The 56379-nt window shown below is 69.3% G+C and carries 57 protein-coding genes (1 of these 57 only partly in view); 49 read left to right on the top strand and 8 right to left on the bottom strand.

From position 1 onward, the window contains the following. Window positions 1-401, top strand: a 401-nt coding sequence (locus AC3A5T_RS00005) for a hypothetical protein (RefSeq protein ID WP_487626799.1), incomplete at its 5' end; no start/stop codon positions are given. On the opposite strand, the gene AC3A5T_RS00010 is transcribed toward AC3A5T_RS00005, so the two are convergent. The 3 genes from AC3A5T_RS00010 to flgA form a co-directional block, all read right to left on the bottom strand. Further along, window positions 356-700, bottom strand: coding sequence for a flagellar protein FlgN (locus AC3A5T_RS00010; protein ID WP_232134118.1), 345 nt, complete (start codon window positions 698-700; stop codon window positions 356-358). The two genes, AC3A5T_RS00005 and AC3A5T_RS00010, sit on opposite strands and share 46 nt — an antisense overlap. Further along, entirely contained in the window at window positions 697-1014 is a 318-nt protein-coding gene (gene flgM, locus AC3A5T_RS00015) for a flagellar biosynthesis anti-sigma factor FlgM (protein ID WP_487626800.1), read from the bottom strand. Before flgM ends, AC3A5T_RS00010 begins: the two co-directional genes overlap by 4 nt. 111 nt (window positions 1015-1125) lie before the next feature. Further along, window positions 1126-1809 carry a flagellar basal body P-ring formation chaperone FlgA gene (flgA, locus tag AC3A5T_RS00020; protein WP_487626801.1) on the bottom strand — a complete coding sequence of 228 codons (684 nt, stop codon included), beginning with the start codon at window positions 1807-1809 and terminating at the stop codon, window positions 1126-1128. Between the two features lie 427 nt (window positions 1810-2236). On the opposite strand from flgA, the gene flgB reads away from it, so the two are divergent. The 32 genes from flgB (at window position 2237) to AC3A5T_RS00180 (ending at window position 33144) form a co-directional block, all read left to right on the top strand. Then, window positions 2237-2608 (top strand): flagellar basal body rod protein FlgB, encoded by a 372-nt coding sequence (gene flgB, locus AC3A5T_RS00025; RefSeq protein ID WP_332079308.1) that lies wholly within the window; start codon window positions 2237-2239, stop codon window positions 2606-2608. Window positions 2609-2619: 11 nt separating this feature from the next. Then, the gene (gene flgC / locus AC3A5T_RS00030) at window positions 2620-3027 is read left to right on the top strand and encodes a flagellar basal body rod protein FlgC (RefSeq protein ID WP_332079307.1); all 408 of its coding nucleotides are present in this window, start codon (window positions 2620-2622) and stop codon (window positions 3025-3027) included. Between the two features lie 26 nt (window positions 3028-3053). Then, window positions 3054-3731, top strand: a complete 678-nt coding sequence (locus tag AC3A5T_RS00035) for a flagellar hook assembly protein FlgD (RefSeq protein WP_332079306.1) — start codon at window positions 3054-3056, stop codon at window positions 3729-3731. A 55-nt stretch (window positions 3732-3786) separates the two neighbouring features. After that, window positions 3787-5007: a flagellar hook protein FlgE gene (gene flgE / locus AC3A5T_RS00040; RefSeq protein WP_332079305.1), complete on the top strand. Its 1221-nt coding sequence runs from the start codon at window positions 3787-3789 to the stop codon at window positions 5005-5007. 921 nt (window positions 5008-5928) lie between these two features. Continuing rightward, window positions 5929-6675, top strand: a complete 747-nt coding sequence (locus AC3A5T_RS00045) for a flagellar basal body rod protein FlgF (protein WP_487626802.1) — start codon at window positions 5929-5931, stop codon at window positions 6673-6675. A gap of 24 nt (window positions 6676-6699) precedes the next feature. Then, complete coding sequence (flgG, locus tag AC3A5T_RS00050; RefSeq protein ID WP_332079302.1) at window positions 6700-7488, top strand: flagellar basal-body rod protein FlgG; 789 nt, start codon at window positions 6700-6702, stop codon at window positions 7486-7488. An 8-nt stretch (window positions 7489-7496) separates the two neighbouring features. Then, window positions 7497-8219, top strand: coding sequence for a flagellar basal body L-ring protein FlgH (gene flgH, locus AC3A5T_RS00055; RefSeq protein ID WP_232134109.1), 723 nt, complete (start codon window positions 7497-7499; stop codon window positions 8217-8219). Window positions 8220-8230: 11 nt separating this feature from the next. Next, window positions 8231-9373, top strand: coding sequence for a flagellar basal body P-ring protein FlgI (locus tag AC3A5T_RS00060; RefSeq protein WP_487626803.1), 1143 nt, complete (start codon window positions 8231-8233; stop codon window positions 9371-9373). Window positions 9374-9380: 7 nt separating this feature from the next. Beyond that, complete coding sequence (flgJ, locus tag AC3A5T_RS00065; protein ID WP_487626804.1) at window positions 9381-10553, top strand: flagellar assembly peptidoglycan hydrolase FlgJ; 1173 nt, start codon at window positions 9381-9383, stop codon at window positions 10551-10553. 9 nt (window positions 10554-10562) lie between these two features. Beyond that, on the top strand, window positions 10563-12452 hold the full coding sequence (flgK, locus tag AC3A5T_RS00070) for a flagellar hook-associated protein FlgK (protein WP_487626805.1): 1890 nt from the start codon (window positions 10563-10565) through the stop codon (window positions 12450-12452). Window positions 12453-12461: 9 nt separating this feature from the next. Beyond that, window positions 12462-13664: a flagellar hook-associated protein FlgL gene (gene flgL, locus AC3A5T_RS00075; RefSeq protein ID WP_487626806.1), complete on the top strand. Its 1203-nt coding sequence runs from the start codon at window positions 12462-12464 to the stop codon at window positions 13662-13664. A gap of 485 nt (window positions 13665-14149) precedes the next feature. Then, the gene (locus AC3A5T_RS00080; RefSeq protein WP_487626807.1) at window positions 14150-15313 is read left to right on the top strand and encodes a flagellin; all 1164 of its coding nucleotides are present in this window, start codon (window positions 14150-14152) and stop codon (window positions 15311-15313) included. A gap of 207 nt (window positions 15314-15520) precedes the next feature. Beyond that, on the top strand, window positions 15521-16849 hold the full coding sequence (fliD, locus tag AC3A5T_RS00085; RefSeq protein ID WP_487626808.1) for a flagellar filament capping protein FliD: 1329 nt from the start codon (window positions 15521-15523) through the stop codon (window positions 16847-16849). A gap of 8 nt (window positions 16850-16857) precedes the next feature. Next, on the top strand, window positions 16858-17244 hold the full coding sequence (gene fliS, locus AC3A5T_RS00090; RefSeq protein ID WP_487626809.1) for a flagellar export chaperone FliS: 387 nt from the start codon (window positions 16858-16860) through the stop codon (window positions 17242-17244). 3 nt (window positions 17245-17247) lie between these two features. Next, window positions 17248-17556: a hypothetical protein gene (locus AC3A5T_RS00095; RefSeq protein WP_487626810.1), complete on the top strand. Its 309-nt coding sequence runs from the start codon at window positions 17248-17250 to the stop codon at window positions 17554-17556. Further along, window positions 17553-18140, top strand: coding sequence for a PilZ domain-containing protein (locus AC3A5T_RS00100; RefSeq protein WP_487626811.1), 588 nt, complete (start codon window positions 17553-17555; stop codon window positions 18138-18140). The genes AC3A5T_RS00095 and AC3A5T_RS00100 overlap by 4 nt, the downstream gene beginning before the upstream one ends. A gap of 93 nt (window positions 18141-18233) precedes the next feature. Beyond that, window positions 18234-18863 (top strand): response regulator transcription factor, encoded by a 630-nt coding sequence (locus AC3A5T_RS00105; protein ID WP_332079705.1) that lies wholly within the window; start codon window positions 18234-18236, stop codon window positions 18861-18863. 496 nt (window positions 18864-19359) lie between these two features. Then, window positions 19360-20760: an RNA polymerase factor sigma-54 gene (gene rpoN / locus AC3A5T_RS00110; RefSeq protein ID WP_487626812.1), complete on the top strand. Its 1401-nt coding sequence runs from the start codon at window positions 19360-19362 to the stop codon at window positions 20758-20760. Beyond that, entirely contained in the window at window positions 20760-22259 is a 1500-nt protein-coding gene (locus AC3A5T_RS00115) for a sigma-54 dependent transcriptional regulator (RefSeq protein WP_487626813.1), read from the top strand. The genes rpoN and AC3A5T_RS00115 overlap by 1 nt, the downstream gene beginning before the upstream one ends. A 57-nt stretch (window positions 22260-22316) precedes the next feature. Continuing rightward, window positions 22317-22679 carry a flagellar hook-basal body complex protein FliE gene (gene fliE / locus AC3A5T_RS00120; protein ID WP_232134100.1) on the top strand — a complete coding sequence of 121 codons (363 nt, stop codon included), beginning with the start codon at window positions 22317-22319 and terminating at the stop codon, window positions 22677-22679. Between the two features lie 66 nt (window positions 22680-22745). Beyond that, window positions 22746-24458 (top strand): flagellar basal-body MS-ring/collar protein FliF, encoded by a 1713-nt coding sequence (gene fliF, locus AC3A5T_RS00125; RefSeq protein WP_487626814.1) that lies wholly within the window; start codon window positions 22746-22748, stop codon window positions 24456-24458. Window positions 24459-24471: 13 nt separating this feature from the next. Further along, window positions 24472-25458, top strand: a complete 987-nt coding sequence (gene fliG, locus AC3A5T_RS00130; RefSeq protein WP_332079704.1) for a flagellar motor switch protein FliG — start codon at window positions 24472-24474, stop codon at window positions 25456-25458. A 17-nt stretch (window positions 25459-25475) separates the two neighbouring features. Further along, a complete protein-coding gene (locus tag AC3A5T_RS00135) occupies window positions 25476-26072 on the top strand; it encodes a FliH/SctL family protein (RefSeq protein WP_487626815.1) in 597 nt (198 codons plus the stop codon). 2 nt (window positions 26073-26074) lie between these two features. Then, entirely contained in the window at window positions 26075-27511 is a 1437-nt protein-coding gene (gene fliI, locus AC3A5T_RS00140; RefSeq protein WP_487627417.1) for a flagellar protein export ATPase FliI, read from the top strand. A 5-nt stretch (window positions 27512-27516) separates the two neighbouring features. Further along, window positions 27517-27963: a flagellar export protein FliJ gene (fliJ, locus tag AC3A5T_RS00145; protein ID WP_232134097.1), complete on the top strand. Its 447-nt coding sequence runs from the start codon at window positions 27517-27519 to the stop codon at window positions 27961-27963. After that, on the top strand, window positions 27960-29270 hold the full coding sequence (locus AC3A5T_RS00150; protein ID WP_487626816.1) for a flagellar hook-length control protein FliK: 1311 nt from the start codon (window positions 27960-27962) through the stop codon (window positions 29268-29270). Before fliJ ends, AC3A5T_RS00150 begins: the two co-directional genes overlap by 4 nt. A gap of 292 nt (window positions 29271-29562) precedes the next feature. After that, the gene (locus AC3A5T_RS00155) at window positions 29563-30060 is read left to right on the top strand and encodes a flagellar basal body-associated FliL family protein (protein WP_487626817.1); all 498 of its coding nucleotides are present in this window, start codon (window positions 29563-29565) and stop codon (window positions 30058-30060) included. Beyond that, window positions 30060-31076: a flagellar motor switch protein FliM gene (fliM, locus tag AC3A5T_RS00160; RefSeq protein WP_425497271.1), complete on the top strand. Its 1017-nt coding sequence runs from the start codon at window positions 30060-30062 to the stop codon at window positions 31074-31076. Before AC3A5T_RS00155 ends, fliM begins: the two co-directional genes overlap by 1 nt. Beyond that, the gene (gene fliN, locus AC3A5T_RS00165) at window positions 31073-31405 is read left to right on the top strand and encodes a flagellar motor switch protein FliN (RefSeq protein WP_232134092.1); all 333 of its coding nucleotides are present in this window, start codon (window positions 31073-31075) and stop codon (window positions 31403-31405) included. The genes fliM and fliN overlap by 4 nt, the downstream gene beginning before the upstream one ends. 5 nt (window positions 31406-31410) lie before the next feature. Continuing rightward, complete coding sequence (fliO, locus tag AC3A5T_RS00170; RefSeq protein WP_487626818.1) at window positions 31411-32028, top strand: flagellar biosynthetic protein FliO; 618 nt, start codon at window positions 31411-31413, stop codon at window positions 32026-32028. An 11-nt stretch (window positions 32029-32039) separates the two neighbouring features. Then, a complete protein-coding gene (gene fliP, locus AC3A5T_RS00175) occupies window positions 32040-32870 on the top strand; it encodes a flagellar type III secretion system pore protein FliP (protein WP_487627418.1) in 831 nt (276 codons plus the stop codon). 4 nt (window positions 32871-32874) lie between these two features. Next, on the top strand, window positions 32875-33144 hold the full coding sequence (locus AC3A5T_RS00180; RefSeq protein WP_232134089.1) for a flagellar biosynthetic protein FliQ: 270 nt from the start codon (window positions 32875-32877) through the stop codon (window positions 33142-33144). 167 nt (window positions 33145-33311) lie between these two features. Here the strand turns inward: AC3A5T_RS00180 and AC3A5T_RS00185 are convergent, their stop codons facing one another. Continuing rightward, window positions 33312-33842: a hypothetical protein gene (locus AC3A5T_RS00185; protein WP_487626819.1), complete on the bottom strand. Its 531-nt coding sequence runs from the start codon at window positions 33840-33842 to the stop codon at window positions 33312-33314. A 383-nt stretch (window positions 33843-34225) separates the two neighbouring features. Here AC3A5T_RS00185 and fliR point away from each other — a divergent pair, with 383 nt between their 5' ends. The 12 genes from fliR (at window position 34226) to AC3A5T_RS00245 (ending at window position 47569) form a co-directional block, all read left to right on the top strand. After that, the gene (gene fliR / locus AC3A5T_RS00190) at window positions 34226-35014 is read left to right on the top strand and encodes a flagellar biosynthetic protein FliR (protein ID WP_487626820.1); all 789 of its coding nucleotides are present in this window, start codon (window positions 34226-34228) and stop codon (window positions 35012-35014) included. A 10-nt stretch (window positions 35015-35024) separates the two neighbouring features. Beyond that, window positions 35025-36197 (top strand): flagellar biosynthesis protein FlhB, encoded by a 1173-nt coding sequence (flhB, locus tag AC3A5T_RS00195; RefSeq protein ID WP_487626821.1) that lies wholly within the window; start codon window positions 35025-35027, stop codon window positions 36195-36197. Beyond that, window positions 36194-38278 carry a flagellar biosynthesis protein FlhA gene (gene flhA / locus AC3A5T_RS00200; protein ID WP_487626822.1) on the top strand — a complete coding sequence of 695 codons (2085 nt, stop codon included), beginning with the start codon at window positions 36194-36196 and terminating at the stop codon, window positions 38276-38278. Before flhB ends, flhA begins: the two co-directional genes overlap by 4 nt. A 68-nt stretch (window positions 38279-38346) precedes the next feature. Beyond that, window positions 38347-40029, top strand: a complete 1683-nt coding sequence (gene flhF, locus AC3A5T_RS00205) for a flagellar biosynthesis GTPase FlhF (RefSeq protein WP_487626823.1) — start codon at window positions 38347-38349, stop codon at window positions 40027-40029. Next, entirely contained in the window at window positions 40019-40876 is an 858-nt protein-coding gene (locus AC3A5T_RS00210; protein ID WP_332079279.1) for a MinD/ParA family protein, read from the top strand. Before flhF ends, AC3A5T_RS00210 begins: the two co-directional genes overlap by 11 nt. Next, entirely contained in the window at window positions 40873-41634 is a 762-nt protein-coding gene (locus tag AC3A5T_RS00215; RefSeq protein WP_487626824.1) for an RNA polymerase sigma factor FliA, read from the top strand. Before AC3A5T_RS00210 ends, AC3A5T_RS00215 begins: the two co-directional genes overlap by 4 nt. Window positions 41635-41910: 276 nt before the next feature. Next, on the top strand, window positions 41911-42651 hold the full coding sequence (locus AC3A5T_RS00220) for a flagellar motor protein (RefSeq protein WP_487626825.1): 741 nt from the start codon (window positions 41911-41913) through the stop codon (window positions 42649-42651). A gap of 3 nt (window positions 42652-42654) precedes the next feature. Further along, a complete protein-coding gene (gene motD / locus AC3A5T_RS00225; RefSeq protein ID WP_487626826.1) occupies window positions 42655-43602 on the top strand; it encodes a flagellar motor protein MotD in 948 nt (315 codons plus the stop codon). A 1-nt stretch (window position 43603) separates the two neighbouring features. Beyond that, window positions 43604-44386 (top strand): ParA family protein, encoded by a 783-nt coding sequence (locus AC3A5T_RS00230; protein WP_487626827.1) that lies wholly within the window; start codon window positions 43604-43606, stop codon window positions 44384-44386. Then, entirely contained in the window at window positions 44383-45804 is a 1422-nt protein-coding gene (locus AC3A5T_RS00235; RefSeq protein WP_487626828.1) for a putative bifunctional diguanylate cyclase/phosphodiesterase, read from the top strand. Before AC3A5T_RS00230 ends, AC3A5T_RS00235 begins: the two co-directional genes overlap by 4 nt. 4 nt (window positions 45805-45808) lie before the next feature. Next, window positions 45809-46441, top strand: a complete 633-nt coding sequence (locus AC3A5T_RS00240; RefSeq protein ID WP_487626829.1) for a sensor histidine kinase — start codon at window positions 45809-45811, stop codon at window positions 46439-46441. Window positions 46442-46498: 57 nt separating this feature from the next. Continuing rightward, window positions 46499-47569 (top strand): HDOD domain-containing protein, encoded by a 1071-nt coding sequence (locus tag AC3A5T_RS00245; protein WP_487626830.1) that lies wholly within the window; start codon window positions 46499-46501, stop codon window positions 47567-47569. Window positions 47570-47750: 181 nt separating this feature from the next. Here AC3A5T_RS00245 and ubiE read toward each other — a convergent pair whose 3' ends face one another. Both ubiE and AC3A5T_RS00255 read right to left on the bottom strand, forming a co-directional pair. Next, entirely contained in the window at window positions 47751-48512 is a 762-nt protein-coding gene (gene ubiE / locus AC3A5T_RS00250) for a bifunctional demethylmenaquinone methyltransferase/2-methoxy-6-polyprenyl-1,4-benzoquinol methylase UbiE (RefSeq protein WP_332079271.1), read from the bottom strand. 7 nt (window positions 48513-48519) lie between these two features. Next, a complete protein-coding gene (locus AC3A5T_RS00255; protein ID WP_487626831.1) occupies window positions 48520-50064 on the bottom strand; it encodes a TerC family protein in 1545 nt (514 codons plus the stop codon). A gap of 137 nt (window positions 50065-50201) precedes the next feature. Between AC3A5T_RS00255 and AC3A5T_RS00260 the strand changes: the two genes are divergently transcribed. The 4 genes from AC3A5T_RS00260 (at window position 50202) to AC3A5T_RS00275 (ending at window position 55227) form a co-directional block, all read left to right on the top strand. Continuing rightward, on the top strand, window positions 50202-50657 hold the full coding sequence (locus AC3A5T_RS00260; RefSeq protein WP_332079701.1) for a nucleoside deaminase: 456 nt from the start codon (window positions 50202-50204) through the stop codon (window positions 50655-50657). A 175-nt stretch (window positions 50658-50832) separates the two neighbouring features. Continuing rightward, window positions 50833-52311, top strand: a complete 1479-nt coding sequence (locus AC3A5T_RS00265; protein ID WP_487626832.1) for a SulP family inorganic anion transporter — start codon at window positions 50833-50835, stop codon at window positions 52309-52311. 91 nt (window positions 52312-52402) lie between these two features. Beyond that, window positions 52403-54103, top strand: coding sequence for an MFS transporter (locus AC3A5T_RS00270; RefSeq protein WP_487626833.1), 1701 nt, complete (start codon window positions 52403-52405; stop codon window positions 54101-54103). Further along, on the top strand, window positions 54100-55227 hold the full coding sequence (locus AC3A5T_RS00275) for an HlyD family secretion protein (RefSeq protein WP_487626834.1): 1128 nt from the start codon (window positions 54100-54102) through the stop codon (window positions 55225-55227). The genes AC3A5T_RS00270 and AC3A5T_RS00275 overlap by 4 nt, the downstream gene beginning before the upstream one ends. Before the next feature lie 218 nt (window positions 55228-55445). On the opposite strand, the gene AC3A5T_RS00280 is transcribed toward AC3A5T_RS00275, so the two are convergent. Both AC3A5T_RS00280 and AC3A5T_RS00285 read right to left on the bottom strand, forming a co-directional pair. Beyond that, window positions 55446-56078: an ATPase gene (locus tag AC3A5T_RS00280; protein WP_487626835.1), complete on the bottom strand. Its 633-nt coding sequence runs from the start codon at window positions 56076-56078 to the stop codon at window positions 55446-55448. 2 nt (window positions 56079-56080) lie between these two features. Next, a protein-coding gene (locus tag AC3A5T_RS00285) for a type II toxin-antitoxin system prevent-host-death family antitoxin (protein ID WP_487626836.1) crosses the window boundary here: on the bottom strand, window positions 56081-56379 show its 3' portion. It continues 58 nt past the right edge of the window; 299 of the gene's 357 nt are visible here — the last part of the coding sequence; its start codon lies off the right edge, out of view; the stop codon is at window positions 56081-56083.

Here is a 56379-nt window from a genome sequence, read left to right on the forward strand (position 1 = left end):
CAAACTCGCTGCGCTCAGACATGGGCTGCTCTTCGACCCCGTCGCCCTGCGATGCTCGGCTCGCTTTACGGCTCGATTCGCGTCAAAGGCGAACAGCAAAAGCCGAAGCCGAAGCCGAAGCAGAGGCAGAGGCAGAGGCAGAGGCAGAGGCAGAAGCGGAAGCGGAAGCGGAAGCGGAAGCCAAAATGGATTCCAGCTTTACCAGACATGCGTCTGTTGAAAGCCGCTGGAATGACGTCGCGGGGCTGATTGCACAACGCGGATGCGCCGAAGCTCAAAAAGATCTAGTCGCCTACCTGAAGCGCAGAAGGCCCGCTTTCGCGGGCCTTCAAAAAGAATCAGAGCAGCGCGCGACTCAGACCACTGCCAACTGCCGTGCCTGCGCGCGGGTGCCGGTGTAGCCGTTCGCGCCATAGGTGCCGGTCGATTCCGTGCGGCCCATGTGCCGCAGCGCCCAGTCGACTTCGCGGCGACGGCGCGACAGCAGCACGCTGTTGGCCTGGTTGAGGATGCGCAGGGCGGCGATGCGGTCGGCGACGGAGAGATCCGGCGGGGCGGCTTCGGCCTGGCGCAGGGCGCGGACCTTGGCTTCGGTGGAGGCCAGCAGGGCGACGACGTCGTTGTCGAGCAGCGCCTGGCGTTCCGCCTGCAGGGCGCCTTCGAGGGCGTCGAGGGCGCCGGACTGGATGACGGCGCTCATCGCGCGCCCTCCAGCTGGCGTTCCAGGCCCAGCATGCGGGTGGCGATGGTCGGGGCGTCGATGGCGTAGCTGCCGTCGGCGATCGCGGCCTTCAGTGCGTTCACGCGGGCCATGTCGATGCCCGCCGGTGCGGTGCCCAGTTCGCGTCCCATGGCCTGCAGTCCTTCGGCGTCGCCGGTCAGGATGACGCGGTCGACCGCCGGGGTCGCCGCGACGGGTTCGTTGCGCGGGGCGCCGCTGCGGCCGACGGACGACAGTGCGGTGGCTTCCGCCGCGCGGACCGCCGGGGGCGGTGCGTCGATCCTGTGGGTCATCGGGAGGCTCCTCGTTCTCGGTACGAACACGATAACGGCCACCCGCGGCGGAACTTGAGGCCCCGCGCGATGCGAAGTTGTGATGACACGTTCAGCTTCCGGAGACGGCGCTCAGAGGACAACCTCGACCACGCCGCTCTCCGGCGTCAGCCGACCGCGGATCACCTTGTTCGAGCCGCTGTTCTGTACCGCCACCCGCTCGCCGACCCGCGCCGAGCCCAGTGCGACGCCAGGCACGCGCACTTCCACGCCACCTGCACGCGAGACCAGCACGACCGGATCGCCGCGCTTGACCGGCTGCCCGGCCTGCACGTCGTTGCCGGTCAGCACGCTGCCGGCACCGAGACCCCGGGCCGGGATGCGGCCGGCGAGTTCGGCGGGATCGCTGAAGACCGCGCCGTCGAGATGGCCGACCTCGCGGCGCTGCACGCTGAGCTTCGACGGATCGATCGGCTCGCCGGCGCGGACCGGGCCGGTGACGACGACCACATCGGCCTCGCGGCGCAGCGTGACCGGGACGTACAGACCCCAGCCGGGCGCATCGCCGCAACGGACCTGGGCGATGCGTGGGCTGGTGGCGACGGCTTCGAGCGGCTGGCTGCAGGCGGCCAGACGCAGGCGCGAGTCGAGGCGAGCTTCGCCGGTGGCCTCGGGGCCGCCGATGGCCTGCAGCGCAGCGGCGCGGATGGCGTCGAGCGGCTGCACGGCGGATTCGGCGGAAGCGGGTGCCGCGCAGGCCAGCCACAGGGCGGCGAGCAGGCAGACGGATCGGAATCGGGCGCGCGGAGTGTCCATGCGCGGGAGCGGTGCAAGGGATGTGCCTGGCCGGCAAGGCGAGGCCTCGACCGCTGCCTCCCGCTCCGATCTCCTCGTCCCAGCGGCGTCTAACAGACGCATGTCTGTTCACGCTAGGACCCATTTTCTCGTCAAAGCCCAAGTCAAGATGGGCCCCAGCTTTCGCTGGGGCGACGGGTCTGGCTGCGCGCGTTCTCGACCCAACGCCATCCGGGAACGCCGATTGCAAGCCGCTTTCAGCCTCCCCCGTCTGCGGGGGAGGCGCTGAGGCCCGGTGCGTACTGGCCGCGACAGAAATCCGACACCGCCGGCCAAGACATCGAAGCACCCGCCCGCTCCAACTCGCCACGCCCCGGCAAGCCCGTCGCACCGCCTCTGGCACGCGGCTTGCCTGATCGGGACGACACCCCGCCCATCGGAGGGCAGCATGGCCGACTTCCTAGGTATCCACGGCACCGCGCTCGCAGTCCGCGAGCAGCGTCTGCAGCTGCTGGCCGCCAACATCGCCAACGCCGACACGCCGCATTACAAGGCGCAGGACCTCGATTTCAACGGGGCCCTCAATGCCGCCCTGGCGGCGCAGCGCGGCGGGCCGCTGGAACAGGGCAATGCGATCTCCACCGCGGCGACGAACGCGCATTTCCTCCGGCCGAGCAGCCAGCCCAGCCTCGACGGCAACACCGTCGACGGCGATCGGGAGAACGCGGCGTTCGCGCAGGCCTCGCTCGAGTACCGCGCCTCGCTGTCGTTCGTCGAGGCCAAGGTGCGCGGCATGTTGACCGCGATCACCGGCCAGTAAGGACCGTATCCATGAGCAATCTGCCGATCTTCGACGTCGCCGGTTCGGCGATGAACGCCCAGTCGGTGCGACTGAGCACCGTCGCCTCGAACATGGCCAACGCCGATTCGGTGTCGGGCGATCCCAACGCCGTCTACCGCGCCAAGCAGCCGGTCTTCACCACCGAGCAGGTCGGGAACAATCCGGCGCTGCAGGGCGTGCGCGCCACGCAGGTGCTCGACAGCCAGGCGCAGCCGATCAAGCGCTACGAGCCGGGCCATCCACTGGCCGACGGCAACGGCTACGTCTACGCGCCGGACATCGATCCGGTGGCGCAGATGGTCGATCTGATTTCCGCCTCGCGCAGCTACCAGGCGAACGTCGAGGTCTTCAACAGCGCGAAGGAAACCGCGCTGGCCACGTTGAACATGGGCCGCTGACGGCCCGCCCCTCCGAGACCGCCACCATGGCCACCGTCGACACCAGTACCCTCGCAGGCCTCGGCCTCACGAAACAGCAGAAGCCGGCCGAGACCTCGACCGGCGCGCTGGGACAAGCGAACTTCCTGCGCCTGATGACCGAGCAGCTGAAGAACCAGGATCCGCTCAAGCCGCTCGACAGCCAGCAGTTCCTCGGCCAGCTGGCGCAGTTCTCCACCGTGCAGGGCATCGACCAGATGCAGACGGCGATGGGTTCGATGGCGAGCGTCATGGAGTCCGACCAGACTCTGCGCGCGGCGAGCCTCGTCGGCCACGACGCGCTGGTGGAAACCTCGAAGGTGCAGCTGGCGGCCGGTGCGCCGCTCAGCGGCGAAATCCAGGCGACCCGCGCCGGCGCGCAGACGATCGAGATCGTCGATTCGGGCGGCACCACCGTGCGGCGCATGACTGTGCAGGCCTCGGCCGCCGGTGCGACCGCGTTCGACTGGGACGGGCTGACCGATACCGGCGTGCCGGCCTCGGGCGGCACCTACACGATCAAGGCGGTCGCGGGCAGCGCCGCCGACGGTGCCGGCACGGGCGAAGCCCTGTCGGTGCGCGTGAAGGCGAAGGTGGAGAGCGTCTCCATCGAGGCCAGCGGCCTGACGTTGAACATGGCCGGCATCGGCAGCCACTCGCTCGCCGCCGTCCGCCGCATCGGCTGACCGCCGCTCCCGCCTCTTCCTCCTTACCCGTACCCGACTCCTCCGGAGAATCCCGATGAGCTTCCGTATTTCCCTGAGCGGCATGAACACCGCCTCTTCCGATCTGAGCGTCACCTCGCACAATATCGCCAACGCCAACACCATCGGCTTCAAGCAGAGCCGCGCCGAGTTCGGCGACGTCTTCGCGGTCTCGCCCTACGGCCTGGCCAAGAACGCCGTCGGCGCCGGTTCGCGCCTGCAGCGCGTGGCCCAGCAGTTCAACCAGGGCAACATCGACTTCACCGGCCAGGCGCTGGACATGGGCGTGTCGGGCCAGGGCTTCTTCACCCTGTCCAACAACGGCCAGACGGTCTACTCGCGCGCCGGCAACTTCACCACCGACAACAACGGCTTCGTGGTGAACCCCTCGGGCCAGCGTCTGCAGGTCTACGCGCCCACCGGCGACGGCCGCAGCTTCAACACCGGCAAGCTCAACGACCTGCAGTTGGCGACCGGCGATGCCCCGCCGAAGGTCAGCACCAAGGTCAACGTGGGCGTGACCCTGCCGGGCAACGCGACCGCGCCCACCAACACCCCGTTCGACGCGACCGACCCGACCACCTACACCCACACCACGTCGGTGACGGTCTACGACTCGCTGGGCGCCTCGCACTCGCAGTCGCTGTACTTCACCAAGACCGCCAACGACAACGAGTGGACGGTGCAGACCCAGATCGACGGCGTGAACGTCGGCGGCCCGCAGACCCTGCAGTACTCCGACACCGGTGCGCTGATCTCGCCGGCCGGCGGCAACATCGCCCTGCCCGCCCACACCCCGCCGGGCGGCGCCGGCCCGATGACGCTGTCGCTGGAACTGGGCAACTCCGTGCAGTACGGCCAGAAGTTCGCCGTGTCGGAGCTGACCCAAGACGGCTACGCCACCGGCAGCCTGTCGGGCATCACGGTCTCGGCCGAAGGCGTGGTCCAGGCGAGCTACAGCAACGGCGTCTCCAAGCCGCTCGGCCAGGTCGCGCTGACGATGTTCGCCAACCCGCAGGGCCTGCAGCAGGCCGGCGACAACGCGTTCTCCGAGACCTTCGAATCCGGCCAGCCGCTGCGCGGCGCCGCCGGCACCTCGCAGTTCGGCCTGGTCCAGGGCGGCGCGCTGGAAGCGTCCAACGTCGACCTGACCGAACAGCTGGTCAGCATGATCACCGCCCAGCGCAACTTCCAGGCGAACGCGCAGATGATCCAGACGCAGGACCAGATCACGCAGACGGTGATCAATCTGCGTTGATGGTTAAGGCATTGTGTCGCGCCTTCCCCCGCTTGCGGTGGAAGGCGCAGTCTGATGCTCGCGTTGCTTTCGCCTTGGCTCCCGGGCTTTGGCTTGGCCTTTCGGCTTCAGCCCTTCGGGCTTCGCTGGGCTTCTGCTCCAGCTTCGGCTTTTCGCCTCGGCTCTTGATCTCAATCGAGCCGTAAAGCGAGCCGAGCATCGCAGGACGACGGGGCCGTAGAGCAGCCCGTGTCTGAGCGTAGCGAGTTTGGGCTGCGTGCCCCGTCGTCCGAGAAGCGCAGGGGACCGCCGCGGCTGTATCGCGGCGGATCGCGTCCGGCGAAGACGGTTTTGCTTACTTTTGCCAAGACAAAAGTAAGCCGCGCGACAGCGCGGAAGCCCTGTACTTGATCTTCGCTCCTGCGGTCGACTCTTTTTTTTTGCTCGAAGAGCGAAGTCGCAAAGCGACGAGCGAAGAAAGAAGCGCGAGCAAGTGCAGGGCTTTCGCCCGCTGCGCGTGCGAGTCCCTTTTGGATGGACCCAAAAGGGACCAAAAGGTCCCTTCGCCGGACGCGAGCCGGCACGGCTGCGCCGAGCCGGTTCCCTGTGCTCCTCGCCTGACATGGCACGCAGCCCAAACTCGCTGCGCTCAGACATGGGCTGCTCTTCGGCCACGCCAGGCTCCGGTGCTCGGCTCGCTTTACGGCTCGATTCGAGATCAAGGGCAACCGCCAGAGCCGAAGCAAGGGCAACTGCAACGGCAGAGGCAGAGCAACGGCATCCCTCACCCGACGCGCTGTGCGCGTCGACCTCTCCCGGAGGGCGAGGTGCCTGGTTTCTCCAAAGACGGGGACACCCCTGGAGAGCGCTGATAAAGGCGAACGAGGGCAGACAACCAAGGCCTGACACCCCGCGCGGCACAGCCCTTGCACGTCCGTTCCTATGGACAAAGCCCTCTACATCGCGATGACCGGCGCCAGCGCCTCGCTGCGCGCGCAGGCGAACGTCGCCCACAACCTCGCCAATGTCGACACCATCGGCTTCCGCGCCACCCTGAGCGCCACGACTGCGATGCCGGTCACAGGCGACGGTTTGTCGTCGCGGGTGGCCACGGCCGAGCGCGTGGTCGGGGTGAGCAATGCGACCGGTGCACTCAGCACGACGGGCAGTCCGCTGGATGTCGCGCTCAATGCCGATCGCTGGTTCGCGGTGCAGGATCCGACCGGCGGCACGGCCTACACCCGCGCGGGCGATCTGCGGGTCAGCCAGAACGGTCTGCTGACCACCGGCACCGGTCTGCAGCTGCTCGATGCGGGCGGCCAGCCGATGGCGATTCCGCCCAACGACGGGATGGAGATCGGTGCCGACGGCACCGTGTCGGTGATTCCGCAAGGCTCGCCGCGTTCGTCGATGACCCAGGTCGGCCGGCTGCAGGTGGTCGAGACCACGACTGCCGATCTCGTGCGCGGCGAAGACGGTTTGCTGCGCGCGAGCGCGGCCCGTCCGGCGCCGGTGCCGGCCGCGGGCGCGGTGCTGCAGAACGGTGTGCTGGAGAGCAGCAACGTCGATGCGACGGGTGCGCTGGTGTCGATGATCCAGCTTTCGCGCCAGTTCGAGATGCAGGTACGCGTCTTGCAGGCCGGTGACGAGTCCGCGCGTTCGTCCAATTCACTGCTGTCCTCGCGCTGATCCCACTTTCAGGAATAGACCGCCATGACCACACAGGCACTCTGGATCGCCAAGACCGGCCTCGACGCGCAGCAGACGCGCATGGCGGTCATTTCCAACAACCTGGCCAACGTCAACACGACCGGCTTCAAGCGCGACCGCGCGAACTTCGAAGACCTGCTGTACCAAGTGCAGCGCCAGCCCGGCGGTGCGTCCTCGGAGCAGACCACGCTGCCCAGCGGCATGGCGACCGGGACCGGCGTGCGCGTGGCGACGACGGCGAAGTCCTTCGTGCAGGGCAACCTGTCGCAGACCGGCAACGCGCTGGACGTGGCGATCAACGGCCGCGGCTTTTTCGAGGTGCTGATGCCCGACGGCAGCAGCGCCTATACCCGCGACGGCGCGTTCCAGATGAACGCCGAAGGCGAGATGGTCACCAACGAGGGCTACCCGGTGCAGCCGGGCATCCAGATCCCCGAAGGCACGCAGAGCATCACCGTCGCCTCCGACGGCACCATCAGCGTCAAGCAGGCCGGCTCGAACGAATCGACCCAGATCGGCGCGCTCACCCTGACCGACTTCGTCAATCCGACCGGCCTGCAGTCGCTGGGCGGCAATCTCTACACCGAAACCACGGCCTCGGGCCCGGCGCAGACCGGCGCGCCTGGCGAGAGCGGCGCGGGCCTGCTGATCCAGGGCTCGCTGGAAAGCTCCAACGTCAACACTGTCGAGGAACTGGTGTCGATGATCGAGACGCAGCGCGCGTACGAGACCAACGCCAAGGCGATCTCGACCGTCGACCAGATGCTCGGCTACCTCAACAACAACCTGTGATCGCGACCATGCGCCTGCTGCTTCCCACTCTCGTGCTCGCTGCGCTGCCGTTGTCGGGCTGCGCGAGTTTCGTCGGCGACGTGGTGCCGTTCCCGCAGCATCCGGCCGCGGCGACGGCGGCCTACGGACCGCGTGCGGCGTACGTGCAGCCGGTGTCGGGCGATGGCGGCGGTTCGATCTTCGCCGGCGCCACCGACGGCAGCGGCAATCCGGGCATCCGCCTGTTCCAGGACAACAAGGCGCGCGAAGTCGGCGACCTGCTGACCGTCGTGCTGGTCGAGAGCACCAGCGCGCGCAGCAATGCGCAGACCGGCATCAGCAAGAATTCGACGATCGGCATGGGCGCGCCCACGCTGTTCGGCCAGAACGTCACGCTCAACGGCCGCAACGTGCTCGAAGCCGAAGTGGAAGCCAAGCGCGGCTTCAACGGCCAGGGCAATTCGACGCAGAGCAATGCGCTCGCCGGCAACATCACCGTCACCGTCATCGAGCGTCTGCCCAACGGCAACCTGCGCGTCGCCGGCGAGAAGCAGGTGCGCCTCAACCAGGGCGACGAACTGGTGCAGGTGCAGGGCATCGTGCGTCCGTCCGACGTCGGCCCCGACAACCGCGTGACCTCCGACCGCGTCGGCGACGCCCGCATCGTCTACGGCGGCCGCGGCGCGATGGCGCGCTCGAATGCGATGGGCTGGCTCGGTCGCTTCTTCAATTCCGCCGCTGCGCCCTATTGAGGCCTGCCGACATGTCTTCCGTTTCCCTGACTTTCCTCTCGCGCGCCATCACGTTCTTCGCCGCGCTGCTGGGCACCGTGGTGCTCGCACTGCCGTCCGCGCCGGTGCACGCCGAACGCGTCAAGGACCTGGCGCAGGTCGCTGGCGTGCGTGGCAATCCGCTGGTCGGCTACGGCCTCGTCGTCGGTCTCGACGGCAGCGGTGACCGCACCTCGCAGACGCCGTTCACCGTGCAGAGTCTCAAGACGATGCTCGACCAGCTGGGCGTGACGATTCCGCCGGGCGTGAATCCGCAGCTCAAGAACGTCGCCGCGGTCGCCATCCAGGCCGAACTGCCGCCGTACGCCAAGCCCGGCCAGACGATCGACGTCACCGTGTCGTCGATCGGCAATGCCGGCTCCTTGCGTGGCGGCGCACTGCTGATGGCGCCGCTGCGTGGCGCCGATGGGCAGATCTACGCGATCGCGCAGGGCTCGCTGGTCGTCAGCGGCTTCGGCGCCTCGGGCCGTGACGGCTCGAAGATCTCGGTCAACGCGCCCAACGGCGGCAGCATTCCCAACGGCGCGATCGTCGAGCGCGCGGTGCCGGGCGCGGCGCAGAGCGCGGCGGGCAACGTGACGCTGAACCTGCACCAGTTCGACTACACCACCGCCTCGCGCATCGTCGAAGCGGTGAACCGCAACTTCGGCGTCGGCACCGCGCAGGCGATCGACGGCGTGACCATCGAAATCACGCCGCCGGCGATGGACCGCATCGGCTTCCTCGCGCAACTCGAATCGCTGGACGTCTCGCCGGGCGCGGCCGCGGCCAAGGTCGTCGTCAATGCGCGCACCGGCACCGTCGTGATGGGCGGCATGGTCGCGGTGTTGCCGGCGGCGGTGTCGCACGGCTCGCTGACGGTGTCGGTCGTCGAGGGTGCGGCGATCAGCCAGCCCGAAGCGTTCTCGCGCGGCGGCCAGACGGTCGTGGTGCCGCAATCGACGGTCAGCGCGACCGCCGACGGCGGCAAGATGTTCATGTTCCAGGGCGGCACGTCGCTGGAATCGATCGTGCGCGCGGTCAACGCCGTGGGCGCGGCGCCGGGCGATCTGGTCGCGATTCTCGAAGCGCTCAAGCGCGCCGGCGCCCTGCGCGCCGAGCTCGAGATCATCTGACGCCGCCATGCGCATCGCTGCCGCCACCGCCCTGCCGCTCGATGCCGCTGCGACACCGTCGCAGCCGCGCATCCGCGAGGCCGCGCGCGAACTGGAAACCCAGTTCGCGCACATGCTGGTGAAGTCGATGCGCAGCACCACGTCGGGCGATCCGCTCGGCGGCGACAACAGCACCTACCGCGACATGTACGACCAGCAGCTGGCGCGCGAGATCACCCAGGGCAAGGGCCTCGGCCTGGCCTCGCAGATCGAGCGCCAGCTGCAGCGCAGCACCGGCGAAGCCGTCGACGAGGTGCCGCTCGATACGCGTCTGCCCGGCGCGATCGGCGCCCCTGCACTGCCGCTCGCGCAGCCGCCCGCGGGCATGACGCTGGGCCTGCGCCCGGCAGGCGAACTCTCGAACCCCGGCGGCAGCGCGATGCCGACTGCCGCGCCCGGCGGCACGCTGTCGCTCGCGTCCACGCGCAGTGGCGTGTCGCTGCAGGCGCTGCCGATGCCGGCGATGCCCGCACCGCCGTCCGACAGCGGCTTCGATACCGGCATCACGCTCGATGCCAGCAGTCCCGAAGCCTTCGTGCAGTCGATCTGGCCGCACGCGCAGAAAGCTGCGGCCGAACTCGGCGTGCCGGCGAAGGCGCTCGTCGCGCAGGCCGCGCTCGAGACCGGCTGGGGCCGGCGCCTGGCCGGCGAGAAGGGCGTGAATTCGAACAACCTGTTCGGCATCAAGGCCGGCAGCCGCTGGTCGGGCGAGAGCGTCAGGACCGGCACCCACGAATACGTCAACGGCGTGCGCCAGACCGAGCAGGCGCGCTTCCGCGCCTACGGCTCGCCCGCCGAGAGCTTCGCCGACTACACGCGCCTGATCGGCAACGACCGCTACGCCGCCGCGCGCGGCACCGGCGAGGACGTGCACCGTTTCGCGACCGCGCTGCAGCGCGCCGGCTACGCCACCGATCCGCGCTACGCCGCCAAGCTCACCGCCATCGCCAACGGCCCGACGATCACCAACGCGATCGCCGGCATGGAACAGCGCGGCCTGCCCGCCTACGACACCGGCGTGCGCTACGCCGGTGCGATGCCCGCGCCCGGCACACGTCTTGCAGCGCAGTCGACGGGCGAACCCGATGTCGCCCTGCTCGCCTCGCTCGGCAACCGCAGGTCGACCGGGCCGCGTTTCTAAGGACCGTCCATGACCGGCATGCTCTCCACAGGCAGTTCCGCCCTCCTCGCGTTCCAGCGCGCGCTGGGCACGATCAGCCACAACGTCGCGAACTCCACCACCGAAGGCTACAGCCGCCAGCGTGTGGACATGGCCGCGCGCGCGGGCACGCCGCAGGCCGGTGGCGGCTATATCGGCCAGGGCGTCGATGTCGCGCGCCTGCAGCGTCTTGCCGATGGCCTGGTGTTCGGCCGCCAGATCGACAGCAGCGGCGAGGTCGGTCGACTGGCGAGCCTGTCGTCGATGGCGACGCGCGTGGACAGTCTGTTCTCCGACGGCTCGACCGGTCTGTCGCAACCGTTCAATGCACTCTTCAATGCCAGCCGTGGCGTCGCCGCCGATCCCACGTCCACAACGGCGCGCAGCGCGCTGCTGGCCGCGGCGCAGGCGCTGACCACGCGCTGGAATTCGCTCGACACGCAGCTCTCGACGATCGAAGCCGAAACCAATGCCAGCCTGAGCGGCAAGATCGGCGACGCGAACCAGCTGATGCGTGAGATCGCCGATCTCAACAAGGCCATCGCCGCCAGCGGCCCGTCGGCCACGCCGGACATGCTCGATGCGCGCGACCTGCGCGTGGGCAAGCTCGCCAACCTCACCGGCGCCAACGTCATCAAGGCCGACGACGGCTCGCTCAACGTGTTCACCCTCGGCGGCCAGCCGCTGGTGCTCGGCGCCAAGGCGTCGACGCTGACCACGCTGCAGGATCCGTATCAGCCCGACCGCATGCAGCTGGGCCTCGATACCGGCAACGGCACGCCGGTGCGGCTGGCCGACAGCAACGTCTCCGGATCGCTCGGCGGCCTGCTCGAATTCCGCGGCCGCGTGCTCGACCCGGCGCGCAACGAGCTGGGCCGGCTCGCCACCGTCTTCGCCACCGAGTTCAACGCCGCGCAGCGCGCGGGCGTGGACTACAACGGCGATGTCGGCGCCGACCTCTTCACCTTCTCGCCGCCGCGCATCTCGGGCAACGCGGCGAACACCGGCTCGGCCGCGTTCCAGACCGGCATCGCCGATGCGGGCGCGCTGAAGGGCCAGGACCTGACCCTGCGCTTCGACGGCAGCAGCTGGGCCGCGCAGCGCAGCGACGGCGCGCCGGTCGCGATGAGCGGCAGCGGCACCGCGGCCGATCCCTTCGTCGTCGACGGCGTGTCGCTGGTGATGAGCGGCAGCGCGGCCGCCGGCGACCGTTTCGCGTTGCGCCCGACCGCCGACGCGGCCGGCAGTCTGAAACTCGCGTTCAACGATCCGACGAAGATCGCCGCAGCCGGCGCGATGACCTCGACCAGCGATCTGGGCAATCTGGGCAACGCGCGCGTCGCCTCGACCAGCGTGACCAGTGCCGCGGCGTTCGCCGGCTTCAACGGCGCGACCATCGAGTTCCTCGACAGCACGCAATACACGGTCGACGGCGCCGGTCCGTTCACGTGGACACCGGGCAGCCCGATCAGCGATCCCGACGGTGCGTGGTCGATCACGCTCGCCGGTACGCCTTCGCCCGGCGACGGTTTCACGCTCGGCCGCACACCCGCGCGTTCGTCGAGCAACGCCAATGCGCTCGCGTTCTCCGGCCTCGACACCGCGGGCACGCTCAATGGCGGCACGGTCTCGCTGACCGTCGGCCTGAGCGAACTCGTCGCCAAGGCCGGCGTCGAAGCGCGGCACGCCTCGCTCGGCCTCGAAGCGCAGCAGGCGATCGATGCGCAGGTCACCGCCGAGCGCGAATCGGTCAGCGGCGTGAACCTCGACGAGGAAGCCGCCAACCTCATGAAATACCAGCAGGCCTACCAGGCGGCGGCGCAGGTCCTCAAGACCGCCGACACGCTGTTCCAGACCCTGCTGGTCTCGGTCAGTCGATAAGGGCCTGCCATGACACTCCGCCTGTCCACCGCCGGCATCCACCAGCAGGGCCTGTCGGCGCTGCTGCGCCAGCAGTCGAACGTCGCACGCGCGCAGCTCGAACTGACGACGCAGCAGAAACTGATCAACGGCGCCGACGATCCGTCGGGCATGGCGAATGCCAAGCGGCTCGAACACGCGCTGTCGACGCTCGAACAGCAGGACAAGGATTCGGCCCTGGTCGAACACCGCCTGCGCACGCAGGAGCAGGCGCTGACCGATGTCGGCACGCAGCTCGATCGTGCGCGGCAGCTGACGGTGCAGGCCGGCAACGGCGCGCTGTCGGATGCCGACCGCGCCTCGATCGCCGGCGAACTGCGGCAGATCAAGGAGGCGATCATCGCGATCGGCAATCGCGACGACGGCACCGGCAATCGCCTGTTCGCGGGCTCGCGCGATGGCGTGTCGCCGTTCGTCGTCGATGCGAATGGCGGTGTCAGCTACATCGGCGACGACGGCCGCAACCAGGTCGAGGTCGCGCCGGGTCTGCGCGTCGGCGATACCGATCCCGGCAGCGACCTGTTCCTGCGCATCCGCACCGGCGACGGCCTGAGCCGCACGACCGCGGGCGCCGGCAACACCGGCAGTGGCGTGATCGGCAGTGGCGCGGTCACCAACACCGCGACCTGGGCCGGCCGCAGTCTCACCGTGCACTTCACCGCGCCCGATGCCTACGAGCTCCGCGACGACGCCGGTGGCGTGGTCGCCAGCGGGCCGTACGTCGCAGGCGCGTCGATCAACGCCGGCGGCATCCAGATGACGCTCAGCGGCGCGCCCGCGGCGGGCGACACCTTCACGATCGCGAAGGCGCCGACGCAGGACGTGTTCGCGACGATCGACACCCTGGCCGCCGCGCTCGACGCGCCGGCGATCACGGCTGCCGAGAAAGCCACGCGCCAGAACGCGATCCAGGCCGCACTCGGCGACATCAGCAGCGCGCAGGATCATTTCCTGTCCGCACGCAGCGACACCGGCACGCGCCTCGCCGCACTCGACGACGCGAAGGACGGCCGCGGTGCGTACGGCCTGGGCCTGGAAACGATGCTGTCGAATCTGCGCGACGTCGATCCCACGGAAGCCGCGAGTCGTCTCGCACTGCAGTCGACTGCACTCGAAGCCGCGCAACGCACGCTGATCAAGGTGCAGCAGATGTCGATCTTCGATCTGCTGTAACGCGACGTCTGCCCTCACCCCAACCCCTCTCCCAGAGGGAGAGGGGCTCGGATATCGCGAGCGTTTGCTTCGTAGCCCCTCTCCCTCTGGGAGAGGGGTTGGGGTGAGGGCTGAGGCTCAAGCGAACCCGACTTCCCGCCCCAATTCGTCGCGAGCCACAGGCATCGCCACGATGGGTTTCGCTGCGCTCTACCCATCCTGCGCAGCGTTGCTGTGGGAGCGCGCTCGCGCGATGAAGCCGTCCCGGCACACCCCATCGCGCGCGTGAGCGCGCTCCCACAGAACGACGCCCACCTAGCATCTTCTCGATCCTGACAACAGCCTTTCCCGCCGATCGCCGAAAAATATTTCGCGATCCGCCCTAAAGGATCCCCCGGGGGTGCCGTTATCCATGTCAGCAGCGGCGAGGGCCAATCCCGGCCAACACCCTGCGGAACCGGCAAGGCCCCTCGTCGCCGCCGGACCCAACCTCCAGGAGAGCTTCCATGTCCCAAGTCATCAACACCAACGTGATGTCGCTCAACGCCCAGCGCAACCTGAGCGCGTCCGGTGCCGATCTCGCCACCTCGCTGCAGCGCCTGTCCTCGGGCCTGCGCATCAACAGCGCCAAGGACGACGCCGCCGGCCTCGCCATCTCGCAGCGCTTCACCACGCAGATCCGCGGCCTCGACCAGGCAGCCCGCAACGCCAACGACGGCATCTCGCTGGCCCAGACCGCCGAAGGCGCGCTGAGCTCGATCGGCGACAACCTCCAGCGCATCCGCGAGCTGGCCGTGCAGAGCCGCAACGCGACCAACTCGACCAGCGACCGCGCCGCGCTCGACGCCGAAGCCCAGCAGCTGAAGGCCGAGATCAACCGCGTCTCCGAGCAGACCAACTTCAACGGCGTGAAGCTGCTCGACGGTTCGTTCCAGGCCCAGTCCTTCCAGGTCGGCGCGAACCAGGGCGAGACGATCGACATCTCGTCGATCGCCAATGCCTCGACCGCCGCGCTCGGCAGCTGGACCGGTGTCGGCACCACGACCTACACCCAGACGCAGACCGCTGCGATCACCGCGGGTGCGGATGCTGCTTCCGTCAGCATCAACGGTGTCAACATCAGCATCCCCGCGGAAGCGAGCCGCACCGGCGGCGATGCACTCACCGAGTTCGCAGCTGCGTTCGACGCCGCCAAGGCGCTTCCGGCCAACGCGACCGCGCTCGCCAATGTGACCTTCAGCGGCGCCGGCGCGGTCGTGTCGACCGATCAGACGCTGACGATCGCCGGCGCGACCAACCTGACCGGTCTGGCCACGGCCAACGGCACCGGCACCACCGTTCCTGGCGCTGCCGCCACCGGTTTTGCTTCGCTGACGCTGACGACCGTCGAAGGCGCCGACAACGCGATGCTGGCGATGGATGCGGCGCTCGACGCCGTCAACACCGCCCGCGCCGAGCTGGGTGCGATCCAGAACCGCTTCACCTCGGTCGTGTCGAACCTGTCGGTCAACTCCGAGAACCTGTCGGCCGCCCGCAGCCGCATCCAGGACGCGGATTTCGCCAAGGAATCGGCGCAGCTGACGCGTAACCAGATCCTGCAGCAGGCCGGTACCGCGATGCTGGCCCAGGCCAACCAGAGCTCGCAGAACGTCCTCAGCCTGATCCGCTGATGCAATACCGGGGCGTGGCACCAGCCACGCCCCGTTCCAGTGCGGCTTCGCAGGCGAGGCCGTACTGGAACGGGCACATACCGTCGATCGAACCCACCTGCCACTTGCCACTACAGGGCCCGACATGACCGCAGACTTCCCCATCGCCACGCAGCAGCCCGGTGGTCCGGCGTGCGCAGGCATGGCGCAGTCCAGGGCGGTGCACTGATGGCACTGGGCGTCGTGGGCTCGGGCATCGACCCGACGACGACCGCGAAGCAACTCGTGGCGTCGGAACGCGCACCGGCCGATGCGCGGTTCGCGAAGACCGAGACCAAGATCAAGGCCGAAGTGTCGGCGATCGGTTCGCTGCGCTCGGCGATGTCGAACCTGCAGTCCGCACTGCGCACGCTGTCGGGCACGCAGACGTCGATGGCGCGCACGGTCGGCCTGTCGGCGAACACCGCGTTCGCGGCGACCGCTTCCGGCGGCGCACCGACCGGGCAGTACCAGGTCGAAGTGCTGGCGCTCGCCAGTGCGCAGAAACAGTCGTCTGCCGCACTCGCCAGCGACAAGGCCGTCGTCGGGACGGGCACGCTGGCGATCGGCGCCGGCGAGCACCAGTTCTCGATCGAGCTCGCCGACGGCAAGAACACGCTCGCCGACCTGCGCGATGCGATCAATACGGCCGCCGCCGGCAAGGGCGTGCAGGCCGCGATCATCACCGGCGACGACGGCGCACACCTGGTGCTGACCGCGCTCGACAGCGGCACGTCCAAGGCGATCACGCTCGACGCCAGTGGTGGCGACGGCGATCTGCAGGCGCTCGTCTCCGGCATGTCGGAGATCGCGCCCGCGCAGGACGCACTGGTCAAGGTCGACGGCATCACGCGGACCAGTGCCTCGAACACCATCACCGATCTCGTGCCCGGCGTCAGCTTCACGCTGAAGAAGGCGGCGCCCGGCGAGCCGGTACAGATGACGGTCTCCAACGATTCAGCCGCACAACTGTCAGGCGTCAAGGCCTTCGTCGAGAAGTTCAATGCCGCGTTGTATGCCGTCGCTTCTGCGACCAACTACAACGCGACGACCAAGGTCGCGGCCGCACTCAACGGCGATGCGATGGTGCGTGGCATGTCGCGCGAACTGCGAGACATGATCGGTGGCGACGTGATCGCGCTGAAGGAACTCGGCATCACCATCGGCAAGGACGGCACGCTGACCTTGAACGAAGCCAACTTCAATGCCGGCCTCGCCAAGGATCCCACGGCGGTCGGCACGATCTTCGGCGCCGGAGACGCGTCGCTGGGCACCCGGATGGGCACCAGCATGACCGCGATCCTCGACAGCAATGGCCCGCTCAAGACGCGCGACGACAGCCTGACCCAACGCACCAAGGTATTGACCCAGCAGCGCGACGCGCTCGACCGGCGCATGTCGCTGGCCGAGGCGCGCTACAAGGCGCAGTTCATCGCGCTGGACACGCTGGTGACCAAGCTCCAGAGCAGCAGCAACTTCCTGACCCAGCAACTCTCGTCCTCGACGAGTGCCTCGTGAGAATGAACATGCACGCGCGCAATCTCGCCAACCAGTACAAGCAGACCGGCGCCGCCAGTGCGGCGCTCGACGCCAGCCCGCACCAGCTGATCGCGATCATGCTGTCGACCGCGCGCGAGCGCATCCGTCTGGCGCTGGCTTGCCTGGAACGTGGCGACGTGCCGCGCAAGGCGTATGCGATCACCGATGCCTGCGCGATCATCGGCGGCCTCAACAGCTCGCTGAACCTCGAAGCAGGCGGCGAGATCGCCGATGGCCTCTCGGCGCTGTACGACTACTGCCAGCGCCGACTGCTCGAAGCCAACCTCAACAACGATGCCTCGCCGTTGCGCGAGATCGATGACATCCTCGGCGACATCGAAGGCGCCTGGCGCCAGATCGCACCCAAGGACTGAACGATGGCCGCCCAGCTGCCCGCGCTCGACCGTGTACCCGACCTGCCGGTCGATGCCGTACGCACGGCGATCGCCGCCGAAGACTGGGACACCGCCGCAGCGCTGCTCGACGCACATCACGGCGAGATCGTGTTCGCGCTGGCCAAGGTCGATCTGAAGGTCGTCGCGCGCCAGCCCTGGCTGGATCTGCTGGCCGCGCACGGGGTGCTGATCGAGGAACTGCGCGTCGCCCGCGATGCGGCCTCGGCAGAACTCGCGCGACTGGGCCAGGGTCGCCGCGGCGCCAACGCCTGGCTGCGGGCGCTCGCATGAGCGCCGTCGATCGCCCGACGCTGTCGCCGACCCAGGCGCACGACGCGCTGTTCGGCGACATCCTCACGCTGCACGAAACGCGCTCGGCGACGTTCCTGCCCGGCGCGCTGGACGACGCCTCCCGCGAACGCCTGGCCCTGCAGGGGGAAGCCCTGCTCCGCGGCCTCGCGGTCATCGACGACGGCGCGCCGCGGGTCGACGATCCCGAACAGCCGGCCGATCCGGCCCTGTTGCGGCTCGAAGCCAAGCTGGACGTGCTGACCCTGCTGATGACCGGCTTCGCCGCCGCGCAGGGCGCGATCGATGCACCGGTCGGCCTGGCGTGGTCGGCGCGCGGCGCGGAGGTGCAGGTGCGCGGCGCGTTCGCGGTCGGCACCGAAGGCACGTTCCGCATGTCGGCCAGCGACTGGCTGCCGACGCCGCTGATGGTGCCGGCGACGGTGATCGCGAGCGCTGCCGGCGAAGGCGAGGTCACGCGCGTCTGGTTGCGCTTCGGACCGCTGTCGCCCTCGTTCTCCGATGCGCTGGAACGCCACGTGTTCCGCATCCATCGCCGCGAGGTCGCGGAGATTCGCCGACGTTGATCGCACTCCGCACGTGATGTCCAGCCTGTCGCACGGTCCTGATCTTCGTTAAGGTACAGACCGGGGGACACAAGGAGTGGGGTCACGGACGTGATTCGGGTACTGATTTGCGACGACCATGCGCTGGTGCGCGCGGGCGTGCGCCGGCTGCTCGAGGCAATGGACGGCGTCGAAGTGGTGGGAGAGTCCGGCAATGCCGACGACGCGGTCATGCGCGCGCGTCAGACGCTGCCCGACATCGTGGTCCTCGACCTCTCGTTGAAGGGCCGCAGCGGCTTCGATGCGCTGGCCGAACTGCGGCTGGCGGTTCCCGAAAGCCAGGTCGTGATCCTGTCGATGCACGAGGACGTGCTGCACGTCCGCGAAGCGCTGTCGCGCGGCGCCCTGTGTTACGTGGTCAAGGACGCGCCGCCGGCGGAGCTGGAGATCGCCCTGCGCGCCGCATCCAACGGCCGTACCTTCCTCAGCCCGCAGGTGTCCGCGCCGCAGTTGCGCAGTTACCGCGCCGAGCGGGCGCCGGGCGATGTCGAAAGCCTGCCGCGCCGCCAGCGCGAAATCCTCAACGCGCTCGGCGCCGGCCGCAGCACCAAGCAGATCGCCGCCGATCTGGCGATCAGCATCAAGACGGTGGAAACCCATCGCTCGCGGATGATGGAAGCGCTCGGGTGCCGGAATGCCGGCGAACTGCTGCGCATCGCGATGCGACACCACGACCGGCCCTGAGCGCACCGCAGCGCGCTCGCAGGATGGGCAGAGCGCAGCAAGACCCATTGCGTGGCGCCAGATCGATGGCGTCGGAAACGCGTCGTCGCCATCTATCGTGTTGATCCACGCAAGTCGACGTTCCGGGCCGTCTTGAACGGCGTTTCGAGGGGTGTCGCTGCGCGCGACCCGGCCTCCGAGCGGGGGCTGCGTAGGCCACCCCTACAACCGGATCCCGCGGCATGCGTCTTGCCAGACGCGTCGATCGATCCGCACTGCACGCAAACGACGTCGAAAACCCGACTTGTGATCGCGATCACACGTGACGCGCCGCGTCATTCCGCGTCACTTCACATGGTTTTCACGTCATTTTCACGACGCAAAGTCAGGGCGGCCCCTACACACCTACAGGTACGCCCTGAACAGGCGACAGGTTTGCCCTGATTCGTGCGCCGACATCCTGACTTCACGATATCTCCACTGGCTGACGGGGTGTCGGCCGAGGGGATTCGAAGTGATGAAGGGCACTCTTCGCGCCGGGATGGCACAAGGCGTCAATCTGACGCCGCAGCTCCTCCAGTCCATCCGCCTGCTGCAGCTGACCTCGCAGCAGCTGGCGACCGAACTCCAGCAGACCCTCGAGCGCAACCCGCTGCTCGAGCAGGACGAGCCGGAGCTGGACACCGAGACCCCCGACTCCGATATCGCCGGCTTCGAAGCCGCGGCCTGGGACGAACTGCCCGAGCCGGCCTTCCTGTCGGGCCTGGGCAGCAACGGCAGCGCCGGCGGTTTCGACGACGACGCCACCGCGCGCATCGCCGATGGCGAATCCACCGACATGCGTCAGCGCCTGCTCGCGCGCCTCGCGCTGGAGTGGGCCGCCAAGGATCTGCCGCTGGCCGCGTTCTGGCTCGACCGCTGTGACGACAACGGCTATCTCGAGCAGTCGCTTGTCGAGCTGCTGGCCGAAGGCGAAACCCAATTCCCCGGTCGCGCGCACGATCTGTCCATTGCACGCCAGCGCCTGCTGCACGGCGAATGGCCGGGCATGGCCGCGAGCGATCCGACCGAGTGCCTGTCGGCGCAGCTGCGCGTGCTCGCCCCCTCCGACGCCCGTTCGCTGGCGCTGCGCATCCTCGCCGACCACGTCGACCTGCTGGCCGCGCACGACGATGCCGCCCTCGCGGCCGCGTTGTCGGTCGAGGTGCCAGCGGTGCGCGATGCCGTCGCCCTGATCCTGTCGCTGCGCGCGCATCCGGTCGAAGCGCCGGCGTCGGTCGAGGACAGCCACATCATTCCCGACGTCGTGACCTGGCACGCCGGTGGCGCCTGGCGCGTCGCGCTGGGCCGTCACACCACGCCGCGCGTGCGCATCAGCGCGCATTGCGAGCGGGCGCTGGCGGGCAGCGACCACAGCGTGCTGCGCGGCCTGCTCGACGAAGCCCGCTGGCTGGTCCGCGGCCTGGCGATGCGCAACGACACTCTGTTCCGCACCGCGCAGCTGCTGGTCGAGCGCCAGCGCGGCTTCCTCGAACAGGGCGACGAGGCGATCCTGCCACTGACCCTGCGCGAAGTCGCCGATGCGATCGGCGTGCACGAGTCCACCGTCTCGCGCATCGTCGCCGGCAAGTACATCCAGACCCCGCGCGGCACGATCGAACTCAAGCGCCTGTTCGCCGTGCGCCTGGAAGGCGCCGACGTGTCGGGCAGCGCGGTCCGCGCGATGGTCAAGCGCCTGATCGACGACGAGCCGCGTCACGCGCCGCTGGCCGACGACGTCATCGCCGGCATCCTCGCCCGCCAGGGCGTGCGCATCGCCCGTCGCACCGTCGCCAAGTACCGCGACCAGCTGTCGATCGGTCCCGCCAAGGCCCGCCATTCCAACCGCCCCGCCGTCGCCCTGCAGGTCGCTGCCTGATGAACACCGCCCGCATCCTCGTGATCGAACAGGACATGGAGCGCGCCGAGCGCGTCGCCACGCTGCTCGAGTTCATGGAGTACACGCCGCGCATCGTCGCCGGCCTCGAGGACCTGGACCTGACCCGTGCGCGCGCCGAGGACTGGCTGGCCGTGGTCGTGGGCGACATCGACGCCGCCGAACTCGCCGGCTTCACCGCGTGGCTGTCGAAGCAGTCGCTGCATCCGCCGGTGCTGGAACTGCCCGGCCACGCGCCCGACGCCGCGTGGCGTTCGCGCCTGCACCGCCAGTCGGTGTGGTCGCTCGATTTTCCGCTGCGCCGCAGCCAGCTGCAGGACTGCCTGCAGCGCGCGGCGATCAACCACGCCGAAGCGCAGGCGCGCGCCGCGCGTCCGCAGAGCGGCCCGACCGGCCACAGCGCCGCGGCCGTCGCGCTCAACCGCATGATCGACCAGGTCGCGCCGCACGACACCACCGTGCTGATCCTGGGCGAATCCGGCACCGGCAAGGAAGTCGCCGCGCGCGCCGTGCACGAGCGCTCCGCCCGTCGCGAGAAGCCCTTCGTCGCCGTCAACTGCGGCGCCATTCCGGCCGACCTGCTGGAGAGCGAACTGTTCGGTCACGAGAAGGGCGCGTTCACCGGCGCGCTCACCCAGCGCAAGGGCCGCTTCGAGATGGCCGAAGGCGGCACGCTGCTGCTCGACGAGATCGGCGACATGAGCCTGCCGATGCAGGTCAAGCTGCTGCGCGTGCTGCAGGAGCGCTGCTTCGAGCGCGTCGGCGGCACCGGCACCATCAAGTGCAACGTGCGCGTGATCGCCGCGACCCATCGCGATCTGGAATCGCGCATCGAGAACGGCCAGTTCCGCGAGGACCTGTTCTACCGCCTCAACGTGTTTCCGATCGAACTGCCGGCGCTGCGCGAGCGCACCGAGGATCTGCCGGCGCTGATCGCGGCGATCTCGCGCCAGCAGGCCGAGCAGGGCCGCGGCCAGGTGACGCTGTCGGCCGATGCCGTCGCCACGCTGCAGAAGCACCGCTGGCCGGGCAACGTGCGCGAGCTGTCCAACCTGCTCGAGCGTCTGGCCGTGCTGCATCCGGCCGGCACCGTGCGCGCCATGGACCTGCCGCCGCGCTACCGCGCCGCACTGCCGACCGGCGAGCTGCTCGACGACGCACCGGTGCTGCGCCAGATCGCCGAACCGCAGACGCCGATCGCCCGTCTCGTCGCCGCGCCGTCGCCGGCACTGCCGACCGCGGGCGACGACCTGCCGAGCGCGTCCTTCGATGCGCTGCCCAGCGAAGGCATCGACCTGCGCGATCACATCGCCGCCATCGAACTGCAGCTGATCCGCGCCGCACTCGCGCAGGCCAACGGCGTCGTCGCACACGCTGCGCCGCTGCTGGGCCTGCGTCGCACGACGCTGGTCGAGAAGCTGCGCAAGTACGGCATCGATCGCGAAGCCGACACCACCACGGCGGCTGCGGCAGGTTTCTGACGAGCCGCTGGCACGGGAATTGCCTGAACAGCTTAGAGCCGCTGCGAAGCCACCCCGATGACCGACGCCATCTCCTCGATCCTCAGCCAGATCCGTGCGCACGAAACCCGTGCGCGTGGCGATGTCGGCAACAGCAATGCGATCGACACCGGTCTCGGCAACGCCCAGCTGGGCCGCGTCGACAGCGGGACCAAGGCGCCGGGATTCGGTGAGCTGCTGTCGGGCGCGATCGACAAGGTCAGCCAGACCCAGGCCCACAGCAGTGCGATGCAGACCGCGTTCGAACTCGGCGATCCGCGCGCGGATCTCGCCCGCACGATGGTCGCGATGCAGCAGTCGTCGGTCGCGTTCCGCGCCACGGTCGAGGTCCGCAACCGCCTCGTCCAGTCCTACCAGGACGTCATGAACATGCCGGTGTAAGTGCGACACGCCTGACCGCTCCGCCCCGCTCTTCCACCTTCATTTCCGACTGCCGAATTCCCGCCCATGAGCGCCGTCCCCGTTCCCAACTCAGGACTTCCGAAGGCCGCTGCCGCACTGCGCGACCTCGGCCGTTTCCAGGACATTCCGGTCGTGCGCCAGGCGGGTCTGTTCCTGCTGGTCGCGGCGACCATCGCGCTGGGCCTGTGGCTGTTCGTCTGGACCCAGAAGCCGGACTTCGTGATGGTCTCCGCCGGCCTCGACGCCAAGTCGACCAGCCAGGCCGCCGACACGCTGCGCAGCGCGCAGATTCCGGTGCGTCTCGACGCGGCGACCGGCGGCCTGTCGGTGCCCGCCGACCAGGCCGGTGCCGCGCGCATGGCGCTGGCCTCGGCTGGACTGACGGCTGCCGGCCCGGCCGGTTTCGAATCGCTGCAGGGCGACCAGGGCTTCGGCACCAGCCAGTTCGTCGAGAACGCGCGCTACCAGCACGCGATGGAGATCGAACTCGCACGCACCATTTCCAACCTGCGCCCGGTGCGCGAAGCGCGCGTGCATCTCGCGATTCCCAAGCCGTCCGCCTTCACCCGCCAGAACGAGCCGGCCAGTGCATCGGTCGTGCTGCAGCTGCATTCGGGCCAGGCGCTGGAGCAGAGCCAGATCGACGCGGTCGAGCGCCTGGTCGCGTCCAGCGTGCCGGACCTCTCGCCCGAGCGCGTGACCGTGGTCGACCAGTTCGGCCGGCTGCTCTCGAGCCCGGATCCCGACAGCGCCGAGGCGATCACCGGCAAGCAGTTCGAACAGCAGCGTCGCCAGGAAGCGCTGTACGTGCAACGCATCGAGGAACTGCTGGCGCCGATGACCGGCCCGGGCCGCGTCAGCGCCAAGGTCAGCGTGGACATGGACTTCGCGACCACCGAGCAGGCCAGCGAAACCTACGGCCCGCAGGCGGCGATCGTGCGCAGCGAGCAGTTGTCGGAAAGCGGCAACCTCGGCGCGGCTGCGCCTGCGCAGGGCGTGCCCGGCGCCGTCGCCAACACGCCCAACGCCGCCAACACCACCGATCCGGCGAACCCGCAGGCGCAGACCGCGCAGACGACGGCCACCGGTCCCGGCAGTCGCAGCTCGACGCGCAACTACGAGATCGACCGCACGCTCACCCATACCCGCCAGGCCGTGCCGCGCATCCGTCGCGTCACCGCCGCGGTGCTGGTCGACAACGTCGCCGGCGCACCCGGCACCGACGGTGCGGCCGGCGAAGCGCGTCCGCTCAACGAAGCCGAGATCACCCGCATCGAAACCCTGGTGCAGCAGGCGATCGGCTTCGATGCGCAGCGCGGCGACGCGGTGTCGGTGGTCAACGCGCCGTTCGCCCGCGAGACGATCGAAACGCCGGCCGGCCCACCGATCTGGCAGGACCCGCAGATGCTGCAGATCGCGCGCATGGTGCTCGGCGGCCTCGCCGTGCTGCTGGTGATCGTGTTCGTGCTGCGTCCCGCCTTCCGCCAGCTGATCGGCACGCGGCAACGCGCGGCCGGCAACGAACTCGTGCCCGCGGGCGCAGTCGCCGGCAGCAACAACCTCGGCACCGTGACCGCCGAAGTCGTCGACGACGACGACGACGTGCCGGTCAAGCTCTCGCCCGCCTATTCCCCGAAGCCGGCGCTGCCGCCGGCGCCGGGCTTCGACCAGAATCTGCAGACCGCGCGCGACGCGGCGAGCGCCGATCCCAAGCGCGTGGCCCAGGTCGTGCGCGAGATGGTGGCTTCCGATGGCTGATGCACCCGACTCCCTGAGCGGCACCCAGCGCGCCGCCGTCGTGCTGCTCTCGCTGGGCGAGGCGCAGGCCGCCGAAGTCCTGCGCCACATGGACGCCAAGGACGTGCAGAAACTCGGCGTGGCGATGGCGACCGTCGGCGACATCTCGCACCGCACCGTCGAGCGCGTGATCGGCGAGTTCGCCGACGTCATCACCCAGCCTGCCAAGATCGGCGACGGCGCCGACGAATACGTGCGCGCGGTGCTGATGCAGGCGCTCGGCGAAGAGCGCGCCAGCGGCGTCATCGACCGCATCCTGACCGGCCAGAACACGCCCGGCCTCGACGCGCTGAAGTGGATGGAACCCAAGGCGATCGCCGATCTCGTGCGTCACGAGCATCCGCAGATCATCGCCATCGTGCTCGCGCATCTCGACGGCGACCAGGGCGCCGAAGTGCTCAAGTGCCTGCCCGAAGCGCTGCGCGGCGACGTGCTGATGCGCGTGGCCACGCTCGACACCATTCCCGCGCACGCACTCACCGAACTCAACGACGTGATGGCGCGGCAGTTCTCCGGCACCCAGACCGCGAAGCCCGCGGTCGTCGGCGGCGCCAAGGTCGCGGCCAGCATCCTCAACTTCATGGACGCAGGCAGCGACGAAGCGCTGCTGCAGTCGATCAGCGAGGCCGACGGCGCGCTGGGCGACGAGATCCGCGATCTGATGTTCACCTTCGACAATCTGGCGACGATGGAAGACCGCACGATGCAGGCGATCCTGCGCGAGGTGTCCTCCGACACGCTGGCGCTCGCGCTGCGCGGCGCCGATCCGCGCGTGCGCACCAAGGTCACCGGGAACATGTCGCAGCGCGCGGCCGAAATCCTGATCGACGACATGGAATCGCGCGGCCCGGTGCGCCTGGCCGAAGTGGAAGCCGCGCAGAAGGAAATCCTCGCGCAGGTGCGCAAGATGGCCGAGTCCGGTGACATCACGCTGCAGACCCGTTCGGAGGACTTCGTCTGAACGCCGTCGCGATCAACATGGACAACGCCGAGCGCTGGATCGCACCGGGTTTCGGCGAAGCGCCGCGCGCTGTGCCGCGCGCCGCCGACGTGCCGCGCCCGCTGACCGCCGCCGAGATCGAGGCGCTGCGCGAAGCCGCGCAGCAGGACGGCCACGCCGCCGGTTATGCAGCCGGTCTCGCTGCGGGCGAAGCGGAAATCCAGCGCCGCATCGCGCAGCTGCAGGGCGTACTCGACGGCTTCACCCGTCCGCTCGCGCGGCTGGACGGCGAAGTCACCGACGCCCTGTCGGATCTCGCCGTGCGCATCGCCGGCGCGCTGGTCGGTCGCGCCTATGCCGCCGATCCCACCCTGCTCGCCGATCTGGTGCGCGAAGCGCTCGACGCGGTCGGCAGCGCCACGCGCGAAATCGAACTGCGTCTGCAGCCCGATGACTTCAACGTGCTCGCGCCGCATCTGTCCGGTCTCGCCGGCGTGCGCGTGACGCCCGATCCGTCGCTCGGCCGCGGCGAACTGCGTCTGCACAGCGAAGGCGTGCGCATCGACGGCACCGTCGCCACGCGCATGCAGGCGGTGCTCGACACGCTGCAGGCCGACGAAGGCGACGCGCCATGATGATGAGCCCGGCGATGCAGGCGACGGCGATCGCCGCGCACGACGACACGCTCGCCGGCTGGCATGGCGCGCGCAGTCTGCGTCTGGCCGAACGCCTGCGCGGCGCGGCGCCCGATATCGAACATCGCGGCCTGGTGCGCGAAGGCGTGCTGCGTCGCGCGGTCGGGCTGACGCTCGAAGCCTCCGGTTGCACGGCGCCACTGGGTTCGCGCTGCCGCGTCGCCACGTCCGGCGACCGCTGGGTCGATACCGAAGTCGTCGGTTTCTCCGGCGACCGCACCTTTCTGATGCCCACCGGCGATCTGCAGGGCCTGCTGCCGAATGCGCGCGTGCTCAGCACGCGGCGCAAGGGCGAGGTCGCGGTCGGCGAAGGCCTGCTCGGCCGCGTCATCGACAACGACGGCGAACCACTGGACGGCAAGGGTCCGATCCGCGCCGAGAGCTACGTGCCGCTCGCCGGCACGCCGATCAATCCGCTGTCGCGCCAGCCGATCGAGGAATCGCTCGACGTCGGCGTGCGCGCGATCAACGCGATGCTGCCGATCGGTCGCGGCCAGCGCGTTGGCCTGTTCGCCGGCTCCGGCGTGGGTAAATCCACGCTGCTGGGCATGATGACCCGCTTCACCCAGGCCGACGTCATCGTCGTCGGTCTGATCGGCGAACGTGGCCGCGAAGTCCGCGATTTCGTCGAAGCCACACTCGGCGAAGAAGGTCTGCGCCGCGCCGTCGTCGTCGCCGCACCCGCCGACCGGCCGCCGCTCGCGCGCCTGCACGGCGCATTGCGCGCGACCGCGATTGCCGAGTGGTATCGCGACCAGGGTCTCGACGTGCTGCTGCTGATGGATTCGCTGACGCGATTCGCCCAGGCGCAGCGTGAGATCGGCCTGTCGGTCGGCGAGCCGCCGACCACGCGCGGCTATCCGCCGAGCGTGTTCGCCAAATTGCCTGCCCTCGTCGAACGCGCCGGCATGGGCGCCGATGGGCACGGCTCGATCACCGCGTTCTACACCGTGCTCACCGAAGGCGACGACCAGCAGGAGCCGATCGCCGACGCCTCGCGCGCGATCCTCGACGGCCACATCGTGCTGACGCGTCGCATCGCCGAGTCCGGGCAGTACCCGGCGATCGACATCGAACAGTCGGTCAGCCGCGTGATGCAGGACATCACCGACGCACCGTGGCGCGAGCGCATCCGCAAGCTCAAGCGCCTGATGGCGGCGCACGGCGCGCAGCGCGATCTGATCGCCATCGGTGCCTACCAGCGCGGCAGCGATCCGGTCGTCGACGAAGCCCTGCAGCGCTGGCCCGCGATCCAGCATTTCCTCGGCCAGGACGTGCGCGAGTCCGCCGACGTGCCGGCCAGCCGCGACGCACTCGCACGCCTGCTCGACGACGCCGCCGGTCAACCCTTTCCGCTCAACCCGACCCACGGGACCTGATCACCATGCGTTCGCAACGACTCGACCCGCTGATCAAGGTGGTGCAACAGCGCCAGGACGAGGCCGCGCGCCGCGTCGCCGAGCGCGAGAAAGTGGTGCGCGAGCAGCAGGACCGGCTCGAAGCGCTGCGCCGCTACGCCGACGAATACGCCGCGTCGCCCGGCTCGGTCAGCATCTCGCCGGCGCTGCTGGTCAACCGCATGGCGTTCCGCGAGCGCCTCAATGCCGCGGTCGTGCAGCAGGCCGGCATCGTCGATCACAGCCGCCAGGTCAGTGACGTCGAACGCGCGCGCCTGATGCTCGCCAGTCGCGAAACGCTGGTGCTGGAAAAGCTCGCCGACAGTTACCGCGCGCAGGAAGCCAAGGTCGAACAGGCCAAGGCCCAGCGCGAACTCGACGAGATCGGCGGCCGCCGTCCGCGCAACGCCGCAACCGCGGAGGACGTGGCATGAGCGGATCGTCGCCCCTGCATCTCTTCGCCGCGACGCCAGCGGCCGCCGCGACTGCAACGCCCGCACGTACCAGCGTCGCGCCGGACGCGATCGGCACCGATTTCGCACGCGTCGCGGCCGATCTCGCAGCCGCCCTGCAGATGGGCGGTGATGCGCCGACCACGCGCCCCGTTCCCGTCGACCCGAATGCCCCCATGAACCCGATGCTGACCGCCGGCGGCCCGTCGCCGCTCATGCAACCCGGTATGCCGACGACGCGACATGCGACGCCGATCGAAGCGCGGCTCGATACGCGTCTGGTCGTGCCGCCGGAGGGCGCGGCGATCGATCCCGCTTTGCGCACGTTGCCCGCCGACGCCGCCGCGCTGCTGCCGACACTGCCGGCCGCCGGCGAGCGCGACACCATCGTCACCGCATCGCCCGACGACGCGCTGTCGCAACAGATGTTCGCGCTGCTGTCGGGGCTTGCGCCGCCGACCGCGCCCGCTGCGCCGACGCCTGCAACCGACGCCGCCGATCTGCTCGCCGGTATGCGCACGCCCGCAGCGCCTGCGCTGGTTTCGCTGCCCGCGCAGGCAATGCCGGTCACGACCGCAGCGCCCGGCGCGATGCCCGATGCGGGCGCAGGCGCAGCTGCGATCGACCTGGCGTCGCTGGTGTCCGAACTGCCGGCGATGCCGCGCACGGCCGAGACCGCGGCCGTCGCTGCACCGATCGCCGCTGCGACGGCCGCGCAGATCGCGCTGGCCGCATCGCAGGAGGTCGATCGCGACGACGCCGTCGCGATCGAGGGTCTCGAGTTGCTGCCGCCCGGCGTGCCGCTCGCCGTGCACGGGTCCACCCGCGGCCCGAGCGCGCCGTCGACGGTGATGCCGCCGGTGCAGATGCCCGCCGATCCCGACGCCGGCTTCGACGACGCCCTCGGCGCCCGCGTGGCCTGGGCCGCGGAGCAGAAACTCGGCCATGCCGAAATCCGCCTCAATCCCGAACACCTGGGCCGCATCGATCTGAAGATCCAGCTCGACGGCACCCGCGTGTCGGCCGAATTCGCCAGTGCCAACGCCGATGTGCGCCACGCGCTGGAAGCCACGCTGCCGAAACTGCGCGAGATGCTCGGTCAACATGGCCTGCAGCTGGGCCAGGCCGATGTCGGCCAGCGCCAGCAGAACGCACCGCAGTCGCAGGGACAGAGTGCCTCGGGCGTCGCCGGTAGTGGCTTCGGCGATGAGGGTGCGAGCGCGAACGTCGCGACATCGACGCCTGCGCCGGTGCTGCGGAATCGCGGGCTGCTGGACGAGTACGCCTGAGACGTATCGCCCGATGCGTGATCGCACGGGCTGACGATTTGCCCCCACCCAACCCTCCCCCGCATCGCTGGGGAGGGCTCGCGTTTCCTGCGCTCGCAGACGGCAACCCTTCCCCCGCTTGCGGGGGAAGGTGGGGATGGGGGCAATCAATCGGATCGCGGGTCGCTGATCCGAGCGAGATCTGCGACAGACGTCATTCCTGTCGACTTTCCGGCACAGGCCTCGACACCCCATCGCCAACACCCCGGCACACGCCTTGCATCCGGTGGGTATCCATCCCCGGAGTCGCCCCGTGTCCGCTGCCCCTGCCCAACCGTCCGCCCCCAAGAAGAAGAGCAAGCTGCCGCTGATCATCGGCGCGGTGGTGCTGCTGGCCGGTGGCGCCGGCGGTGGCTGGTGGTGGACCCAGCACAACGCGCCGGCGCATGCGCCCGAAGGCGAGGCGGCCGCGTCGGCGACGCCGGCCAAGGCCGCGGCGACCTACTTCGCGCTCGATCCCTCCTTCGTCGTCAATCTCGCCGATGCCGACGCCACGCGCTTCCTGCAGGCCGACGTGCAGGTGATGACGCGCGATCCGAAGACGCACGCGGCCATCGAGGCGCAGGCGCCGGCGATCCGCAACCGTCTGCTGCTGCTGTTCGGCCAGCAGACCGCCGCGCAGCTCGGCCAGCGCAGCGGCAAGGAACGTCTGCAGGAGCAGGGCCTGGCCGAAGTGCGCAAGCTGCTGCGCGAGGAAGGCCAGCCGGACAAGGCCGAGGCCGTCATCTTCACCAGCCTGGTCGTGCAGTGATGAGCAACGAGCTGCTGTCGCAGGACGAGATCGACGCGCTGCTGCACGGCGTCGACAGCGGCGCGGTGGGCACGGATGCGCCGGCCGCGCCGGGCGAAGTGCGTCCCTACGATTTCGCCCGCCAGGGCCGCGTGGTGCGGGGCCGCCTGCCGGGCCTGGACGCGGTCAACGAGCGCTTCGCGCTGGCCTTCAAGGTGGGCCTGTTCAACCTGCTGCGGCGCTCGTGCGAACTCACGATCCGCGGCGTCGACGTGGTGCGCTTCGACGAGTACATGCACTCGCTGCCGCAGCCGGCGAACCTCAACGTGATCCAGGCGCGGCCGCTGCGCGGCAACGCGCTGGTGGTGTTCGAACCGCGGCTGGTGTTCACCGTGGTCGACAACTTCTTCGGCGGCGGCGGGCGCTTCCCGGCCAAGGTCGCCGAGCGCGAGTTCACCCCGACCGAGCAGCGCATCGTGCAGCTGATGCTGCGCCAGGTGTTCGCCGACATGACCACCGCCTGGCTGCCCGTGCAGGCGCTGGAATTCGCCCATACCGCCACCGAGAGCAATCCGCTGCAGGTCGAACTGATCGATCCGCGCGACCACATCGTCATCAGCCGTTTCAGCATCGCGCTCGACGGCGGCGGTGGCGATCTGCACGTCGCCCTGCCCTACAAGATGCTCGAACCGCTGCGCGACCACCTCGAGGCCACCGGTCCGCGTCGCCAGCGCAGCGATTCCGACGAGACCTGGGCGCGGCACCTGCGCGCGGGCGTCGAAGCCGCGGCGCTGGAGTGCAGCGTGTCGCTGGCGCACCGCCAGATCAGCCTGCGTGAACTCTCGCGACTGAAAGTCGGCGACGTGATCCCGATCGAGCTGGCACGCCCCGTGCAGATGGAGGTCGAGTCGACGCCGATGTTCGAAGGCGAATTCGGCACCCACAACGGCTTCAACGCATTGAAGGTCACCCAGCTGAAGTTTCCGCAGGTGATCCCGTCCAACGATTCCCACGAGTTCCAGGCCGCGACCCCATGAGCACCGACACCGCCACCACCGCCGCGTTCGATCCGCTGACCGCCGAGGCCGCTGCCGCGCCCGCGGGCGATCTGAATCTCGACGTCATCCTCGACGTGCCGGTGCAACTTTCGCTCGAGGTCGGCCGCACCCGCATGCCGATCCGCAACCTGCTGCAGCTCACCCCGGGCGCCGTGGTCGAACTGGAACGCGCAGCCGGTGAGCCGCTCGACGTCTACGTCAACGGCACGCTGATCGCGCACGGCGAAGTCGTCGTCGTCAACGACCGCTTCGGCGTGCGCCTGACCGACGTGGTCAGTCCGGCCGAGCGCATCAAGCGCCTGAAGTGACCGCGATGACCAGCGCCCTCGCCGCCCACGCCACGCTCGCCGCGGCGCAGGCACCGGTCGCGATCGGCGGTGCGTCCGCAGCCGATGCGGCCGTCGAAACGCCCGCAGCACCCGCGACCGCATTCGGCGTCGATGCCTTCGTCGTCGACATGCCCGGCCCTGCCGCGCCGGCGACCGCGATCGGCGCACAGGCGATCTCCGCCGCGCCCGCCGTCGCGCAGCCGCTCGGCCGTCCGTCGACCGAGAAGACCGCGCAGGTCGCGCTGCCCGGCAGCGCCACGACGGCCGCGCCAGCCAGCAGCGCCGGCAGCATCGGTGGCGCGGTCCTTGCACTGGTGCTGGTCGTGGGCCTGATCGTGGCGCTGGGCTGGTTCGCCCGGCGCATGCCGGGCATCGGCGGCGCCAGCAATCCGGCGCTCAAGGTGCTCGGTTCGCTGTCGCTGGGCCCGCGCGAGCGCGTGGTGGTGGTCGCCGTCGGCGACACGCAGCTGCTCGTGGGCACCGGCGCAACCGGCACCCGTGTGCTGCACACGCTCGACATGCCCCTGCCGGTGCCCGAAGCGAAGCCGACGCCGGTCTTCGCCCAGGTGCTCGCCCAACAGTTCGGAAAGAAGAAGCCGTGACCAGCTGCTCCATGTTCCGCGCCCGCATCGCCACGCTCCTGCTCGCCGCGCTGCTGCCGTTCGCCGGCGGTGCGCTCGCGCAGACCGCGCCGTCGCCTACGCCGGCACCGATCGCCGCGCCCGCGATTCCCGACAGCGGCGCGCCCGGCTTCGCCGATCTCGCCACGCAGTCGATGCCGGCGGTGACCGTCGGCCAGGTCGGCGGCGAAACCGTCAGCATGCCGCTGCAGGTGCTGGCGCTGATGACCGGCATCACCCTGCTGCCGGCCGCGCTGCTGGGCATGACCGCGTTCACCCGCATCATCATCGTGCTGGGCCTGCTGCGGCAGGCACTGGGCACCGGCCAGACGCCGAGCAACCAGGTGCTGCTGGCGCTGGCGCTGTTCCTCACCTTCATGGTGATGACGCCGGTGTTCGACGCCGCGTGGAGCGCGGGCATCGCGCCCTATCTCGACGGCACCCTGGATTTCCGCAGCGCCTGGGCCGCGGCCAGCGACCCGTTCCGCGGCTTCATGCTGGCGCAGGTGCGCGAAACCGATCTGATGACCTTCGCCGGCCTGTCCAACAGCGGCCCCTACGCGAGCCCGCAGGACGTCCCCTTCGGTGTACTCGCCGCATCGTTCCTGACCAGCGAACTCAAGACCGCGTTCGAGATCGCGTTCCTGATCTTCATCCCGTTCGTGATCATCGATCTCGTGGTCGCCAGCGTGCTGATGTCGATGGGCATGATGATGATGTCGCCGATGCTGATCTCCGCTCCGTTCAAGATCCTGTTGTTCGTGCTGGTCGACGGCTGGGTGCTGGTGGTCGGCTCGCTCGCCGCCAGCTTCAACGCGGTCTGATGCCATGACCCCGGAAACCGCCCTCACCGAAATCTCCCGCGGCATGCAGATGGCCCTGGTCCTCGGCGGCCCGCCGCTGGTCGCGGTGCTGGCGATCGGCGTGATCGTCGGCATCCTGCAGGCCGCCACGCAGATCAACGAGCCGACGATCGCGTTCGTGCTCAAGGCGATCACGCTGGTGGCGACGTTCGCGCTCGTCGGGCATTTCCTGCTGGGGCGGATGGTGGCGTTCACCACCGAGCTGTTCCATCGGATTCCGCATCTGATTGGGTGAGGGCAGTGCCCGCCCGTAGGGCGGGTAGAGCGCAGCGACACCCATCGTTGCGGTGCACCCGCATGCGATGGAACAAGTCCGCGAACTCGACGTCCGCCGAGCGCGCGTCGTTTCCTGAGGCGACTTGGCGATGAGCCCTGCCATGCGGACGAGACTCACAGTCCGCGCTATGGATTCCATCCATGGAAGCCTTTTCGCTTCCAGACTGGCTCCATCCCCAGCTTCGCCGCGTAGATCCATGTGCACATCACCATGAGCGCGGAAAATGCGAAGAGCAGAAAGAACGCTATCCCAATGGTCACGTCATTCGCGGTGGTCAGAGCGATTAAGCCGCGGGATTTCAGGCTGATCGGTTCGCTGGCGTCTCTGTATCCGAAGGCCAGCAGGAGGGGCGGAAGGACCGCCATTACGAAGGCGCTTGCCGCTAAAGCAACTAGCTTTCCTGTCGATTCCGTGCGCATGAGGTATGAACGCCGGCGATACGCGTGCAGAACGAAGCCGCCGGATACAAGCGGAAGCAGGACCAACATGCAGAAGTAAAAGCTCGGCAGGTAATCGAGCGCAGGATTCTTCACTTGAAACCCTGCAAAAGCACTGTCGGGAAGAAGCAGTCCAGAGGCGACAAACGAGGTGACGTCGACGTGCACGACCGCTAACCCAATTGCAAGGGCGAGGTAGATGCCACCCGACCAGAGCATCAGATCCGACCCGTCATGCAATGACCGCCGAAGCGCATTTCTTTTTTTGCGCATTGGTGCTCGCCCCCCCGTTATCGCCCTATCGAAAATCGTATCGCATTCCAGGAATACGCTCTGGGACGCCCCTGTAAGCCTCTGATTTCCAACAGGGCGACGATGGGTTTCGCTGCGCTCAACCCATCCTACGAATCGTTGCCCCAGCGGCTTTCAACAGACGCATGTCTGGTCAAGCTGGGGCCCATTTTGATCTTCGACCCGTCCGCGAAAATGGATCCCAGCTTTCGCTGGGATGACGGCAAAACCCGCTCTGCGCCCCCCGGCACAGAACCTGCATCCCACCCGCGCAGCCTTCAGGCCGCGTATCCGGACCGCAGCTCCCCGCAATGGACACCGTCACCCTCACCACCTCGACCGGCGTCGACATGTTCGCGATGCTCGCGGCAGTGCTGTGGCATGCGATCCGGATCGGCGCGGCGTTGCAGGTGTTGCCGGCGATCGGCGGGCGGACGATGCCGGTGCGGGCGCGGCTGATCCTGGTGATCGCGCTGGCGGCGACGATGAGCACGGTGCTGCCGGCGCCGCCGCCGATGGCGGTGGATTCGGCGACGGTGCTCGGCGTGCTGCGCGAGTTCACGGTCGGCATCGCGATCGGGCTGGTGCTGCGCATGGCCTTCGAGGCCGGGCAGCTCGCCGGTGAACTGGTGTCGCAGGGCATGGGCCTGTCGTTCGCGACCATGGCCGACCCGCTCAGCGGTGCGTCGTCGCCGGTGCTGTCTCAGTGGTTCTTTCTCGTCTTCTCGCTGCTGTTTTTCACCCTCGACGGGCATCTTGCGCTGATCGGGCTGCTGCACGACAGCTACGCGAGCCTGCCGATCGGCCAGGCGTTGCCTGATCTGCAGGCGCTGCTGTCGGCGGTGCCCGCGTTCTTCGCGACCGCGCTGCGCGCCGGGGTGCTGCTGGCCTTGCCGGTGGTGATGGCGCTGCTGTCGGTCAACATCGCGTTCGGCGTGCTGTCGCGCGCGGCGGCGCAGCTCAATCCGATGGCGATCGGTCTGCCGGTGTCGCTGCTGACCGGGCTGATCCTGCTGATGCTGCTGATGCGCCAGTTGCTGGCGCCGGTGCAGGCGCTGTTCGACCAGGCCTTTCTCGCCGCGCGCGGGCTGATCGGCTGAGGCCCGGGCGATGAGCGAGACGGACCAGGAGGACAAGACCGAACTTCCCACCGAAAAACGGCTTCAGGAAGCGCGGGAAAAAGGCAACGTGCCGCGTTCGCGCGAGCTGGCCAACGTGGCCGTGCTCGGCTGCGCGGTGCTGGCGCTCAAGGCGACCGCCGGCAGCATCGGCGCGACCAGCATGGACTGGATGCGCGGCGCGCTGACCATCGACGCGTCGATGCTGGGCACCCAGGATCGTCTGCTGCCGCACGCGGCCGGCCTGTTCGGGCGGCTGCTGCTGGCGATGACGCCGCTGTTCGTCGCCGCGCTGCTGGCCTGCGCGATCGCGCCGGCGGCGATGGGCAGCCTGCGCTTCGCCGGGCAGTCACTGCAGCCCGACTTCAAGCGCCTCAATCCCAAGACCGGCCTCGGCCGGATCTACGGCAAGGAAGGCGCGGCCGAACTCGTGCGCTCGCTGCTGCGTGTGATCCTGATCGGCGGCGTCGGCATGCTGATGGTCTACCACGCGTTCTCGTCGCTGCTGTCGATGCCGCTGGCCTCGCTGGAGCAGTCGGTCGCCGGCGGTATCGACACCGCGATGAACGCCCTGCTGGCGATGGTCGGCGCGCTGGGCGTGCTGGCGCTGATCGACGTGCCCTGGCAGCACATCCAGTACCGCAACAAGTTGAAGATGACCAAGCAGGAAATCCGCGACGAGTACAAGGAAAGCGAAGGCAATCCCGAACTCAAGGCGCGCGTGCGCCAGGTGCAGGCGCAGATGTCGCGCGGGCGGATGATGGACGCCGTGCCGCAGGCCGACGTGATCCTGGTCAACCCGACCCACTACGCGGTCGCGCTGAAGTACAAGGCCGACGGCGACATGCGCGCACCGGTCGTCGTGGCCAAGGGCGTCGACGAACTGGCGCTGGCGATCCGCGCGATCGCCGACCAGCACCGCATCGCGATCGTCGAGGCACCGCCGCTGGCACGGTCCTTGTACAGGCAGGCACAGGTCGATCAGGAAATCCCGGTGAAGCTCTACGCCGCCGTCGCACAAGTGCTGTCCTACGTGTACCAGCTCCGCGCCTGGGCGCCCGGCCGTGGGCCGATGCCGTCGCTGGCCGAGCTCGACGCCGGTCCCGAAGGCGCGGTCGATTACGACCCGACGGCCGGCAACGGCGTCAACGGACCGGCGCGATGAGCGCACAACCGGGACGGGTCTCCGTCGGCGGCGCGTTCGGCGCGATCAAGGCCGGTGCCGCGGCGCCGGTCGTCGTGCTGGCGCTGCTGGCGATGATCATCATTCCGCTGGCGCCGCCGGTGCTGGACGCGCTGTTCACCATCAACATCGCGCTGTCGCTGGTGGTGATGCTGGCCGTGGTCTACGTGCGCAAGCCGCTGGACTTCTCGATCTTTCCGAGCGTGCTGCTGCTGGTCACGCTGCTGCGGCTGGCGCTCAACGTCGCCTCCACCCGCGTGGTGCTGCTGCACGGCCACGAAGGCCCGGGCGCGGCCGGCAAGGTCATCGAGTCCTTCGCCCACTTCGTCATCGGCGGCAGCTTCGCGGTCGGCATCATCGTGTTCGCGATCCTGACCATCGTGAACTTCGTCGTCGTCACCAAGGGCGCAGGCCGCATCTCGGAAGTCTCGGCGCGTTTCATCCTCGACGCGTTGCCCGGCAAGCAGATGGCGATCGACGCCGACCTCAACGCCGGCGTGCTGACCCGCGAGGAAGCCAAGCTGCGCCGTCAGGAAGTCCGCGACGAAGCCGACTTCTACGGCTCGATGGACGGCGCCTCGAAGTTCGTCCGCGGCGATGCCATCGCCGGCATCCTGATCCTGGTCATCAACATGGTCGGCGGCGTGCTGATCGGCGTGCTCTCGCACGACATGAGCTTCGGCGAAGCCATGCGCACCTACACGCTGCTCACCATCGGCGACGGCCTGGTCGCGCAGCTGCCGGCGCTGCTGGTCGCCACCGCGGTCGCGATGCTCGTCACCCGCTCGACCGGCGAGCAGGAGATGGGCGAGGCGGTGTCGAAGCAGGTCTTCGGCCACCAGCGCGCGCTCACCGTCGCGGCCGTGCTGATGGGCCTGATCGGCATCATCCCGGGCATGCCGAACCTGCCGTTCCTGATCCTGGCCGGCATCCTCGGGTTCGTCGCGTGGAAGCTCCGGGGCGCGCCCGAAGCCGAAGCGCAGGCCAAGCGCGAGGCCGAGGCCGTCGCCGCGACCGCCGCCAGCTCGCCGCTGGCCGAACTGAGCTGGGACGAGATCCGCCCGGTCGAGCCGCTGGCGCTGGAAGTCGGCTACAAGCTGATCGCCCTGGTCGACAAGGCGCAGGGCGGCGAACTGCTGGCGCGCCTGAAGGGCGTGCGCCGCAAGCTCACCCAGGACATCGGTTTCCTGATTCCCGCCGTACACGTGCGCGACAACCTCGAACTCGCACCGGGCGCGTACCGGGTGATGGTGCACGGTGTGCCGGTCGCCGGCGGCGAGATCCATCCCGATCGCGAACTCGCGCTCGATCCGGGCCGCGTGTTCGGCCCGCTCGACGGCATTCCCGGCAAAGACCCGGCCTTCGGTCTCGACGCGACGTGGATTCTGCCGAGCCAGCGCGCGCATGCCGAATCGCTGGGCTACACCGTCGTCGACGCGGCCACGGTCGTCGCGACCCATCTCTCGCATCTGGTACGCGAGCGCAGCGCCGAGCTGCTGGGCCACGATGAAGTGCAGCAGCTGCTGTCGACGCTGTCGAAAGCGACGCCGAAGCTCGTCGAAGACCTGACGCCGAAGCTGCTGCCGCTGTCGGTGGTGGTGAAGGTGCTGCAGTCGCTGCTGGCCGATCGCGTGCCGGTGCGGCAGATCCGCCAGATCGTCGAAACCCTGCTCGAGCACGGCGTGCACACGCAGGACCCGGCGCAGCTCACGGCCGCGGTGCGCGTCGCGCTGGGCCGCTTCATCGTGCAGGAACTCAACGGCATGGCCGAAGAGTTCCCCGTCTACACCCTGGCGCCGCAGCTGGAACGGGTATTGCAGGACTCGGTCAACGGCCAGGGCGCAGCGCTCGAACCGGGACTCGCCGAGCGTCTGCATCAGAACTTGAGCGAGTGCGTCACCCGCCAGGAGAGCCGCGGAGAACCCGCCGTGCTGCTCGTTCCCGGTGGAGTCCGCGCCTCGGTGGCGCGGCTGGTGCGGCACAGCGTTCCGTCGCTGTCTGTACTCGCCTACGCCGAGGTTCCCGAAGACAAACGTCTGCGTCTGGTCGGCGCCGTGGGATGACCCGCGGTTCGATTGCCCGCCACTGACACGGTCGGCGCGCCGGAAATCCGGCAGCCGCGGAGAGGACCATGAAGATCAAGAGTTTCATCGCCCCGGACATGCGCACCGCGCTGCGGAAGATCCGCGAAGCGCTGGGCCCCGATGCGGTGATCCTGTCGACCCGCGGCGTCGCCGAGGGCATCGAGGTGGTCGCCTCCCTGGGCTACGACGAAGCCGCGCTGGCCCGCGTGCTGCGCGCCGCCGAAGCCGACGAGGCGCCGGTCGCCGATGCCGGAATCCCGACGCCGCCCGCAGCGCCCGTCGAAGCGGCCGCGCCTGCGCGCACCGTGTTCGAACGCGCCATCGTCGATCCCGCCGCCGCATTCGCCGCCGCGCTGGGACACGGCCGCCAGACTGCCGCCGTCGACGCACCGATCGCCGCACCGATCGCCGCACCCGTCGCCGCGCCTGCCGACACCGCCGCGCTGCGCGACCGCGCACGTGCCCGCCTCAAGGACAGCGACGGTCCGACGCTGGCCGAACTCACCTCGGCGATCCGCCCGGCCGCGGCCGTGGCGCAGGTCGCCCGCAGCCTGCCGCTGCAGCCGGCCTCGCCGGCGCGCGCGACCTTCGCCGCAGCCAACGCCGAGCTGCGCGCCGACGACACGCATGCACTCGACGCGCTCATCGCCGACGAGGCGCCGTCGTTCGCGGCGATGCTGACCACGCGCATGCCGCAGGCGCCGCAGCCGATGGCGGTCGAAGCGCCGATCGCCGTCGAAGCCGCGTTCGAAGCCGCACGCCCCGCGGTCGCCGCCGCACCGGCGCTGTCGCTGGTGCCGCCGCCGGAACCCGAAGCCCCGGCGATCGTCGCGATGCGCGACGAGATGGCGCGCATGCGCCAGCTGATGGAAACCCAGATGGCGCAGTTCGAGCGCGAGCGTCTGCGCGGTTCGCCCGCGCGCGCCGCCGCGTTCGATGCACTGCGTGCCTTCGGCTGCGAAGACGCGCTGGCGCAGTCGGTCGCCGCTCAGCTCGATCCGGCGCTGCCGGTCGATGCGATCCAGGGCCCGATGCTCGACGCGCTCGCGCGCACGCTCGAAGTCAGCGCCTGCGAGCCGATCGACGACGGCGGCGTGATCGCCCTCGTCGGCCCGACCGGCGCCGGCAAGACCACCACCGCCGCCAAGCTGGCTGCGCGTTTCGCCGCCCGCCACCGGGCGCGCGACGTCGCCCTGATCACCACCGATTGCGAGCGCCCCGGCGCGCACGAACAGCTGCAGGCGCACGGCCGCAAGCTCGGCATCACCGTTTGCGAAGCGCGCGGCATGTCCAGCCTGCAGCAGGCGCTGACCCAGCTGGCCGACTATCCGCTGGTGCTGGTCGACACGACCGGCTACGCGCCCAACGATCGCGCCCTGTTCAACCAGATCCTGTGGCTGCGCACTGCGCGCAAGGTCCGCAGCCTGCTAGTGCTGCCGGCCAACGGCAATCCGCAGGACATGCACGAAGTCATCCGCCGCTACCGGCCGTGCTCGCCGGAAGGCCTGATCCTGACCAAGCTCGACGAGACCGGCTATCTGGGTTCGGCGCTGTCGGTCACCGTGCGCAACGGGCTGCCGATCGCCTACACCGCCGACGGCCAGAACGCCGATGCCGACATCGAATCGGGGAACCGCCTGCGCATCGCCCAGGCGATGGCTGCCGGCCGCCACGCACCCGTCGCCGACACCGCCGCCACCGATGCGTTCGAGACCCGTCATGCCGTCTGATGCCGCACCCGCTACCGCCGCACCCCGCGTGATCGCCGTCGCCAGCGGCAAGGGCGGCGTCGGCAAGACCACGACTTCGGTGAACCTCGCCGCGGCGATGGTCAACGCCGGCCAGCGCACGCTGCTGCTCGACACCGATCTGGGCCTGGCCAACGTCGACGTGATGCTGGGCCTGTCGCCGCGCTTCACCCTGGCCGACGTGTTCGCCGGCCGCTGCGAGCTCGCCGACACCATCCTCGAAGGCCCGAACGGGCTCATGGTGGTGCCGGCCGCCTCCGGCAAGCAGCACATGGCGCAGCTCTCCCCGCAGGAACACGTGGGCCTGGTGCACGCGTTCTCCGAACTCGACCGTTCGATCGACACGATGATCGTCGACAACGCCGCCGGCATCGCCGATGGCGTGCTGACGTTCTGCCAGGCCGCGCAGGACGTGATCGTCGTGGTCTGCGACGAACCCGCATCGATCACCGACGCCTATGCGCTGATCAAGGTGCTCAACCGCGACCGCGGCGTGCAGCGCGTGCAGGTGCTGTGCAACCAGGTGCAGGACGCGAGCGAGGGCCCGGCGCTGTTCGAGAAGCTGCAGCGGGTGACCGCGCGTTTCCTCGACGTCACCCTCAACCACCTGGGATCGATCCCGCGCGACGAATGGCTGCGCCGCGCCGTGCAGCGCCAGGAAGCCGTCGTCGATGCGTTCCCGTCGGCGCCGTCGGCGGTCGCCTATCGCGGGATCGCCCGTCGCGCACGCAGCTGGCAGTCGCCGGCGGTCGCGCGCGGCCATGTCGAATTCTTCGTCGACCGGCTGGTCGCCTCGGGCGCCCAGTCCACCGGAGGCCTGCCCGCATGAACGCCACCGCCACCGCCTGCTACCGCGCGACCCAGACCGGTTCGCCGGCGGACATCGTCGAGCGTCATGGCGAGCTGGTGCGCCGCATCGCCCACCACCTCGCCGCGCGGCTGCCGCCCAGCGTCGAGATCGAGGACCTCGTGCAGGCCGGCATGCTGGGCCTGATCGACGCGGCGCGGAACTACCAGTCCGATCCCGGCGCGACCTTCGAGACCTATGCATCGATCCGCATCCGCGGCGCGATGATCGACGAGATGCGGCGCGGCGACTGGACGCCGCGTTCGGTGCACCGCGGCTATCGCGACATGATCGCCGCCGTGCGCAGCGTCGAGCAGGAGACCGGCCGCAGCGCGGTGCCGGCGCAGATCGCCGCGCACATGGAGATCACCCTCGACGAGTACCACCGTCTGGTCGAGGACGCCGCGCGCGGCCAGCTGACCAGCTTCGACGCGCACCTGGAAGAACACGACGGCGAGGCCCGTCTCGCGGTCCGCGATTCGGCCAGCCCCGCACGCGCGTTCGAGGACGACGCCTTCCGCGTCGCCCTGGTCGAGGCCATCGAAGGCCTGCCCGAACGCGAAGCGCTGGTGCTGTCGCTGTACTACGAGCAGGAACTCAACCTGCGCGAGATCGGCGCCGTGCTGTCGGTCAGCGAATCGCGCGTGTCGCAGATCCACGGCCAGGCCATGGTCCGCCTGCGCGCCCGCCTGTCGGACTGGAAGCGGGATCCGGACAGGTTCGACGACGGGCGGGACTGAGTTTGCCGTCAGCCGGTGACGCGTGAGGGTGTGAGGACGTCAGTCCTCGTTCCTGGCTCGACCTCAAAGCTTGAGCGGACCGACGCCGTCCCGCCGCTTGCGGACGCAGGCTGGATCCATCCGCCGCGTGTGATCCGCCCCGCGGCCCGTCTCTTGCATCCCCTCTCCCCGTGACCCCCGCCGACGGAAATCCGTCGCCCCGGAGGCCCGATGCCGGGGCGTGCCCGTGTGCACATCCCCTCTTCAGAAATCCCCAACGCGACCGTTAACGACTCCATGGACAAGCTCAGCGTCATCGGTGTGATCCTCGCGCTCGTCGCGCTGCTGATCGGCAGCGTGCTGAAAGGTGCGGGTCTGTCCAGCCTGTGGTCGCCGGCCGCGTTCGTCATCGTGATCTGCGGCACCGTCGCCTCGATCCTGCTGCAGACCAGTCTGGTGACCTTCAAGCGGGCCATGAAGATCACCAAATGGGTGTTCAAGCCGCCGTCCCAGGACCGTGCCGCCATTCTCGCCAGCCTCGTCGAGTGGGCCAACACCGCGCGCAAGCAGGGTCTGCTGGGCCTGGAGTCGCAGGTCGCCGAGCAGAAGGACGCGTTCACCAAGAAGGGCCTGCAGATGGTCGTCGACGGCATCGCGCCCGATTCGATCCGCGCCGTGCTCGAAACCGACATGCACCACCAGAGCCAGGGCGACCTGGCCGCGGCCAAGGTATTCGAGGGCATGGGCATCTACGCACCCACGCTGGGCATCATCGGCGCGGTGCTGGGCCTGATCGCGGTAATGAAGAACCTCGCCGATCCGAGCAAGCTCGGTGGCGGTATCGCCGCGGCGTTCACCGCGACGATCTACGGCATCGGCGCGGCCAACCTGTTTTTGCTGCCGATGGCCAACAAGCTCAAGGCGCTGATCAACGCGCAGACCGAAGAGCGCGAGATGATCGTCGAGGGGCTGATCGCGATCGCCCAGGGCGAGAACCCGCGCAACATCGAGTCTCGCCTGGCCGGCTACGTGCACTGACCCATGGCCAGGAAGCACGTCCACGAAGAACACGCCAACCATGAAGCCTGGGCCATCCCCTACGGCGACCTGGTGACGCTGCTGCTCGCGTTCTTCGTGGTCATGTACGCGATCTCCTCGGTCAACGAAGGCAAGTACCGCGCGGTCTCCGACTCGCTCAATGCGGCCTTCGGTGGACCGCCGCGTTCGATGAGTCCGCTGCAGCTGGGCAAGACCCAGCGCCTGGGCTCGTCCTACGACCGGCCGTCGCTGATGACCGCCGCCGCCAAGAACGGTCCGGCGCCGGCAAGTTCGATGATCCAGCAGCGTCTGCAGCAGGCCATCGACATGCCGCGCTACGCGACCGGTCCCCAATCGCAGGCCCAGGGCGGCCAGTTCGACGGCACCGGCCGTGGCGAGCGCGAGGGCGAAGGCGAGCTGGTCTCGCTGGGCCGCGACCTGCAGGCCGCACTGTCGGATCTGGTGCAGAAGAACCTGGTCACGCTGCGCCGCGGACACAACTATCTGGAAGTCGAGATCCAGAGCGACATCCTGTTCTCCAGCGGCGTCGCCGCGCCCAGCACGACCGCGAGCGCCACGATCCGCAAGGTCGCCGCAGTGCTGCGCGACGTGCCCAATGCGATGCGCGTGGAGGGCTACACCGACGACCAGCCGATCCGCACGGCCGCGTTCCCGTCGAACTGGGAGCTGTCGACCGCACGCGCAGCCAGCGTCGTCCACATCCTCGCGGCCGAGGGCATCGCCCAGTCGCGACTGGGCGTGGTGGGCTATGGCGAATTCCAGCCGATCGCGGACAATGCGACCGTGGAAGGTCGCAATGCCAATCGCCGCGTCATGCTCGTGATCCTCGCCGCGCCGCAGGGGCCCGACGCCGTGCCGCAGTCCGCGGCCACGGTCGCGGTGGCCGCCGCGCCGACCGACGCCGCCGATCCCGCGGCAGGGGCGTACTGACGTGCGGGTGTGGGCGATCGCGAACCAGAAGGGCGGCGTCGGCAAGACGACGACCACGCTGTGCCTGGCGCGCAACCTCGCCGGGGACGCGCGCGTACTGGTGGTCGATCTCGATCCGCACGCCTCGATGACCCGCGCCTTCGGCGTGCCGCGCCAGCCGCCACCGATCGGCACCCACGAAGTCTTCGTCGCGCAGACGCCGTCGCTCGACGGCCTGTCGCGCACCACCGCCATCGAACGTCTGCGTCTGGTCGCCGCGCAGCCGGCGCTGGCCACGCTGGAGCGTCGCAGTGCGACCCAGCCGGGCCTGGGCATGGCGCTGCAGCGCGCGCTCGCCGGCGTGTCGGCCCTCTACGACCACGTGCTGCTGGACTGCCCGCCGACGCTGAGCCTGCTGATGGTTAATGCGCTGGCCGCCGCGGACTGCCTCGTCGTACCGACCCAGACCGATCCGCTGGCGCTGCACGGCCTGGCCGACATGCTGCGCACCGCCGACATGGTCGAGCGTTCGCGCAAGCGGCCGCTGGTGCGCGCGATCCTGCCGACACTCTACGACGGCCGCACCGGCAGCGGCCGCCAGAGTCTCGAACATCTCTATGCGGGCTACGAAGGCCTGGTGTGGTCGGACGCGATTCCGGTCGACACGCGTCTGCGCGATGCGCGCAGCATCGCCGGCAACGCGCCGCTCACCGGCCGCGGCGCCGAGGCTTACCGCGACGCGCTGGCGTGGCTGCACACGCGCATCGCCGCGGCGGTGCCCGACGTGGTCGTCGAAGCGGCATGAGTACACCGCCCAACGACGAAGCGATGTCCGACTACGTCGAGGCCCTGCTCGACGCGACCCGTGCCGAAGAAGACCCGCTGACCGGCCTGCCGAACCGCGCCGGCCTGCTGCGTGCGCTCGATACGCGCCGCGCCGAGCAGGTGCCGACCGCGGTCGCCGTGCTCGGGCTCGACAACTTCCGCTCCATCAGCGTGACGCTGGGTCCGGGCATGGCCGACACCATGCTGCAGGTCGTCGCCGCGCGCCTGCTCGCACGCCTGCCGGTCGACGCGTTCCTGGCACGCCTGGACGGCGACGAGTTCGCAATCGCGCTGTCGGTCAACGGGCAGAAGCCGCGCGCGACCGAAGCGTTGCTCAACGCGATCCTGCTCGACCTCGCCCAGCCCTGCGAAGTCGACATGCACCGCGTGCATCTCGACGCCTGTGTCGGCGTGCTGCTCGATGCGGCCGACGACGATGCGAGCCCCGGGCCACTGATTCCCGGCACGCCCGACGACGACGGCGCGACCGACAGTCTGGAACTGGTCGCGCGCGCGCAGCTGGCGATGCACTACGCCAAGCGCAGCCGCGGGCAGATGCTGCGCCGCTTCGAGCCGAGCATGCGCACCGAGGCGATCGACCGCCGCCGGCTCGACCTGGAACTGCGCCGCGCTGCCAGCGAGCAGGAATTCGAACTGCACTACCAGCCGCAGATCGATCTGGAGACCGGCCGCCCGACCGGCGCCGAAGCGCTGCTGCGCTGGCGCCATCCCGAGCGCGGCCTGCTGATGCCGGTGAGCTTCATCGAAGCGCTGGCGATGAGCGGCATCGCCGCGACCGTGGGCTGGTGGATTCTCGACCGCGCCTGCCGCGACGCGGCCACATGGCCGAAGGTCGACGGCCACGCGATGACGGTCAGCGTGAACCTGTTTCCGTCGCAGTTCGGCCACGAGGATTTCCTGCACGAGGTCGATTCGGCGCTGCGCGGCAGCGGCCTGCCGCCGTCGTCGCTGGAACTCGAACTCACCGAGACCATCGCGCTGCGCGACGACGGCGCCGCCGCGGCGACGCTGCAGGCGCTGCGCCAGCGTGGCGTCAAGGCCGCCTACGACGACTTCGGCACCGGTTACGCCTCGCTGTCGATGCTGCATCACCTCGCCGTCGACCGGGTCAAGATCGATCGCAGCTTCGTGCGCGACGTGATGGACGATCGCGGCGACGCGGCGATCGTGCGCTCGATCCTGCTGATCGCGCGCAACTTCGACATGCAGGTCACCGCCGAAGGCGTGGAATCGGCGCCGCAGGCGGATTTCCTGCGCAAGCTCGGCTGCGACGAGGTGCAGGGTTTCTACTACTCGCAGGCACTGCCGCTGGCCGACTTCGGCCACTGGCTGGCCGGCTACGAACGCCGGCGCGCGACCATCGCCAGGATCGAATGACCTCATGACGCAGCGCGCGCCCGACTGGATGGACCGCATCGACGCCGAACGGCGCGCGCTCGCCCGCGATCTGCACGACGACCTCGGCCAGATCCTCAGCGCACTGCGCATGAGCGCACGCACGTTGTCGCAGGCGCTGGGCGAAGACCCGCGCGAAACCCTCGCCGACGACGTCGTCGTGCTCGCCGAGGCGGCACTGGCGCGCGTGCGCGCGGTATCGCACGGCCTGCATCCACCGGCGCTCGCGAGCCACGGCCTGCCGGCCGCGCTGCAGGGACTCGCCGACGGCGTGCCGCGCGGCGAAATGGACGTACGCTTCGACGCCGATGTCGCGCTGCCGCGCGCGCTGCCGGACGCCGAGATCGCCGCCTACCGGATCGCGCAGGAAGCACTGGCCAACGCGCTGCGCCATGCCGGTGCGCGCTGCGTGCGGCTCGATCTGTTCCGGCAGGACGACGTGCTCGTGCTGTCGATCGCCGATGACGGCCGCGGCCACGATCTCGCCGCCGCGCCGGGCTTCGGTCGCACGGCGATGCGCGAGCGCGCGGCGCTGGCGCGACTGCGGTTCGACGAAACGTCCTCGCCCTCGGGCACGCGCATCGTGCTGCAGCTGCCGCTGGATGCCGCATCCGGCTGAGCGCGGACGCGACGCGTTGCTATCATCCCGCCTCTTCCCATCGCGCAAGGAGTCACCGTGCATCTGGTCGTAGCGTGGGAGCGCGGTGACGAGGTCGAACGCCTGCAGGCGGAGATCGCCACGCGCGGTCTGGACTGGCGGGTCAGCTGGTTGCCGCTCGGCGACGGCGCGACCGGTTCGGCCGCCGATCTCGATCCCGATGCCTTGGTGTGCACCGCCGACAGCGGCTGGAGCCGCTGCCGCCTGCTGCTCAACGAAGTGCGCGTGCGCCATCCGCATGCGGTGCGCATCGTGCTGATGGAGGCCGGCGACAACGCGCGCGCGGTCGATGCGCTCGAGCATGCGCATCGCGTGCTGCCCGAGCCGCTGGACGCGCAGACCGTCATCGACGCGGTCAAGGGCGTGCTCGACCTGCAGCACCTGCTCGACGACGCACAGCTCAAGCGCGCGATCGAACGCATCGGTGCATTGCCGTCGGCGCCGAAGCAGTACCTCGCGCTGACCCGCCTGCTGCGCGATCCCGATGCCGGCACGCATGCGATCACCGCGATCATCGCCCAGGATCCGGCGCTGGCCGCGCGCGTGCTGCGCCTGAGCAATTCCGCGTACTACGCGATCGGCCGCGAGATCGGCGACCTGCGCACCGCGGTCGTGCGCCTGGGACAGGACGCGCTGCGCCGGCTGGTGCTGGCCAGCGAAGTCTTCGCCTCCGGTCCGGACATGGACAGCATGCGCGAGCGCGCATTGCGCACGTCGTGGCTGGCCGGCCAGATCCTGCCCGGCAGCGGCGCCGGCGTGGCCGCGACCGCGGGCCTGCTCGCCGACGTCGGCCGTCTGCTGCCGCCCGACAGTCTCGGCGACGTGCCGCCCAGCATCGCCGGCGCGTATCTGCTGGGCCTGTGGGGATTGCCGACGCCGATCGTCGAAGCCGTCGCCTATCACCAGCATCCGACGCGCATGTCCGGCGCGTTCTGGATCACCGGCGCGGTGCACGTCGCCTCGGCGCTGGTCAACGGCACCGAAGTCGATCACGACTATCTGCAGCGCGTCGGTGCCCTGCACCTGATGCCGCAATGGCGTGCGCTGGCCGCGGCGTCGCCGGCGGATGGGGGAACTTCGGGAGACTGAAAAGGCGCTTGCGATCCGGCTGAAGTCGGGACTGCACCCGGGCATCGCCGCAATCGCAATGCCGCCGTCGCCCCGGCGACAGCTGGAGCCCATCCTGATCCGGCTCGACGCGAACATAGGCCCCAGCGTCCGCTGGGGCGACGGTCGCAGCAGCTTCTGCCCGAGAAGCGGGGCTACGACCTCAGGCCTTGTAGCCGTCGTGGATCGCGACGATGCCGCCGCTGAGGTTGCGGTACCTGCAGCGCGCGAAACCCGCCGTTTCCATCATGCCCTTGAGCGCATCCTGCGGCGGATGCTTGCGGATCGATTCCGACAGGTACTGGTAGCTGTCGCTGTCGCGCGCGAACAGCTTGCCCAGCCGCGGCATGATCTGGAAGGAATGGAAGTCGTAGATCGGCTTGAACCAGTCCGCCTTCACTTCCGAGAATTCCAGCACGCGCGCCTGGCCGCCGACTTTCAGCACGCGCAGCATTTCGCGCAGCGCGGCGTCCTTGTCGGTCACGTTGCGCAGGCCGAAGGCGATCGTCACCAGATCGAAACTCGCGTCCGGGAACGGCAGCGTCTCGGCATTGCACTGCACGTACTCGAAGCCGCGCACGTTGCCGCGGTCGGTCATGCGGTCGCGACCGACGCGCAGCATCGAGGCGTTGATGTCGCCGAGCACCAGCTCGCCGGAGTCGCCGACGCGCGGCTTGAGCAGCGCGGCGATGTCGCCGGTGCCGCCGGCCAGATCGAGCACGCGGTCGCCGGTGCGCACCTGCGCGGTCGCGGCGAAGTAGCGCTTCCACACCCGGTGGATGCCGAGGCTCATCAGATCGTTCATCAGGTCGTAGTTGCCTGCGACCGAGGAGAACACCTCGCCGACCAGCTTCTGCTTCTCCCCGGTGGGGACGTCGCGGAAACCGAAATGGGTGGTGCCGGGCTTGCTGGATTCGTCGCTCATGGCCCGATTATCCCTCATCCGCGACCGGCGCGATCCGCAGCTTGCCCACGCGGCGCCGTTCCAGCGATTCGACCTGCAGCTGCCAGAAGCCCACGGTCACCGTATCGCCCTCGACCGGCATGCGGTCGAGCAGGTGCAGCACCAGGCCCGACAGGGTGACGTAGGTCGCCTCGCGAGGTAGCACGATGCCGGTCGTCTGCTCCAGATCCTGCAGCGACATCGAGCCGTCGACCAGCCAGATGCCGTCGTCGCCCCGGCTCGCCGCGTAGTCGGCGTCCTGGGTGTCGACCAGATCGCCGGCGATCGTCGCCAGCAGATCGTTCGCGGTGACCATGCCCTCGAGGCTGCCGTATTCGTCGACGACGACCGCGAGCGGAATCGGGTGCGCGCGGATCTGCTCGAGCACGCGCAGCGTCGACGTGCCCTCGGGCACGACCAGCGGTTCGCGCACGAAATCGGTGACGTTCAGCGCGCGGCCCTGCAGCACGCTCGACAGCAGATCGCCGCTCTGCACGATGCCCAGCATCTGGTCGAGCTCGCCGTTGCAGACCAGCAGGCGCGTATGCGGCGATTCGATCAGGCGCGCGGTCGCGTGTTCGATGCCGCGTGTCGCGTCGATCCACTCGATGTCGCTGCGCACGGTCATCACGCTCGAGACCGGGCGCTCGGCAAGGGTGAGCACGCTGCGGATCATGTCGTGTTCGGCGGCTTCGAGCCGTTCCTCACCCTCGCCTTGCGGCACCTCGATCGCACCGTCCTCGACGTGCGCGGTCGGGCGCGTGCCGAGCAGGCGCAACACCGCATCGGCGGTGCGCTGGCGGAACGGCAGCTGCTGCGCGTGGCGCTCACGATTGAAGCGCGACCACTGGTTGAAGGCCTCCACCAGGATCGAGAACGCGATCGCCGCGTACAGATAGCCCTTCGGAATCTTAAAGCCCAGGCCTTCGGCGACCAGGCTGAAACCGATCATCAGCAGGAAGCCCAGACACAGCACCACGACGGTCGGATGCTTGTTGACGAAGTTCGTCAGCGGCTTGCTGGCGAGCAGCATCACCGCCATCGCGATGGTGACCGCCGCGTACATCACGCCGAGGTGCTCGACCATGCCGACCGCGGTGATCACCGAGTCGAGCGAGAACACCGCATCGAGCACGACGATCTGGGTCAGCACGACGCCGAACGAGGCGTAGACGCGCTTGGTGCTCGTCTGGCTCTGCTGGCCCTCGAGCCGCTCGTGCAGCTCCATCGTCGCCTTGAACAGCAGGAACACGCCGCCGATCAGCAGGATCAGATCGCGCCCGGAGAAGTCGTTGCCCCAGACCGTGAACAACGGCGTGATCAGGCCCGCGATCCACGCCACCAGCGCCAGCAGTACCAGCCGCATCAGCAATGCCAGCGACAGGCCGATCACACGGGCCTTGTCGCGCTGCTCCGGCGGCAGCTTGTCGGCGAGAATCGCGATGAACACCAGGTTGTCGATGCCGAGAATGATCTCGAGGACTACCAGGGTCGCCAGCCCCATCCAGATCGTGGGGTCGGACAGCCATTCCATAGGTGTTCTTGCATCGCGCTTTTGGGGGCCACGGATTCTGCCACGCGCTCGTTAAGAAGTTGCCGCGGCGTCTCACACTCGACCGCGACGGATGCGGCAGGCAGACTCGCGGGCCCGATGTTCCGATGACCGCCTGCATGATCGCCACGCCCGACTACCGCGCCCTGCTCGACACCGCCATCGCCGAAGCCCGGCAGGGCCTCGCGGAAGGCGGCATCCCGATCGGCGCGGCGCTGTATCACCAGGACGGCCGCCTGCTCGGCTGCGGCCACAACCGCCGCGTGCAGGAAAGCGACCCGTCGATCCACGGCGAGACCGATGCCTTCCGCAAGGCCGGCCGTCAGCGCAGCTACCGCGACACGATCATGGTCACCACGCTCGCGCCGTGCTGGTACTGCAGTGGCCTCGTGCGCCAGTTCGGCATCGGCACCGTCGTCGTCGGCGAGTCGCAGACCTTCCAGGGCGGCATCGACTGGCTGCGCGAGGCCGGCGTCGAGGTCATCGACATGCAGAGCCAGGAGTGCGTGGACCTGCTCGGCGGCTTCATTGCCGCGCACCCGGACGTCTGGAACGAGGACATCGGCGAGGACTGAGCGCCGCCCGCCTGCGCTAGACTGCGCGCCTTCGCGTCACCCGCCCTGCCCTTCGATGACGACCACGCCACCATAGCCGCCGTTTCCGCGCCGCCCACCGGGCGACGCCGCGCTATGCCATGCACCGTCATCCTGCCGGACACCGCTGCGTGTCCGGCCCCGTCAGGGCTTTCCCATGCATTCCAAGATTCCGCTGCGCCAGCAATGGCTCGGCAACATCCGCGGCGACGTGCTCGCCGGACTCGTCGTCGCGCTCGCACTCATTCCCGAAGCGATCGCGTTCTCGATCATCGCCGGCGTCGATCCACGCGTCGGTCTCTACGCCTCGTTCTCGATGGCCGTGGTCACCGCGATCGTCGGCGGCCGACCCGCGATGATCTCCGCCGCTACCGGCGCGATGGCGCTTGTGATGGTCACGCTGGTGCGCGACCACGGCCTGCAGTACCTGCTGGTCGCGACCCTGCTCGCCGGCACGTTCCAGATCCTCGCCGGCGTGCTCAAACTCGCATCGCTGATGCGCTTCGTGTCGCGCTCGGTGATCACCGGCTTCGTCAACGCACTGGCGATCCTGATCTTCGCCGCGCAACTGCCGGAACTGATCGGCATGCCGTGGACGGTCTACGCGCTGTGCGCGGCGGCGCTGGCGATCATCTACGGCCTGCCCCGCATCACGCGCGCGGTGCCGTCGCCGCTGGTGGCGATCGTCGCGATGACGGTGCTCGTCGCCGCAATGGGCATCGACGTGCGCACCGTGTCCGACATGGGCGCGCTGCCCGACAGCCTGCCGGTGTTCCTGTTGCCGGATGTGCCGTGGACGCTGGAGACGCTGCGTATCGTGCTGCCGGTGTCGGCGACGCTCGCGGTCGTCGGCCTGCTCGAATCACTGCTGACCGCGCGCATCGTCGACGACATGACCGACACGCCCAGCGACAAGCGCCGCGAATGCGTGGGCCAGGGGGCGGCCAACATCGCCACCGGTTTCCTCGGCGGCATGGCCGGCTGCGCGATGATCGGCCAGTCGGTGATCAACGTGAAATCCGGTGGCCGCGGGCGGCTGTCGTCGCTGGTCGCCGGCACCGTGCTGCTGGCCCTGGTGGTGTTCGCCGGACCGTGGGTCGGCATGATTCCAATGGCCGCACTGGTCGCGGTGATGATCATGGTCTCGATCGGCACCTTCAGCTGGCGGTCGCTGCGGGACCTGCGCCGGCATCCGCCCGGATCGAGCGTGGTGATGCTCAGTACCGTCGTCGTCACCGTGGCGACGCACGATCTCGCCAAGGGCGTGCTGACCGGCGTGCTGCTGTCGGCGCTGTTCTTCGCCCGGCGCGTCGGCCGGCTGCTCGATGTCGAGGATTCGAGCGACGCCGACGGCACCCGCCGCTACGTCGTGCGCGGCCAGGTGTTCTTCGCATCGGCCAATGCGTTCGGCGATGCCTTCGATCTGCTCGAACCCGTGCCGCGCGTGGTGATCGACCTGACACACGCGCACTTCTGGGATCTCAGCGCGATCGGCGCACTCGATACCGTGGTGATGAAGCTGCGCGCACGCGGCGTCGACGTCGAGGTGCTCGGCCTCAATGCCGCGAGCGCGACACTGGTCGAACGGCTCGGCGTGCACGACAAGCCGGGGGCGTCACGCGTCGCCGGCCACTGAATCCGACCTGATCCGCGGCGCGCGGCGCGGTGTAACGGACCGGTCCACCGGTCGTCTTGTCGCTGGCTGGACCCGGGTCCAGACTGGCGTCATGTCGCGCGTCCCGCCCGTTTCCCCGCCGTCCGCGAACGTGCGCGCGCATCGCTATGCGCCGCGCGACTGGGCGCCGCACGAGCGGCCGATGATGCCGGGCTCGCCCTCGACGCCGCTGCATTCCACGCGGCGCCGCATCGCGTTCGGCATCGTCGGCTTCATCGTCGCGATGACCGGCGGTCTGGGCAACGCGCTGGTCACCGCGAATCTGGTCAACCTGCAAGGCGCGCTGGGCGCGTACGCGTCGGAGATCGCGTGGCTGCCGGCGGCCTACGTGATGACCAACGTGTCGATGAACATCCTGCTGGTGAAGTTCCGCCAGCAGTTCGGCCTGCGGCTGTTCACCGAGGCGTTCCTGATCCTCTATGCGCTGATCACGCTGGCGCATCTGTTCGTCAACGATCTGGGCTCGGCGATCGCGGTGCGCGCCGGCCACGGCATCGCCGGCGCGGCGCTCAATACGCTGGGCCTGTACTACATGCTGCAGGCGTTTCCGCAGAGGCATCGTCTGCGCGGCCTGGTGATCGGCCTGGGCGTCGCGCAGCTCGCGCTGCCGCTGGCACGCGTGTTCTCGACCGATCTGCTCGAGTTCGGCGAATGGCGCGGTCTGTACATGTTTGAACTCGGCCTCGCACTGGTCGCGCTCGGCGGCGTGCTGCTGCTGAAGCTGCCGCCCGGTGATCGCCACAAGGCCTTCGAGCCGCTGGACTTCGTGACCTTCGGTCTGTTCGCGCCCGGCATCGCGCTGTTGACCGCGGTGCTCGCGCAGGGCCGTCTCGCGTGGTGGACCGAAACCGCGTGGCTGGGCTGGGCGCTGGCGGGTTCGTTCGTGCTGGTGACGGCGGCGATCGCGATCGAACACTTCCGCGCGCGGCCGCTGCTCAATACGCGCTGGCTCGCGACCGGCTCGATGCTGCGGTTGGCGCTGGCGATCGTGCTGATCCGCATCGTGCTGTCGGAGCAGGCGACCGGCGCGGTCGGCTTCCTGCAGGCGCTCGGCCTCGGCAACGAGCAGATGCGCACGCTGTTCGTGATCGTGCTCGTCGGCAGCGTGGCCGGGCTCGCGACAAGCGCGCTGACGATCGATCCGACGAAGACCTGGCAACCGGTGCTGATCTCGCTGGCGCTGATGATGACCGGCGCGCTGATGGACGCGCAGGCCAGCAACGTGACCCGGCCCGAACAGATGTACGTGAGCCAGTTCCTGCTCGCGTTCGGCAGCACGTTCTTCCTCGGGCCGATGCTGATCGCCGGCATCGGGCCGGTGATCAGCCAGCCGCGCAACCTGATCAGTTTCGTCGTGCTGTTCGGCATGACCCAGAACCTCGGCGGCCTGCTCGGCTCCGCGCTGCTGGGCACGTTCCAGACGATGCGCGAGAAGTTCCATTCCAGCGTGCTGACCGAACACCTGACCCTGCTCGATCCGCTGGTCGCCGCGCGCGTGCAGGCCACGGCGAACGGCTACGCCGCCAGCATCGCCGATCCCGCGCAGCGCAACGCACTCGCGGTGCGCGCGCTCGGCAGTGCAGCCACGCGCGAGGCCAATGTGCTGGCCTACAACGATGTCTTCCTGCTGATCGCCTTCATCGCGTTCTGCACGCTGGTGTGGATCATCGCGTCGCGGGTCTGGACGCGTCTGCGCGCCGCGCCGGCAACGCCCGCATCGCCACCCTCTTCCGCCGCACCGGATTCCGCATGAGCGCACCCGCCCCGACACCGCCCCCCGAACAGCCGGCCGCACCGTCGCGTCGTCGACGCGTGCTGCAGATCGCCGCGTTCGCCGCGGTCGCACTGGCCGGCGTGTTGCTGGTGCTCTACGCCTGGCGCCTGCCGCCGTTCGGCAGCAGCGTGCAGAGCACCGAGAACGCCACCGTGCGCGGCCGCGTGACGCTGATCGCGCCGCAGGTCTCGGGCTACGTCACCGAGGTCGCGGTGCAGGATTTCGAGGCAGTGACGCGCGGCCAGCTGCTGGTGACGATCGACGACCGCATCTACCGCCAGCGCTTCGAACAGGCAGAAGCCAATCTGCGCGTGCAGCAGGCCGCACTGGCGAACGCCACGCAGTCGCGGCGCAGCGCCGAGGCCGGCATCGCCCGCAGCGCCGCCGACATCGCCGCCACGCGCGCGCAGTCGAACGTCGCCGCGATCGACCTGCGCCGCATTGAACAGCTCGCCGCGCAGAAACTCATTTCCGAACACGACCGCGATCTCGCCCGTGCCAGCAATGCGCAGGCACGCGCATCCGCCGCGCAGGCCCGCGCATCGCTCGACATTTCCGAGCAGGACGCGCGCAGCGTCGACGTCAACCGCGAGAGTCTGGAAGCCGCCGTCGCCAGCGCCGAAGCCGCGGTACGGCTGGCGAAGATCGATCTCGACAACACGCGCATCGTCGCGCCCGACGACGGCCTGCTCGGCCAGGTCACCGTGCGCCAGGGCGCGCTGGTCAACGCCGGCACGCAGCTGATGGCGGTGGTGCCGGCCGATGTCTGGGTGCTGGCGAACATGAAGGAAACGCAGATGGTCGACATGCGCGTCGGCCAGCCGGCGAGCTTCACCGTCGACGCCCTTGGTGGGGCGCGGCTGACCGGTCGCGTCGAACGCATTTCACCCGCGACCGGTTCGGAGTTCAGCGTGCTGCCCGCGGACAACGCGACCGGCAACTTCGTCAAGATCGCGCAGCGGATTCCGGTGCGCATCGCGGTGGATCGCGATCAGCCGCTGGCGGCGCGGTTGCGGCCCGGCATGTCGGTGGAGGTCAGTGTGGATACGGGCGCGGCGGTGCGGGAAGACGCGGGCGAGGCGCCGGCGTCTCGCGCGCGCTGAGGCTATCGCTCTTGCCCGTCATTCCGGCGAAAGCCGGAATCCATTTTTGCGGTGCAGACGGCCCGTAAACGGGTTGATGTTCCAGCGAAAGCGGTTCGCTCCAGTGAAAGCGTCTCGAGATACCAAGCAAGATCAAAATGGATTCCAGCCTGACCAGCCATTCGGCTGTTGAAAACCGCTGGAATGACAGGTGCTTGGCGACTTAGCCACGTCGATTCTCAGAAATCCAACGCTGCCTCCAGCACCGGCTTCGCCCACTCCGGCGTCTTCGCCAGCGCCGTCAGATCATCCGCACCCGGCGCCACCAGCGTGCCGTCGATCATTTCCAGCAGCAGCATCGGATCGGGCACTGCGTTTCCGCGCGAGACCTCGACGCTGTTGTCGTAGACCTGCAGCTGCGCGAGCACCGGCATCAGCGCGATCAGGTTCTCGCGCGCGCGCGTCCAGCGCGCGCGGATGCTGGCTTCGGGAATGTCGTGACCGCCGACCGCGACGCGCGCCTGCACGCGCGCGATGTGCTGCTCGGCCGACGACAGACCGCAGAACCACATCAGCACGTCATGGGTGCGCGCGGCCTCGGCGATGCGCGCCGGCACGGTGTTGCCGCCGAGCGTGGTCTCGAATGCATGGCTATAGCCGTTCGCCAGTGCGACGTCGAGCCGGCGCATGCCTTCCTGCCAGGCTTCCGCATTCGCCTCGGGCATCGAGCAGCCGGTCGCGGCGGCTAGTTCGCGCGCGAAGGTGTCGGGGTTGAACCACGTCATGCCGGCGCGTTCGAGCAGATGGCCACCGACCGAACTCTTGCCGGCGCCGTTGACGCCGGCCAGCACGTAGAGGACCGGACGCGCCACGCTCAGCAGGTCGCGCCGGCCTTGACCTTGCCGCGCAGCCGCGCGGGGCCGCGCATCGCGTCACGCAGGCGCGCGCCGGCATCGTCGGCCTGCAGGGCGGCCAGGCGCGTGTCGAAACGTGTGCGCAGGGTGTCGAGCGCCGAACGCTGCGCCGCGCCGGCGGCGTCGAGCGCCCGCAGGATCGCGCCGTATTCCTCGGCCGAGAGGATCACCGCCTCGGGCGTGTTGTGATTGGTCACCACGACCTTGCCGCCGCGGGCGATGGTCTTCATCACGCCGCGCCAGCCGAGCTTCTTGACAT

The sequence above is a fragment of the Luteimonas sp. Soil_C_16 genome, assembly GCF_057657295.1.

Bases quoted from the DNA above. Each gene is read 5' to 3' on its own strand.
- AC3A5T_RS00010 (WP_232134118.1), bottom strand. From the start codon at position 700: ATGAGCGCCGTCATCCAGTCCGGCGCCCTCGACGCCCTCGAAGGCGCC.
- flgM (WP_487626800.1), bottom strand. From the start codon at position 1,014: ATGACCCACAGGATCGACGCACCGCCCCCGGCGGTCCGCGCGGCGGAA.
- flgA (WP_487626801.1), bottom strand. From the start codon at position 1,809: ATGGACACTCCGCGCGCCCGATTCCGATCCGTCTGCCTGCTCGCCGCC.
- flgB (WP_332079308.1), top strand. From the start codon at position 2,237: ATGGCCGACTTCCTAGGTATCCACGGCACCGCGCTCGCAGTCCGCGAG.
- flgC (WP_332079307.1), top strand. From the start codon at position 2,620: ATGAGCAATCTGCCGATCTTCGACGTCGCCGGTTCGGCGATGAACGCC.
- AC3A5T_RS00035 (WP_332079306.1), top strand. From the start codon at position 3,054: ATGGCCACCGTCGACACCAGTACCCTCGCAGGCCTCGGCCTCACGAAA.
- flgE (WP_332079305.1), top strand. From the start codon at position 3,787: ATGAGCTTCCGTATTTCCCTGAGCGGCATGAACACCGCCTCTTCCGAT.
- AC3A5T_RS00045 (WP_487626802.1), top strand. From the start codon at position 5,929: ATGGACAAAGCCCTCTACATCGCGATGACCGGCGCCAGCGCCTCGCTG.
- flgG (WP_332079302.1), top strand. From the start codon at position 6,700: ATGACCACACAGGCACTCTGGATCGCCAAGACCGGCCTCGACGCGCAG.
- flgH (WP_232134109.1), top strand. From the start codon at position 7,497: ATGCGCCTGCTGCTTCCCACTCTCGTGCTCGCTGCGCTGCCGTTGTCG.
- AC3A5T_RS00060 (WP_487626803.1), top strand. From the start codon at position 8,231: ATGTCTTCCGTTTCCCTGACTTTCCTCTCGCGCGCCATCACGTTCTTC.
- flgJ (WP_487626804.1), top strand. From the start codon at position 9,381: ATGCGCATCGCTGCCGCCACCGCCCTGCCGCTCGATGCCGCTGCGACA.
- flgK (WP_487626805.1), top strand. From the start codon at position 10,563: ATGACCGGCATGCTCTCCACAGGCAGTTCCGCCCTCCTCGCGTTCCAG.
- flgL (WP_487626806.1), top strand. From the start codon at position 12,462: ATGACACTCCGCCTGTCCACCGCCGGCATCCACCAGCAGGGCCTGTCG.
- AC3A5T_RS00080 (WP_487626807.1), top strand. From the start codon at position 14,150: ATGTCCCAAGTCATCAACACCAACGTGATGTCGCTCAACGCCCAGCGC.
- fliD (WP_487626808.1), top strand. From the start codon at position 15,521: ATGGCACTGGGCGTCGTGGGCTCGGGCATCGACCCGACGACGACCGCG.
- fliS (WP_487626809.1), top strand. From the start codon at position 16,858: ATGCACGCGCGCAATCTCGCCAACCAGTACAAGCAGACCGGCGCCGCC.
- AC3A5T_RS00095 (WP_487626810.1), top strand. From the start codon at position 17,248: ATGGCCGCCCAGCTGCCCGCGCTCGACCGTGTACCCGACCTGCCGGTC.
- AC3A5T_RS00100 (WP_487626811.1), top strand. From the start codon at position 17,553: ATGAGCGCCGTCGATCGCCCGACGCTGTCGCCGACCCAGGCGCACGAC.
- rpoN (WP_487626812.1), top strand. From the start codon at position 19,360: ATGAAGGGCACTCTTCGCGCCGGGATGGCACAAGGCGTCAATCTGACG.
- AC3A5T_RS00115 (WP_487626813.1), top strand. From the start codon at position 20,760: ATGAACACCGCCCGCATCCTCGTGATCGAACAGGACATGGAGCGCGCC.
- fliE (WP_232134100.1), top strand. From the start codon at position 22,317: ATGACCGACGCCATCTCCTCGATCCTCAGCCAGATCCGTGCGCACGAA.
- fliF (WP_487626814.1), top strand. From the start codon at position 22,746: ATGAGCGCCGTCCCCGTTCCCAACTCAGGACTTCCGAAGGCCGCTGCC.
- AC3A5T_RS00135 (WP_487626815.1), top strand. From the start codon at position 25,476: ATGGACAACGCCGAGCGCTGGATCGCACCGGGTTTCGGCGAAGCGCCG.
- fliI (WP_487627417.1), top strand. From the start codon at position 26,075: ATGAGCCCGGCGATGCAGGCGACGGCGATCGCCGCGCACGACGACACG.
- fliJ (WP_232134097.1), top strand. From the start codon at position 27,517: ATGCGTTCGCAACGACTCGACCCGCTGATCAAGGTGGTGCAACAGCGC.
- AC3A5T_RS00150 (WP_487626816.1), top strand. From the start codon at position 27,960: ATGAGCGGATCGTCGCCCCTGCATCTCTTCGCCGCGACGCCAGCGGCC.
- fliM (WP_425497271.1), top strand. From the start codon at position 30,060: ATGAGCAACGAGCTGCTGTCGCAGGACGAGATCGACGCGCTGCTGCAC.
- fliN (WP_232134092.1), top strand. From the start codon at position 31,073: ATGAGCACCGACACCGCCACCACCGCCGCGTTCGATCCGCTGACCGCC.
- fliO (WP_487626818.1), top strand. From the start codon at position 31,411: ATGACCAGCGCCCTCGCCGCCCACGCCACGCTCGCCGCGGCGCAGGCA.
- fliP (WP_487627418.1), top strand. From the start codon at position 32,040: ATGTTCCGCGCCCGCATCGCCACGCTCCTGCTCGCCGCGCTGCTGCCG.
- AC3A5T_RS00180 (WP_232134089.1), top strand. From the start codon at position 32,875: ATGACCCCGGAAACCGCCCTCACCGAAATCTCCCGCGGCATGCAGATG.
- AC3A5T_RS00185 (WP_487626819.1), bottom strand. From the start codon at position 33,842: ATGCTCTGGTCGGGTGGCATCTACCTCGCCCTTGCAATTGGGTTAGCG.
- fliR (WP_487626820.1), top strand. From the start codon at position 34,226: ATGGACACCGTCACCCTCACCACCTCGACCGGCGTCGACATGTTCGCG.
- flhB (WP_487626821.1), top strand. From the start codon at position 35,025: ATGAGCGAGACGGACCAGGAGGACAAGACCGAACTTCCCACCGAAAAA.
- flhA (WP_487626822.1), top strand. From the start codon at position 36,194: ATGAGCGCACAACCGGGACGGGTCTCCGTCGGCGGCGCGTTCGGCGCG.
- flhF (WP_487626823.1), top strand. From the start codon at position 38,347: ATGAAGATCAAGAGTTTCATCGCCCCGGACATGCGCACCGCGCTGCGG.
- AC3A5T_RS00210 (WP_332079279.1), top strand. From the start codon at position 40,019: ATGCCGTCTGATGCCGCACCCGCTACCGCCGCACCCCGCGTGATCGCC.
- AC3A5T_RS00215 (WP_487626824.1), top strand. From the start codon at position 40,873: ATGAACGCCACCGCCACCGCCTGCTACCGCGCGACCCAGACCGGTTCG.
- AC3A5T_RS00220 (WP_487626825.1), top strand. From the start codon at position 41,911: ATGGACAAGCTCAGCGTCATCGGTGTGATCCTCGCGCTCGTCGCGCTG.
- motD (WP_487626826.1), top strand. From the start codon at position 42,655: ATGGCCAGGAAGCACGTCCACGAAGAACACGCCAACCATGAAGCCTGG.
- AC3A5T_RS00235 (WP_487626828.1), top strand. From the start codon at position 44,383: ATGAGTACACCGCCCAACGACGAAGCGATGTCCGACTACGTCGAGGCC.
- AC3A5T_RS00240 (WP_487626829.1), top strand. From the start codon at position 45,809: ATGACGCAGCGCGCGCCCGACTGGATGGACCGCATCGACGCCGAACGG.
- ubiE (WP_332079271.1), bottom strand. From the start codon at position 48,512: ATGAGCGACGAATCCAGCAAGCCCGGCACCACCCATTTCGGTTTCCGC.
- AC3A5T_RS00255 (WP_487626831.1), bottom strand. From the start codon at position 50,064: ATGGAATGGCTGTCCGACCCCACGATCTGGATGGGGCTGGCGACCCTG.
- AC3A5T_RS00260 (WP_332079701.1), top strand. From the start codon at position 50,202: ATGATCGCCACGCCCGACTACCGCGCCCTGCTCGACACCGCCATCGCC.
- AC3A5T_RS00265 (WP_487626832.1), top strand. From the start codon at position 50,833: ATGCATTCCAAGATTCCGCTGCGCCAGCAATGGCTCGGCAACATCCGC.
- AC3A5T_RS00270 (WP_487626833.1), top strand. From the start codon at position 52,403: ATGTCGCGCGTCCCGCCCGTTTCCCCGCCGTCCGCGAACGTGCGCGCG.
- AC3A5T_RS00275 (WP_487626834.1), top strand. From the start codon at position 54,100: ATGAGCGCACCCGCCCCGACACCGCCCCCCGAACAGCCGGCCGCACCG.